This is a genomic window from Pseudomonas sp. NMI760_13, from assembly GCF_021283245.1.
GTDB classification, from domain to species: domain Bacteria; phylum Pseudomonadota; class Gammaproteobacteria; order Pseudomonadales; family Pseudomonadaceae; genus Aquipseudomonas; species Aquipseudomonas peradeniyensis.
In genome coordinates, this window is record NZ_JAJSRC010000002.1 from 109,988 (window position 1) to 167,658 (window position 57,671).

The 57,671-nt window shown below is 66.1% G+C and carries 44 protein-coding genes (2 of these 44 running past the window's edge); 22 read left to right on the top strand and 22 right to left on the bottom strand.

Annotated elements, in window-relative coordinates; all coding sequences use genetic code 11:
• Positions 1-103, top strand: the 3' portion of a protein-coding gene (locus tag LU671_RS02370) for an aminotransferase (RefSeq protein ID WP_232854836.1). The gene continues 2,798 nt to the left of window position 1, outside the view; 103 of the gene's 2,901 nt are visible here — the last part of the coding sequence; its start codon lies beyond the left edge, outside the window; it ends in the stop codon at positions 101-103.
• Between the two features lie 244 nt (positions 104-347).
• Positions 348-1,454 (top strand): agmatine deiminase, encoded by a 1,107-nt coding sequence (gene aguA, locus LU671_RS02375; protein WP_050703352.1) that lies wholly within the window; start codon positions 348-350, stop codon positions 1,452-1,454.
• 604 nt (positions 1,455-2,058) lie between these two features.
• Here aguA and LU671_RS02385 read toward each other — a convergent pair.
• Positions 2,059-4,149, bottom strand: coding sequence for a TonB-dependent receptor (locus LU671_RS02385; RefSeq protein ID WP_232854838.1), 2,091 nt, complete (start codon positions 4,147-4,149; stop codon positions 2,059-2,061).
• Positions 4,150-4,803: 654 nt separating this feature from the next.
• Between LU671_RS02385 and LU671_RS02390 the strand changes: the two genes are divergently transcribed.
• Complete coding sequence (locus LU671_RS02390) at positions 4,804-6,126, top strand: OprD family porin (RefSeq protein ID WP_232854839.1); 1,323 nt, start codon at positions 4,804-4,806, stop codon at positions 6,124-6,126.
• 30 nt (positions 6,127-6,156) lie between these two features.
• Here the strand turns inward: LU671_RS02390 and LU671_RS02395 are convergent, their stop codons facing one another.
• The 18 genes from LU671_RS02395 to tssA form a co-directional block, all read right to left on the bottom strand.
• Positions 6,157-7,821, bottom strand: a complete 1,665-nt coding sequence (locus LU671_RS02395; RefSeq protein WP_232854840.1) for an FMN-binding glutamate synthase family protein — start codon at positions 7,819-7,821, stop codon at positions 6,157-6,159.
• A 150-nt stretch (positions 7,822-7,971) separates the two neighbouring features.
• Positions 7,972-8,637: a hypothetical protein gene (locus LU671_RS02400; RefSeq protein ID WP_050703356.1), complete on the bottom strand. Its 666-nt coding sequence runs from the start codon at positions 8,635-8,637 to the stop codon at positions 7,972-7,974.
• 39 nt (positions 8,638-8,676) lie between these two features.
• Positions 8,677-9,819 carry an ankyrin repeat domain-containing protein gene (locus LU671_RS02405; RefSeq protein WP_232854841.1) on the bottom strand — a complete coding sequence of 381 codons (1,143 nt, stop codon included), beginning with the start codon at positions 9,817-9,819 and terminating at the stop codon, positions 8,677-8,679.
• A gap of 69 nt (positions 9,820-9,888) precedes the next feature.
• Positions 9,889-10,491, bottom strand: a complete 603-nt coding sequence (locus LU671_RS02410; RefSeq protein ID WP_232854842.1) for a hypothetical protein — start codon at positions 10,489-10,491, stop codon at positions 9,889-9,891.
• Positions 10,492-10,615: 124 nt separating this feature from the next.
• Positions 10,616-11,401 carry a hypothetical protein gene (locus LU671_RS02415; RefSeq protein WP_232854843.1) on the bottom strand — a complete coding sequence of 262 codons (786 nt, stop codon included), beginning with the start codon at positions 11,399-11,401 and terminating at the stop codon, positions 10,616-10,618.
• Positions 11,402-11,403: 2 nt separating this feature from the next.
• Positions 11,404-15,810 carry an RHS repeat-associated core domain-containing protein gene (locus LU671_RS02420; protein ID WP_232854844.1) on the bottom strand — a complete coding sequence of 1,469 codons (4,407 nt, stop codon included), beginning with the start codon at positions 15,808-15,810 and terminating at the stop codon, positions 11,404-11,406.
• A gap of 8 nt (positions 15,811-15,818) precedes the next feature.
• Positions 15,819-16,253, bottom strand: coding sequence for a DcrB-related protein (locus LU671_RS02425; protein WP_232854845.1), 435 nt, complete (start codon positions 16,251-16,253; stop codon positions 15,819-15,821).
• A gap of 12 nt (positions 16,254-16,265) precedes the next feature.
• Positions 16,266-18,203 carry a type VI secretion system Vgr family protein gene (locus tag LU671_RS02430; RefSeq protein WP_232854846.1) on the bottom strand — a complete coding sequence of 646 codons (1,938 nt, stop codon included), beginning with the start codon at positions 18,201-18,203 and terminating at the stop codon, positions 16,266-16,268.
• Positions 18,204-18,214: 11 nt separating this feature from the next.
• Positions 18,215-20,890 carry a type VI secretion system ATPase TssH gene (gene tssH, locus LU671_RS02435; RefSeq protein WP_232854847.1) on the bottom strand — a complete coding sequence of 892 codons (2,676 nt, stop codon included), beginning with the start codon at positions 20,888-20,890 and terminating at the stop codon, positions 18,215-18,217.
• The gene (tssG, locus tag LU671_RS02440) at positions 20,883-21,932 is read right to left on the bottom strand and encodes a type VI secretion system baseplate subunit TssG (protein ID WP_232854951.1); all 1,050 of its coding nucleotides are present in this window, start codon (positions 21,930-21,932) and stop codon (positions 20,883-20,885) included. Before tssG ends, tssH begins: the two co-directional genes overlap by 8 nt.
• Complete coding sequence (gene tssF / locus LU671_RS02445) at positions 21,896-23,758, bottom strand: type VI secretion system baseplate subunit TssF (RefSeq protein WP_232854848.1); 1,863 nt, start codon at positions 23,756-23,758, stop codon at positions 21,896-21,898. The genes tssG and tssF overlap by 37 nt, the downstream gene beginning before the upstream one ends.
• Entirely contained in the window at positions 23,755-24,270 is a 516-nt protein-coding gene (tssE, locus tag LU671_RS02450; protein WP_038707176.1) for a type VI secretion system baseplate subunit TssE, read from the bottom strand. Before tssE ends, tssF begins: the two co-directional genes overlap by 4 nt.
• Positions 24,264-24,704: a hypothetical protein gene (locus LU671_RS02455; protein ID WP_203648718.1), complete on the bottom strand. Its 441-nt coding sequence runs from the start codon at positions 24,702-24,704 to the stop codon at positions 24,264-24,266. Before LU671_RS02455 ends, tssE begins: the two co-directional genes overlap by 7 nt.
• The gene (locus LU671_RS02460; protein ID WP_232854849.1) at positions 24,701-25,141 is read right to left on the bottom strand and encodes a type VI secretion system amidase effector protein Tae4; all 441 of its coding nucleotides are present in this window, start codon (positions 25,139-25,141) and stop codon (positions 24,701-24,703) included. The genes LU671_RS02455 and LU671_RS02460 overlap by 4 nt, the downstream gene beginning before the upstream one ends.
• Before the next feature lie 72 nt (positions 25,142-25,213).
• On the bottom strand, positions 25,214-25,702 hold the full coding sequence (locus LU671_RS02465; RefSeq protein WP_023632508.1) for an Hcp family type VI secretion system effector: 489 nt from the start codon (positions 25,700-25,702) through the stop codon (positions 25,214-25,216).
• Positions 25,703-25,850: 148 nt separating this feature from the next.
• A complete protein-coding gene (gene tssC, locus LU671_RS02470; protein WP_046857484.1) occupies positions 25,851-27,344 on the bottom strand; it encodes a type VI secretion system contractile sheath large subunit in 1,494 nt (497 codons plus the stop codon).
• Between the two features lie 11 nt (positions 27,345-27,355).
• The gene (gene tssB, locus LU671_RS02475; protein ID WP_023632506.1) at positions 27,356-27,871 is read right to left on the bottom strand and encodes a type VI secretion system contractile sheath small subunit; all 516 of its coding nucleotides are present in this window, start codon (positions 27,869-27,871) and stop codon (positions 27,356-27,358) included.
• A gap of 73 nt (positions 27,872-27,944) precedes the next feature.
• The gene (gene tssA, locus LU671_RS02480) at positions 27,945-28,985 is read right to left on the bottom strand and encodes a type VI secretion system protein TssA (protein WP_232854850.1); all 1,041 of its coding nucleotides are present in this window, start codon (positions 28,983-28,985) and stop codon (positions 27,945-27,947) included.
• Between the two features lie 397 nt (positions 28,986-29,382).
• Here tssA and tagH point away from each other — a divergent pair, with 397 nt between their 5' ends.
• The 14 genes from tagH (at position 29,383) to LU671_RS02550 (ending at position 48,132) form a co-directional block, all read left to right on the top strand.
• Positions 29,383-30,756: a type VI secretion system-associated FHA domain protein TagH gene (gene tagH / locus LU671_RS02485; RefSeq protein ID WP_232854851.1), complete on the top strand. Its 1,374-nt coding sequence runs from the start codon at positions 29,383-29,385 to the stop codon at positions 30,754-30,756.
• A gap of 49 nt (positions 30,757-30,805) precedes the next feature.
• On the top strand, positions 30,806-31,306 hold the full coding sequence (gene tssJ, locus LU671_RS02490; protein WP_232854852.1) for a type VI secretion system lipoprotein TssJ: 501 nt from the start codon (positions 30,806-30,808) through the stop codon (positions 31,304-31,306).
• A gap of 15 nt (positions 31,307-31,321) precedes the next feature.
• The gene (gene tssK, locus LU671_RS02495; RefSeq protein ID WP_232854853.1) at positions 31,322-32,656 is read left to right on the top strand and encodes a type VI secretion system baseplate subunit TssK; all 1,335 of its coding nucleotides are present in this window, start codon (positions 31,322-31,324) and stop codon (positions 32,654-32,656) included.
• Between the two features lie 157 nt (positions 32,657-32,813).
• Positions 32,814-34,127, top strand: a complete 1,314-nt coding sequence (locus LU671_RS02500; protein ID WP_232854854.1) for a DotU family type VI secretion system protein — start codon at positions 32,814-32,816, stop codon at positions 34,125-34,127.
• A complete protein-coding gene (gene tssM / locus LU671_RS02505) occupies positions 34,124-37,630 on the top strand; it encodes a type VI secretion system membrane subunit TssM (RefSeq protein ID WP_232854855.1) in 3,507 nt (1,168 codons plus the stop codon). The genes LU671_RS02500 and tssM overlap by 4 nt, the downstream gene beginning before the upstream one ends.
• Entirely contained in the window at positions 37,627-38,283 is a 657-nt protein-coding gene (tagF, locus tag LU671_RS02510; protein ID WP_232854856.1) for a type VI secretion system-associated protein TagF, read from the top strand. The genes tssM and tagF overlap by 4 nt, the downstream gene beginning before the upstream one ends.
• A complete protein-coding gene (locus tag LU671_RS02515; RefSeq protein ID WP_050703375.1) occupies positions 38,280-38,999 on the top strand; it encodes a PP2C family protein-serine/threonine phosphatase in 720 nt (239 codons plus the stop codon). Before tagF ends, LU671_RS02515 begins: the two co-directional genes overlap by 4 nt.
• Before the next feature lie 7 nt (positions 39,000-39,006).
• Positions 39,007-42,003, top strand: coding sequence for a serine/threonine-protein kinase (locus tag LU671_RS02520; protein ID WP_232854857.1), 2,997 nt, complete (start codon positions 39,007-39,009; stop codon positions 42,001-42,003).
• Entirely contained in the window at positions 42,003-42,707 is a 705-nt protein-coding gene (locus LU671_RS02525) for an ABC transporter ATP-binding protein (protein ID WP_232854858.1), read from the top strand. Before LU671_RS02520 ends, LU671_RS02525 begins: the two co-directional genes overlap by 1 nt.
• Positions 42,707-43,909 carry an FtsX-like permease family protein gene (locus tag LU671_RS02530; protein ID WP_232854859.1) on the top strand — a complete coding sequence of 401 codons (1,203 nt, stop codon included), beginning with the start codon at positions 42,707-42,709 and terminating at the stop codon, positions 43,907-43,909. The genes LU671_RS02525 and LU671_RS02530 overlap by 1 nt, the downstream gene beginning before the upstream one ends.
• Positions 43,902-45,668: a formylglycine-generating enzyme family protein gene (locus LU671_RS02535; RefSeq protein WP_232854860.1), complete on the top strand. Its 1,767-nt coding sequence runs from the start codon at positions 43,902-43,904 to the stop codon at positions 45,666-45,668. The genes LU671_RS02530 and LU671_RS02535 overlap by 8 nt, the downstream gene beginning before the upstream one ends.
• A gap of 78 nt (positions 45,669-45,746) precedes the next feature.
• Entirely contained in the window at positions 45,747-46,676 is a 930-nt protein-coding gene (gene tagQ / locus LU671_RS02540) for a type VI secretion system-associated lipoprotein TagQ (RefSeq protein ID WP_110735426.1), read from the top strand.
• 137 nt (positions 46,677-46,813) lie between these two features.
• Entirely contained in the window at positions 46,814-47,716 is a 903-nt protein-coding gene (locus tag LU671_RS02545) for an NAD synthetase (RefSeq protein ID WP_232854861.1), read from the top strand.
• A gap of 2 nt (positions 47,717-47,718) precedes the next feature.
• Positions 47,719-48,132 (top strand): hypothetical protein, encoded by a 414-nt coding sequence (locus tag LU671_RS02550; RefSeq protein ID WP_050703381.1) that lies wholly within the window; start codon positions 47,719-47,721, stop codon positions 48,130-48,132.
• 144 nt (positions 48,133-48,276) lie between these two features.
• Here the strand turns inward: LU671_RS02550 and LU671_RS02555 are convergent, their stop codons facing one another.
• Both LU671_RS02555 and LU671_RS02560 read right to left on the bottom strand, forming a co-directional pair.
• On the bottom strand, positions 48,277-49,641 hold the full coding sequence (locus LU671_RS02555; protein WP_232854862.1) for a GTPase/DUF3482 domain-containing protein: 1,365 nt from the start codon (positions 49,639-49,641) through the stop codon (positions 48,277-48,279).
• The gene (locus LU671_RS02560; protein WP_232854863.1) at positions 49,634-51,025 is read right to left on the bottom strand and encodes a DUF2868 domain-containing protein; all 1,392 of its coding nucleotides are present in this window, start codon (positions 51,023-51,025) and stop codon (positions 49,634-49,636) included. The genes LU671_RS02555 and LU671_RS02560 overlap by 8 nt, the downstream gene beginning before the upstream one ends.
• 54 nt (positions 51,026-51,079) lie before the next feature.
• Between LU671_RS02560 and LU671_RS02565 the strand changes: the two genes are divergently transcribed.
• The 4 genes from LU671_RS02565 (at position 51,080) to LU671_RS02580 (ending at position 55,783) form a co-directional block, all read left to right on the top strand.
• A complete protein-coding gene (locus LU671_RS02565) occupies positions 51,080-51,598 on the top strand; it encodes a dihydrofolate reductase (protein WP_110735414.1) in 519 nt (172 codons plus the stop codon).
• Positions 51,599-51,752: 154 nt separating this feature from the next.
• Positions 51,753-52,286, top strand: a complete 534-nt coding sequence (locus LU671_RS02570; RefSeq protein ID WP_232854864.1) for an RNA polymerase sigma factor — start codon at positions 51,753-51,755, stop codon at positions 52,284-52,286.
• Positions 52,283-53,266 (top strand): FecR family protein, encoded by a 984-nt coding sequence (locus LU671_RS02575; protein WP_232854865.1) that lies wholly within the window; start codon positions 52,283-52,285, stop codon positions 53,264-53,266. Before LU671_RS02570 ends, LU671_RS02575 begins: the two co-directional genes overlap by 4 nt.
• 120 nt (positions 53,267-53,386) lie before the next feature.
• On the top strand, positions 53,387-55,783 hold the full coding sequence (locus tag LU671_RS02580; RefSeq protein WP_420713654.1) for a TonB-dependent siderophore receptor: 2,397 nt from the start codon (positions 53,387-53,389) through the stop codon (positions 55,781-55,783).
• Between the two features lie 153 nt (positions 55,784-55,936).
• Here the strand turns inward: LU671_RS02580 and LU671_RS02585 are convergent, their stop codons facing one another.
• Positions 55,937-57,328 (bottom strand): L-cystine transporter, encoded by a 1,392-nt coding sequence (locus LU671_RS02585; protein WP_232854866.1) that lies wholly within the window; start codon positions 57,326-57,328, stop codon positions 55,937-55,939.
• 247 nt (positions 57,329-57,575) lie between these two features.
• On the opposite strand from LU671_RS02585, the gene LU671_RS02590 reads away from it, so the two are divergent.
• Positions 57,576-57,671: the 5' portion of a haloacid dehalogenase-like hydrolase gene (locus LU671_RS02590; RefSeq protein ID WP_232854867.1), read on the top strand. Its footprint extends 960 nt past the window's final position; the window shows 96 of its 1,056 coding nt (coding positions 1-96); it begins with the start codon at positions 57,576-57,578; its stop codon lies off the right edge, out of view.

Sequence of the window (57,671 nt, forward strand, 5' to 3'; positions counted from 1 at the left end):
TTACCTGAACATCCTCAAGATCAAGCCGCCGATGTGCACCACGCGGGCCAGCGTGGACTACTTTGTCGACAGCGTGGAGCGGATTCTGAGTGAAGGTTTGTGATATCGATTTTTATCGGATTTTGTGCGTCGTTTATACGAAAACGGTCTTGCCGATAACTTCTAAAGTCGATATTTATCGTTTATAAATGTCCGCTTTACCGTAGCCGGGACCGCGATGCGGTCCTTTCGCGGCACAAGGCCGCTCCTACAGGTCCCACACATTTTCTTTGTAGGAGCGGCCTTGTGCCGCGAAAGGCGCGCGCAGCGGGCCCTGGACCACCGACAGTTGCCATCAGAGGCCATCGATGAAAACGCTCAACTCGACTCCCCGCGCCGACGGTTTCCATATGCCCGCCGAGTGGGCCCCGCAGACCCAGGTGTGGATGGTCTGGCCGGAGCGCCCGGACAACTGGCGTCTGGGTGGCAAGCCGGCGCAGGCCGCGCACGTGACCCTGGCCAAGGCCATCGCCCGTTTCGAGCCGGTCACCGTGGCGGTGTCCGCCGGCCAGTACGAGAATGCCCGTCGCCAGCTCGACCTGCCCAACATCCGCGTGGTCGAGATCAGCAACGATGACGCTTGGGTGCGTGACACCGGGCCGACCTTCGTCATCAACGACCATGGCGAAGTGCGTGGCGTGGACTGGGGCTTCAACGCCTGGGGCGGCTTCGACGGTGGCCTGTACGCCCCCTGGAACCGCGACGAAGAGCTGGCCGCCAAGGTCATGGAGATGGAGCGCGTGCAGCGCTACCACACCGAAGGCTTCGTGCTCGAGGGCGGTTCGATCCACGTCGACGGCGAAGGCACCCTGATCACCACCGAGGAATGCCTGCTCAACCGTAACCGCAACCCGCACCTGAACCGCGAGCAGATCGAGGAGATCCTGCGCGAGCACCTGGCGGTCGAGACCATCGTCTGGCTGCCGGACGGCCTGTACAACGACGAGACCGATGGCCACGTCGACAACTTCTGCTGTTACGTCAGCCCCGGCGAAGTGTTACTGGCCTGGACCGATGATTCCAATGACCCCAACTATGCACGCTGCCATGCCGCCTACGAGGTGCTGAAAAACACCCGTGACGCCAAAGGCCGCGAGTTCGTGGTGCACAAGATGCCGATCCCGGGGCCACTGTATGCCACCCAGGCGGAATGCGACGGCGTCGATCATGTGGTGGGCAGCCAGGAGCGTGACCCTTCTGTGCGCCTGGCCGGTTCCTACGTGAACTTCCTGATCGTCAACGGCGGCATCATCGCCCCGAGCTTCGACGACCCGGCCGATGCCCAGGCCCGGGCGATCCTGGCCAAGGTCTTCCCGGATCACGAAGTGGTGATGATCCCGGGGCGCGAACTGCTGCTTGGCGGTGGCAATATCCACTGCCTGACCCAGCAGCAGCCGGCACCGGTAAAACGTTGATCGGCCAATGAGTGAAAAACCCGTCGGATGACGGGTTTTTTTATGCTCGCGATAGTCGGTCGGGCGGCATGGCACAGCAATTGTATTGATTTTTCCTCGTGCTTCAGGGGAATGGACCTACGCCATTCTGTAACGCGCCTGAAGTACCTTAGCCGCTCACTAGGCCCGGGGAGTACGTGAGGAAATGAACGCAGCAAGTGAGTCGGCTTTGCCCCCAGCGGCAGCCAGCCACCGATCGCTCAGAATCCTGGCTCAGTGGTTGAAACGTCATGGAGACAATCGGGTCAGGACGACCGACCCACGACGCCTGCTGGATGGGCGATACCCTCAAGGCCTGATCAGCGAGGAAGAGCTCGAAGCTCTGCTGGCTGTCTGGCATTGATCGGGAAGGAACCCGTCGCAGAAAAAAACGCCACCGCATCTGCGGTGGCGTTTTCGTTTGTGAGGCGTGCAGCAGAAGTACGCATCCCCTGTGTGTAGGAGCGGCCTTGTGCCGCGAAAGGGCCGCAAGGCGGCCCCGGCGATCTTGCATGAACGCTGAAATCCTGGGGCCGCCTTGCGGCCCTTTCGCGGCACAAGGCCGCTCCTACAAAGGCCATGTAACTTAGAAACTATACGTCCCGGTCACCACCAGGCTGCGCGGATCGCCCACCTGGATCTGCGCGGCGCTGGTGGCCGAGCTGTAGTAGGTCTTGTCGGTGATGTTGCTCAGCGCCGCGCGCACATCCCAGTCATGAGTGCGGTAGCCCGCCAGCGCGTCCCAGCGGCCATAGCCCGGCAGGATCACGGTGTTCTGGTTGTCGGCGTAGCGGTCGCCGACCAGGGTCAGGCCGGTTTCGGCGTACCAGCCCAGCTCCGGTTTCCAGGTGACGAACAGGCTGGCGTTGCGCTTGGCCACGTCGTTGATGCGGTTGCCCTGCTGGCCGTTGTTGTCCTTGACGATGGTCGCGTCCTGCAGGCCGATGCCGCCGCGCACATACCAGTTGCCCACCACGTTGCCGGTAGCGGTCAGCTCGATGCCGCGCGAGCGTTGCAGGCCGCTGAGCTGGATCAGCTCCGGGTTGATCGGGTCGCGGGTACGGCGGTTGTACAGCTCCAGTTCGTAGATCGCGAGGGTGGTGCTCAGGCGCTGGTCGAACCATTCGCTCTTGACCCCGATCTCCTTCTGCCGGGTCTGTTCCGGGTCGGTCTGGTTGGTGTTGCCGGCCGCGCCCGGGGTGATGCCGATCAGGCCGCCGCCGACCGGGGAGTAGGTCTTGCTCCAGGACGCATAGAAGGAGTGGTCCTGCCAGGGCGTGTACACCACGCCGATGCGCGGGCTGAAACTGTTGTCCTTCTGCTTTTCCGAGATGTCGCGCAGCTTGTTGGTGGTGTCCACCTCGAACTGGTCGAAGCGTACGCCCGCCAGCAGTTGCCACTGGTCGTTGAGGCGGATCTGGTCCTGCAGGTAGATACCAGTGCTCTCGACGTCGGTGTGGTTGTTGCTGGACACCCGCATCGTGCCGTTGTGCTGCTGGCCGGCCGTCGAGCCCTGCACGGGTACCGATGGCACGCCGACGCCCTGGTGCAGCAGCGAGTTGCGGCGTTGCTCGCCCATTTCCAGGCCCACCAGCAGCGTGTGCTCAAGGCCAAAGGTCTCTACATGGCCTTCCAGCTCGACGGTGTTGTAGAGGTTGCGGGTGCTCAGGTCCTGTTGCCAGCGCTGGCGATCCACCAGCCCGGCAGCCGGGCGGTAGGCGGTCAGGTAGGTGTTGTCGAAGTCGCTCTCCAGGGTGAACAGGCTGAAGGTGTGGCGCAGTTGCCACTGGTCGTTCAGCTCGTAGTTCAGGCGCGAGCGCAGCGATTCGGCGCGGTCGTTGATGTAGTCGCGCTGGGTGTCGCCGTAGGTGGTCTTGCGGCTGACATCGGCCGGGCGCCCGGTGAGCGGGTTGCCGGGGATGCCGCGATCAGGGGTGCGGTCGTAGCGGCTGTACTCGTACTGCACCAGCCAGTTCAGCTCGGGGGTGATCTGCCAGCTCATGGACGGCGCGAACAGCTGGCGGTGGTTGCCGTCGATGCCGTCGCGGAAGCTGTTTTTGTCTTCGTTGCCCAGGTTCAGGCGCAGGCTGAGGGTGTCGCTGGGGTCGGCGCTGAGGTCGGCGTACAGGCTGCGCAGGTCCTGGCTGCCGCCCTGGGCCTCGATGCTCGAGCGGCGGCCGTGCTCCGGCGCCTTGCTCACCCGGTTGACGATGCCGCCCTGGCTGCCACGGCCATAGAGCACCGCCGCCGGGCCCTTGAGCACCTCGACCCGCTCGATGTTGTGCAGGTCGCGGGTGTACTGGCTGTCGTCGCGGATGCCGTCCAGGTAGAAGTCGTTGCTGGCGTCGAAGCCGCGGATGCGCAGGCTGTCGAAGCGGGTGTCGGCGCCGCTGCTGACGTTGGGGATGCCTTCCAGCGCCTTGCCCAGGTTGCTGCTGCCGTAGTCCAGCACGTTGCGGGTCTTCACCGAGTCGATGGCCTGCGGCACATAGCGCGCCGGGGTCGAGGTGCGGGTCGCGGTGGTCACGTCCTTGACCCGCGGGTTGTCCTCTTCGCGGGTGCTGTCGGCGGTCACCGAGGTTTCCGGCAGGGTCGTGGTGGCGGCACTGGCCAGGCCGGCGCTGAACAGCAGTGACAGGCCCAGGGTCAGGGGGGAAAGGCGGCAGGGGGCAGGCATCGAAGGCGTCCAAGGAATGGAGTGAGAAATTGGGCGCGAATGGTAATGCTTGCTATTTACTGTTGCATCGACATTTGTAAAGGGTTGTCTTTACATATGTTTCAAAATGTTGCTATCTATTCGGATTGATTTTGAATTGTCTTGATATTCATGCGGATGCGCACGGGGATGACCTGTAGGAGCGGGCTTGTCCCGCGATGGCGCCCTGGCTGGACGGTGATGAGGGCATTGCCGACCTTATCGCGGGGCAAGTCGCACCGCCGCTCCCACGCTGCTCAGGGCAATTTCCGACAGGGTATCGAGAGGCCTGCGGAAGCACGGTCGTATGACGGTTTTATGGATTTCGCCCGCTTTCCACAAAAGAGACAAATTTGCGCTGACCCACGGCAGATATGCATGGAAATGCACCAGCGCCGACCTTGTTTTTGGTTATATCAACCTGCATTTCACGTTTTTTTGACATGTATGAGCAGGCAGGGCTAGGATTCGGGCTCTACGCCTGCTGGCCATTCTCTGGCCATGCGGCTGCAAGGCCCGTTGCAGACCATTGGCGGGCCTTCGGCTTGGATCCGCATAGCGTCGAACCTACGAAGGGGCGTTGGTTCCTGGCGTTCTCATGCAGAGCGTTTTTGAATACGAAATAAGGAAAATAACATGTTGAAAACCAGGATCAGCCTGGTCGCCCTGGCGATGATCGCCGCGACCCAGGCACAGGCCAATGAGCAGGCCGAAAGCAAGGGCTTCGTTGAAGACAGCCACGCCAACGTACTGCTGCGTAACGCCTACATCAACCGTGACAAGAAGCACGGTACCGATGACCAGATCGAGTGGGGCCAAGGCTTCATCGCCAACTTCTCCTCCGGTTTCACCCAGGGCACCGTGGGTGTCGGTGTCGATGCCTTCGGCCTGTACGCCGTGCGTCTGGATGGTGGCAAGGGTCACAACGGTGGCGCGGGTGTCGATTTCTTCAAACCGCACAACTCCACGAACGCCGATGGCAACGCCAGTGGTCCGCATGACCTGGCCCGTGCAGGTGCAGCCGTGAAGTTCCGCATCTCCAACACCGTGCTCAAATACGGTGACCAGATGCCTACCCTGCCAGTACTGCAGTACGACGATGGCCGTCTGCTGCCGGAAAGCTTCACCGGTACGCTGATCACCTCCAAGGAAATCCAAGGCCTGGAGCTGAACGCCGGTCGCTTCACCCAGGAGGCGCGTAAGAGTGCCGAACGCCGTGATGGCGGTGGCCTGAAGTCGATCAATGTGCTCGGCGGCAGCTACAAGTTCACCGATAACTTCACCGCGTCGCTGTACACCGCCGACAACGAAGACGTGATGAAGAAGCACTACCTGGGCCTGAACTACGTCTTCCCGATCGCCAGCGACCAGTCCCTGACCCTGGACTTCAACGGCTACAAGTCGGACATCGACAACAAGTACGTGCGTGCGGCCAAGCTCAACGGCGACTCCAACACCATCTGGAGCCTGGCGGCGACCTACGCCTACGGCCCGCACTCGTTCACCCTGGCGCACCAGCGCAGCACCGGCAGCACCGGCTATCAATATGGCTGGTATCAGAACGCGGGTGGCGTGGGTGATGGTGGTTCGACCATCTACTTGGCGAACTCCTACTGGTCCGATTTCAACGCCGAGGACGAGCGCTCCTGGCAGTTGGGTTACGGCCTGGACTTCGGTGCCTTTGGTATCCCTGGCCTGACCTACAAGCTCGCCTACGTGGTGGGTGACAATATCAACACTCGCACCGTCGGCAAGCCTGAGGGTTACGGTGAAGGTAAAGAGCGCGAAATCTTCAACCAGATTCGCTACGTGGTTCAGGAAGGCCCGGCCAAGGATCTGTCGATCAAGCTGCGTAGTTCCTTCCTGCGTACCAACAACGCCGTTCGTTATGCCGACAACTACACCGACGACGGCAACGAAGTCCGCGTATTCGTCGAGTACCCGATCAGCATCTTCTGATCCTGATCTTGCGTGACCCGCAGCCCCGGCCTATGCCGGGGCTGTTTCTTTCCGGCGCACGCTGGCCGCCGCCACCTCGATCTCCCCCGTCTCCGGTGCAAAGCTGTCGCTGCGTGCCATCCGCCACATCCGCGCATAGAACTCGCTGTCGATCGTGCCGCTGAGCAGCTCGCCCGGCTTGAGGAAGGTGTGCAGCTGCGAAAACAGGCCGATCTCGCTGGCGCTGATACGCCGCGCCAGGTGCTTGGGCTTGAGTTCAGAGGGATGGTCCAGGCCGGCGGCGGCAAGCATCTCGGCCAGGGCATGCAGGGTGTTGCGGTGGAAACTGGCGACCCGCTCGGCTTTCTCCGGCACCACCAGTGCGCGCTGGCGCAGCGGGTCCTGGGTCGCCACCCCGGTGGGGCACTTGTTGGTGTGGCAGCTCTGCGACTGGATGCAGCCGATGGCGAACATGAAGCCCCGCGCCGAGTTCACCCAGTCCGCGCCGATGGCCAGCACGCTGGCGATGTCGAAGGCGCTGACCAGTTTGCCCGCCGCACCGATGCGGATGCGCTCGCGCAGGTTCAGCCCCACCAGGGTGTTGTGCACGAACATCAGGCCCTCGCGCAGCGGCACGCCCATGTTGTCGGAGAACTCCCGGGGCGCCGCGCCAGTGCCGCCTTCCTTGCCGTCGACGACGATGAAGTCCGGGGTGATGCCGGTGGCCAGCATGGCCTTGGCGATGCCCATGAACTCCCACGGATGGCCCAGGCAGAACTTGAAACCCACCGGTTTGCCGCCGGACAGCTCGCGCAGGCGGGCGACGAACTGCAGCAGCTCCCGCGGTGTGCTGAAGGCACTGTGGGCGGCCGGCGAGATGCAGTCCTCGCCTTCGCGCACGCCCCGGGTGGCGGCGATCTCGGCGCTGACCTTGTGCCCCGGCAAAATCCCGCCATGGCCCGGCTTGGCGCCCTGGCTGAGCTTGATCTCGATCATCTTCACTTGTGGCGCGCGGGCCTGTTCGGCGAAGCGATCGGGGTCGAAGTGGCCGTCCTCGGTACGGCAGCCAAAATAGCCGCTGCCGATTTCCCAGATCAGGTCGCCGCCGTGTTCGCGGTGGTAGGGGCTGATGCTGCCCTCGCCGGTGTCATGGGCGAAGCGTCCCAGGCGCGCGCCCTTGTTCAGCGCGGCGATGGCGTTGGCGCTGAGGGCGCCGAAGCTCATGGCCGAGATATTGAAGATCGACGCCGAGTACGGCTGGCGGCACTGCGGGCCGCCGATGCGGATGCGGAACGAGGCCGGGTCGGCCATCGGCACCGGCAGCATCGAATGGCTGATGAACTCGAAGCCCGGCTTGTAGGCATCGTTGAGGGTGCCGAAGGCTTTCTCGGCGCTCTCGTTCTTGGCCCGGGCGTAGACCAGCGAACGCTGGGCGCGGGAGAACGGCAGCTTGTCGTCGTCGCCCTCGATCAGGTACTGGCGGATCTCCGGGCGGATGGTCTCGATCAGGTAGCGGATGTTGCCCAGTATCGGATAGTTGCGGCGCACGGCGTGGTGGCGTTGGCGCAGGTCGTTGAGGCCGACCAGGCTGAGCAGGGCGCTGATGACGGTGAAGGGCCAGAGCCAGGTGTGCGCAGGCAGGAACGGAGCGCTGGCGATCGTGAAGACCAGGCACAGGAACAGGCAGGCATAGCGGCTGGGGAGCGAGTCTTTCATGGGTCCATCGCAGGCGGGATGACCCGGCCTAGGATAGGCAAAGGCTGCGGGGGGAAAACCTGGGGTTTCGGTAAAAGACTGTTACTCGACGCGGAATTGCCTGGAGAGCACATGGCCAGGTTTGACTGTAGCCAGGGCCCCGGTCTCCAATCAGGTGAACTGGATGAAGAAGAAGCCGGCTTCATCGCCTTGCTTGCCGCGCCGTGCCTGCCTGTCGACATACAGGTAGCCGATACCGTCCGAGAACAATCCCACGTGCTGCCGGCTGGCGGCGGCCACATCACTGTCGAGCAGTTGCATCAGGAACAGGAAGCGCTGGGGTTCGTAGATCGGGTCCTGCAGCCAGCAAGGCCTGCCGACGGGCTTGCTCAGGTCGATACCGCTGTCCTCGTCCTCCAGTTCCTGTTCTTCTTCCTCATCGCTGAAGGGTTCGAACTGAATGTAGGCTCGGTCCAGCAGTAAGGCCGCGGCGGGCGGGGCGATCGACTGGTCGGCCAGCTCGTGCAGGATGACCCGGGCAAAACGATTGGCGCGCTTTTCGTCGAGCTCGCTCTGCTGATTGACAGTGTAGTGGCGCTGGGTGGACCGGTTGAAGGCGCCGTCTTGCTGACGCGCGGTGATGAACACCGTGATCGCCATGCCGGGTGGAATGAAGGTGACGGGCAGGAAGCGGTCGCTCAATGTCAGCAGCGGGGTCATCGGCTCATCAGTGTCCGGGCTTCGTGGCCATAGCGAGGCATCCTTGAGGCGGGCGCCGCCGCCGATCTGGCCCAGACCGTGATCCTGGCCGGAAAGCACGATTTTTTGCGAGGTCATGGTCAATAGCATCCTTTGCGTCTTACGGGTTGTTCCACTTCAGATCGGCGTCTCCAGCGCCAGGACCTTCCAGCTCGCCTTGCGTTTACGCTCGATGAGCGCGGCCAGGGCCTTGGCGGTCGGAGCACCCTTGCCGGTGAACTTCACCGGTGCCAGGGTCAGCAGGGTGACCTTCTCACGTTCGGGAATCCGCTCGCCTTCACCATGCTTGTTCCAGGGCTTGTCCACTGCCAACAGCGCATCCACCGCGCAAGGCCAGTGCAGGTCGGCAAACTGTGGATCGTCACGCTGGAACAGCATGCCCTCGGCCACCGGGCCCTGCTCGAAGGTTCTGGCGGCGAGGCGTGCCAGCATTCCTACTGGAAAATACCAGGCGTCTGGCACCGGCAATCCGGCCTGGGGCAGTGCCCAGTCACCCGGCAGGCAGAGGAACAACTCGGTCATCGGGGCAACCTGGTACAGGCCGGTGGTGAACAGCAGCTTGTAGTCGGTCTTGCTATCGATCAGGCTGACATGCAGCGTGCCGCGAGGGTCTTCACTGGGAGGGCAGAACGCGGTAGGCAGGACCCACCCAGCGGTATTGTGCACAAAGGTGACAATGGCCTGTCCGGCGCCTTCGGCATCGGCGTCCTCGACATCGTTGATGCTGCGTGCACCGTGTTCGAGCAGCAGATCGACCGTGCGCTGATGCCCCCATTCGCGCGCAGCGTCCAGTGCGCTGTCATTGGCGCGTCGGTGCAGGCGATTGACCTGTGCGCCTCGTGTCAGCAGCAGTGCAACGACCTCGTTGTGGCCCGACTGGGCCGCTGCGTATAGCGGTGGGCAGACGCTTAGTGGCAGGCCGTCGACCCAGGCACCGGTATCGAGCAGGCAAACGCAGGTTTCAAGGTGCCCTTCGCTGGCTGCCAGTTCAAGAGCACTGGCATGACCCTCGTCTACATACGGCTGGTTCGGCGCCAGGCCCAGCTCCAGGAGCAGGCCACAGCTAGCCGCCTGTCCGGCTCGAGCGGCCATGTGCAGCAGCCCCTCCTCGTCGGCCTCGCCATAGCGGGGCAGCACCAGCAGTTCGGGGTATTTCTGCGCGAACGCACGTAGCCGCTCCAGCTTGCCTTCTTCTACATCGTCGTAGAGGCGGTCGAGCTTGGTCTCATGCTTTTCGTAGAGTTGTTGCCAACCGATCATCAAATAGCGGTTCCCCGTCCGAGGGTCTGGTTCAGGTTAAGTAAGACCCTTGTCAGCCCCACGGAAATATCACTTGCCCGGGAGGGGGATCAAGGCGAACTGGAATGCTTCCGGGCAGTGCTGCTCGAGCCAGTTCTTTGCCCGTTCACTGACGAAATAGCCGCCGTGCACATCGGCCTTGAAGAAGTCGGCGTGCTCATCAGCACGGACTACCTGCAGGTAATGAGAGGGATCATTGCTCTTTACACTCTCGTCCATGCGCAAGGCGACCTTGCCAGCGACGTAGGCGCACCAGAACGCCGGCATGCGTGCTGCCAGTTGTGGGGCATGGGGGCGTGACTCGATGATCGATTCGGGCTCGTCATCCAGCTCCAGGTAGACGCTGATGTCCTTGGCCGCGTCCCATTGCTGCCAGTCGAGTTCGACAATATGGGTCTTTTCCAGATGCTCGAAGCGGCTGATGCCTTTCAGGCCAGAGTTCTCCAACGCCTTCTTTGTCGGCTCGGTCAGTACCAGCAGGCCAGAGCGGATGTAGGCGGGCGGTGTGTAGGGGCCGGTACGCTCGATGCTGTCAATGTCGGTGTCTTCGTCCCAGGCGATCATGCCGTAGGCTAGCACCTCACCCCAATCGCCCCAGGGTGCTTGTGCGTTGCTGACAAAATAGATGTTCATATCAGGCTTCACGGCTCTTGCTGTTCTGGTCGCAACGTCTTTCATAGAGCCATTGCCATGAGGGGGTCGCGCAACAGTTGTATTGCCCATGCGGCGCCCAGCGAGCAGATTGGCCGCCAAGGACTTAAACCTTGAGCAGCTCGGGATAGTCACTGAACCAATAGTCCAGGGCATCCTGATTGAGACCATGCTCACCGCGCCAGAAGTCCATCGGGTAGCTCCAATCTGACGAGCGCGCGCTACGTGGCGCCAGGCCGAGGTTGGTGTAGCGGTACAGCAGGCCTGGATGCTCTGGCGTCTGCAGTATTCCGCAGTGTCCCAGCAGGTCGAGGAACCCCCGGCCCTCTTCTTCGCTCATCTTGATACCGGGTAGTTTACGCAGCAGCTTGAGCAGGTCCTTGGGTTTGGTCACGGCAGGCACGTTACGGATCAGGTCCAGGATCGACACCATCAGCTCCAGGTTGCCCGGCTGTTCTTTCGGCCCGGCGTTATGCTCCTGCAACTGGAACGCGATATTGGAGGGGCTGCCGAAAAGCGCTGCGCCGATCAGAAAACGCACCCTGTTGAGGGCAATGAAGTTGACTTCGCGCTCCTTGAAGAAACTGCAGACCTGACAGTTCAGTTGGTCCTGCGCCGTGAAGGCGTGTTGCGGCAGGTGTGTCGCGCAAGCATAGGCCGACAGGGCCGCGCGCAGGTAGGCCTGGTTGCGCTCGACACCGGTGAGAAAGTTGGCGACCACCTCTTTCTTCACCACGGTCTCTCGCGCCTTGAACAGCCAGGTAAGCACCTGGTCATGGCTCATTCTGCGGGTCTCGGTCGCCAGGCCTGTGGCTACCAGCGCCGAGCTTGGTGGCTCGCTGGGATGCTGGGCCTTGAGGATCTTGCAAAGTTGTTCAGGAGTTGCATTCATGTTCATTTCCCGCAGGAGCTTTTGTTGGCCTTGGGGGGCAGGGCGCCACGGCTGTCGAGCACGGGCAGTTGCGTGACTTTGCTGACACCGCGTGCCTTCAGGAAGTCGTTGGCGAGCGCTATCCGCTCGAGGCCAGGGTCTTTTTTCGCCTTGGCGTCGGAGATGCCATAGATCTTGTTGCCTCGCACGTTCGGGTTCTTTCTGCCGAGCACTTCTCGCTCGCGGATCCCTGAGTCCTCGATGCCGCGTATCGTGTCGTAGTCGGTACCAATCGGTGTCACGCGGTTGATGCGGTCACCTTCCTTGAAGCGTGGGCCGTCTGCGCCCTTGGTTTCCATATGTCGGCGTACCACGCCTTCGAGCGTATCGTTGTCCGAGGCTCGCCCGTTGTAATACGGGTTGCCTTTCTCGTCGGAAAGGAAATAGCTCCAGTCCAACCCGTGCGGATCTATCCCGCCGACAGGGTTCGGCGCATAGCGGTACAGGTTGATGCCGCCTTCCAGGCCAATAGGGTCGGGCTGAGTGAAGCGGCCGCTCTGTGGGTCATAGTAGCGGAACAGGTTGTAGTGCAAGCCAGTCTCACGGTCCAGGTACTGACCTTGAAAGCGCAGGTTCTGCTGTTCGATGAAGTCCTCAGTCCTCCACTCGCGCAAGGTCATGCCCCAGGCGGAGCATTCGCCCTCCCAAGCCAGCGTGCCGTCACTGTCGGTCAGTTGCTCGGGCAGACCGTTGAGGGCGTTGTGGTAATGGAGCGTGCGTTGATGCGCACCTTGACCGTCGACACGTGCCAGGACTCTATAGCCCGGTTCATGGACATACAAAGTGAGGTGGCCGTTGCAGCGCTCTTGCAGCAATTTGAGACCGTCCCAGCCAAAGTCGGTGCTGCCCAGCAGATTGCCCTGATCGTCTTGCTCGGTCTTGCCGATGCGGCGCCCGAGAGGGTCATAGTGCAATTTGACGATGCGCTCGCGCCCGCCGCGTACAGAGCGCACCTGAACAAGGCGATGATGCTGGTCGTAGCTCATATGCTGTTCGCCATACAGCGTGCTGCGTTTTTCCGACAGGCGTCCGAAACCGTCATAGCGGTAGTGGCGATCTTTCAGCTGTAGCAACTGGTCATGGCGGGCGACTTGCCCAGCACCGGGCACACGGTTTGCCGCAGCGTCATAGAGGTATTGTTCGTTTTGGCCTGGCAACGGTCCCTGGTTGGCAAGCAGGCGATCCGTTGCGTCGTAATGCATCAGCAGCTGATGTTGATAATCGGGTTGCTGGCGCAGGTAGAGCACCAGATTGTCGCGATCATCGAAGTCGAAGCGCTGCTGCCAGGGCGCGGGCAGGTGTTCGTTGTGGTCGGCGCCCCAGCGCAGACGGGCGCTCGGCCGGCCACTGAGGTCATATTGGCTACGGGTAAGCAGCCGTCCCTGGGTTCGCGAGACCTCACGGTGCAGGCGATCGCGCTCGAAATCGCAGATCACCTGCCCGTCGATGTTGATCTGATGGAGGTGTCCCGAGCCATACACCAGGCGGTTCAGTTGGCGGCCATCGGGCAGCCGCGTCTGCAAGCGATTGTCCAGTGCGTCGTAGGTGTGCTCCAGCCTTCCGGCACTGTTGCTTTCGGCAGTGCGGCGTCCGCAGGCATCATGCTCGAACGCGACGCGTTGCACATTCCCCTGACGATCCTCGCTGATCACCTCCATCAACCGGTCCATCGGATCGAGACTGTAGGTAGTGCTGTCGTCCTCGGTAAGCAACGCAACCAGCCTGCCGGCGGCGTCACGTCGAAGGCGGTGATGGATCGGCGCCTCTCTGGCGCCCGGCGCCGGAATGAAGTCCATGGCGATGATCTGGCCGAGTCCATCGTACTGGTAGGCCTTGCGACTGCCATCCAGATTTTCATGCTCGGCCAGGCGGTTCGCCTCATCCCAGGTGAAACGATAGGACTCACCGTTGCTGTTGGTCAGTGCCACCAGTCGTGTGCAACGGTCATAGGTAAACAGCGTCGGCCGGCCGAGGTTGTCCCGCTGCTCGATGAGCTGGCCATTCAGGTCATAGCGAAAATGCTCGGCGTTGCCGAGCGGATCGATGAAGCATTCGAGCAGGCCCGAGGCGGTGTACCGGTACTGGACAATGCGCCCATCCGCCAGCTCCTGGCGTATCCGATGTCCCAAGGCATTGTGTTGGAAGTGGCTGGTCTGGCCGAGGGCGTTGGTCAGACTCTGCAAATGGCCGCGCCGGTCGTAGCGCAACCGTGTGGCGTAGCCTGAGCAGTCCACCTGCTCGATCAGCAGACCTTGTTCGTTCCAACGCTGACGTTGGCGCTTGCCCGTGGCGTCGATGGTTTCCAGCGGTAGGCCATGTTCGTCATGGCGGTAGCGCGTCACCTCGCCCAAGGGGTCGGTTTCGCGAATACAGTTGCCGTGCTGGTCGTAGCGATAGGTCCAGGTTGCCCCGGCGGCATTGGTTTCACTGCGAGGCAACGCCCAATGCTCGAGCCACTGGGTCGATTCACTGCGTCCCAACGGATCGATGGTTTCGCACAGGTTGCCGGATTCGTCGTAGCTGAAGCGCCATTCACCGCCTTCAGGATCGGTAGCGGCAAGCAGTTGACGTTCATCGTTCCAGTGGAAGCGCCAGGTTTGGCCCAGCGCGTTGCTCGACTCGATGATCTGGAACTGCGCGTTCCAGCGCCGCACACTGGTGCGTAGCAGCGGGTCGGTGATGCAGGTGATGCCAGCCTCGATATCGTATTCGAAGTGATACTCGTCGCCGGCGTTGGTCCAGTGCCGGATCACCCGCCAGTCGTCCAGTTTCTGCCACTGGTAATGGCAAAGCAGGCCATTGGCTGTTTGATGCCCGACCATGCGCCGACCTTCGTCATACATGAATCGACGCTGCAATTGCCCCAGTGCATCGTGGACCTCGGCCAGATCGCCAGCGGCGTCGTAGCGATAGCTGGCGAGTGTTTCAGCATCGTCATCGACGAACACCCGTTCGATATGGCTGACTCGACGTGGCCAAGCGTCGCTGTAGTGCAGCTTGATCCGCACGCGGTCAAAGGTGTCGCGCAGCCACATCAGGCGCCCGAGATCGTCATAGTCCAGGTGGATGCGGTTGTCGTTGCGATCTCCCAGTTTTGCCAGCCGCAGGTGGTTGGCGTCCTGTGGACTGGGTTCGAACAAACGATAGAGGCCACTGCTGATGTCTTCGATCAGCAGCTCGCCATCAAGGGCGCGTCGCACGCTGATGCCTTCGCCAGCGCTGAAGACGGCGTCGCCGAGGGCGATCATGCCCATGTCGATGACGCGAGCTTGTTCGTCGGTATAGATCAGGCGGTCGTGCTCGACCCTCACAGACACTTCGTAGGGGACGCTCCAGCTGGCACCGAACAGGCCCTCGCGACGTTCGTCGCGACTGTTGTAGTAGCGCTGCCAGTCCAGTGGGATCATGGCCTGGAGGGTGAAGTCGAGGTCGTGTTCGTCGCTCAGGATCTTCGCGCCAGTAGGCGCGTGGACAGGGTTTGGCGAGCCGACGATGGCCGAAGTCAGGGCGGCGGTCACCTGGCTGCTGGCAAAACTGACCACGCCTCCGACGAGCATGCACCCGAACTTGCTATAGAACTTCCCCCCGCGCCCCCGCAACATCATCAACGCCGTAATCGCCAGGCCGATCCCCGGTGTCTTGCCGCTGCGGATCTCGCGCACCACGATCGGCCCGCCGCCGATGCGCACGTTGTTCGACACCAGTCCGCCATCGACGATCACCGCCTCGCAGGTGCTGCGATCGCCGCTGCGACAGGCCGGGTGGCCGTTGATCAGCACCTTGCTCGAGCCCTCGGCCAGGTACTGCGGCGGCATCGGCGGATGCTTGGTGCACAGCACCTTGTCGTCGGGGGCTTCCTGGGTGTTGGGCGCGGGGCTGGCGACGGTCGGCCGCCACATCTGCGAGAAGAAGCCCTTGGCCATGTCGAGGAAGGTCTCTTCCTGTTCCTCGGCCTGCGCGCCACCGCCCCCGCCACTGGCCGGGGCGGAGGGAGCGGTGACCACGCCGGCCGCGCGTGCGGCGCGCTTGCCGTTGGTCTTGGTGTTGGGCGAGCCACTGACGATGGTGGCCTGCACGGTCGGCGGGAACAGGGCGTTGCCGATGCCCTCGCATAATCGACTGAGCCCGGTGTCCGCGCCGGTCTTGGCCATGACCACGCCGACCACCAGGCCCACCACCGCGCCGAGCACGAAACAGCCCAGGCCGCCGGTGACCACGGTAAGGCCCAGTGCCGCGGCCACCGCGGCGGTGGCCAGGGCGCCGATGGCGACGTTGGCGGCCACTTCCAGCACGCCGCCGATGATGTCGGCCATCACCGAGGTGTGCAACAGCGCATCGCCCTCGCGGGCGGCCCAGAGTGCGTCGGACATCCGCTACGTCAGCCCAGGTTGTCGAAGGCGAGGGACTGCTTGAGCGTCGCCCAGTGCGCGGCCTCGGCCTCGCCCAGCGGGGTTGGCTTGACGTAGCTCAGGGCGAACATCTTGCGCGTGCCCGGCAGCACCAGCGCCAGCTGGTACTGGTAGACCTTCTCCTGGCCCTTGCTGAACTGGCTGCTCAGCTCGATCGCCTCGATCGGCTGGGCCGCGCCCACCTGGGTGGCGCGGGCCGGCTGGAACTGCAGGTCCTTGACCTGCTGCTGCAGGCGCTGCAGCTGGCCGTCGAAGTTGCTCTGCAGGGTCTCGCCCTCTTCGAGCAGGCTGCGGCTGACGATCAGCGAGGTGCCCAGGGCCTCGAAACGCAGGATGTTGATGCTGGTGTCGCGTACCTGCGCGTCGGGCAGGGCGAAGCGGAATTCGTTGAGGCGGTAGCTCATGGTTCGGTCTCGTTACTTGCCGGCGGCGGGGAAGAGGGCCTTCACCGCGCCGTCGATGGTCGATTTCACGCCCTGGTTCTGCGGGTCGGTCTGCGCGCCGCTGCCCACGTTCAGGTCCAGGGTGCCGCCGGTGTTGATCTCGGCGTCGGCGTTGGCGTGGAAGCTGAACTGCTCGCAGCTGATGTTGATCTGCCCGCTGGCGTTGAGCTCGATCACGCTCTTGCCGCAGACCAGGCGCAGGTTCTCGCCGACTTCGATCAGGTAGCTGGTGCTGACGCTGTCGGTCTTGCTGGCGCCGACCAGCAGCATGTCGTCGCGGCGTACGGCGCGGATGCGGTCCTGGCCGATGGTGATGGTCTCGAGCATGCCGACGGTCTGGTTGCGGTTGATGCCCACCGACAGCGTCTCGCTCTGCTCGACCACGGTGTCCATGTTGCGCTCGGCGTGCACGTACAGCTGTTCGGCCCCCTTCTTGTCCTCCATGCGGATTTCATTGAAGTTGGCCGGGCTGCCGCCCTTGCTCGAGCGGCTCTTCATGCCGCTCTGGGTGGCGCCGCCGGGCAGGTCGTAGGGCACCGTCTGTTCGGCGTTGTACACCCGCCCGGTGATGATCGGCCGGTCGGGGTCGCCTTCGAGGAAGCTGACGATGACTTCCTGGCCGATGCGCGGTACCTGGATCGAGCCCCAGTTCTTGCCCGCCGTGGCTTGCGACACGCGGATCCAGCACGAGCTGTTCTCGTTGGACTGGTCGTGGCGGTCCCAGTGGAAGTGCACCTTGACCCGGCCATACTGGTCGGTCCAGATCTCCTCGCCGGACGGGCCGACCACCACGGCGGTCTGCGGCCCCTTGACGATCGGCCGCAGGGTGCTGCCCACCGGGCGGTAGCTCTGCTGCGCGTCGATGCAGCTGAGGTTGCTCTCGAACTGCGCCGCGCCGCTGCCGCCACCGCTTTCCAGGCGTTCCTGGTGTACGTAGTAGCGGGCGGCGACGATCAGGTACTCGCGGTTCTGGTCCTGGCGGCTGAAGTTGCTCAGGCTGAACAGGTGGCCGCTGCCCAGGCCCCGGGCATTGCCGCGCAGCTCGACCCGCTCGTGCAGGCTCTGCAGCGACTCCAGGCGGGTGCGGGCGTAGTGCTCGCCGTCCTGGGTCTGCTCGTAGGCACCGGGGTAGTCGTACAGCGGGTAGTCGCCGGCCTGGTGCGGGCGCGGCATGGCCGAGCGCACATCGATGCGCGCGCTGGGGCGCTGGAAGTCATAGTCGTTGAGCTCCAGGGAACCCGGCTGGACTTCCTGGGCCAGGTGCCAGTCGTTGATATGGTCGCGCTCGCGGTGCTGGCCGTCCGGCGGGTAGTAGGGCACGGTCTCGTAGCCCGGGGCCTTCTGGTGCGCGCCGTAGGCGTCAGCCAGCACCAGCACGTGGCGTTCCTGCTCGTGGCGGAAGAAGTAGTAGATGCCTTCTTCTTCCATCAGGCGGCTGACGAAGTCGAAGCTGGTCTCGCGGTACTGCACGCAGTACTCGCGCTCGCGGTAGTTGCGGCTGAGCAGGTCCTCGAAATCCGAGAAGCCCAGGTCGCGGAACACCTGCTTGATGATCTGCGGCGCGCTCAGGTGCTGGAAGATCCGGCAGTCGCTGGTGCGCGTCAGCAGCCACAGCCACGGGCGCAGGGTGACCCGGTAGGCGGCGAACTGGCCCTGGTCCACCGACTGGCTGCAGCGGGCGACGATGCCGTGGAAGTGCCGCGAGCTGCCGACGCTCTGCTGCACGCTCAGGCTCATGGGCTTGCCCAGCAGCTGGTTGAGGTCGATGGCCGGGTCGTCGCTGGTCAGCTGCAGCTCGTAGTCGAACAGGCGGCCGAGCTCCTCGCTGCCGCCCATCTCGGCAAGGATCAGCTTGTCCGGCCCCAGTGGGCTGTTGATCTGCGCCAGGCGCGTGAACTGCTTGAACAGCATGGTCGGTCCTGTCAGTCGGCGGCGCCGAAGTCATAGTGCAGGTCGTTGTCGCGGCGGCTGATGCTGACGCTGGCCAGCGGCTTGCCCTCGAGCAGGCGGGTCAGGAACTCGCGGCTCATGTCCGGCAGCAGGCCGTTGGTGAGGATGGCGTCGATCATGCGGCCCCCGCTTTCGGTCTCGGTGCAGCGCGAGACGATCAGCTCGACCACGCCTTCGTCGTAGGCGAAGCCGACCTTGTGGGTGCCTTCCACGCGCTTGCGGATGCGCTCCAGCTGCAGGCGGGTGATGGCCTTGAGCATCGCGTCGCTGAGCGGGTAGTAGGGGATGGTCACCAGGCGGCCGAGCAGCGCCGGCGGGAAGATCTCCAGCAGCGGCTTGCGCAGCGAGGTGGCCACGGCCTCCGGATCGGGCAGGGCCTGCGGGTCCTTGCAGATGTTGGCGATCAGCTCGGTGCCGGCGTTGGTGGTGAGCAGGATCAGGGTGTTGCGAAAATCGATCTGGCGGCCTTCGCCGTCTTCCATCACGCCCTTGTCGAACACCTGGAAGAAGATCTCGTGCACGTCGGGGTGGGCTTTTTCCACCTCGTCCAGCAGCACCACACTGTACGGGCGACGGCGCACCGCTTCGGTCAGCACACCGCCCTCGCCGTAACCGACGTAGCCGGGTGGCGCGCCCTTGAGGGTGGAGACGGTGTGGGCTTCCTGGAACTCGCTCATGTTGATGGTGATCAGGTTCTGCTCACCGCCGTACATCGCTTCGGCCAGGGCCAGCGCGGTTTCGGTCTTGCCCACGCCGGAAGTGCCGGCGAGCATGAACACGCCGATGGGTTTGTTCGGGTTGTCCAGGCCGGCGCGGGAGGTCTGGATGCGCTTGGCGATCATCTTCAGCGCGTGGTCCTGGCCGATGATGCGCTTGGCCAGGTGGCTGTCGAGGTTGAGCACGGTCTCTATCTCGTTGCGCGCCATGCGGCCCACCGGGATGCCGGTCCAGTCGGCGACCACCGAGGCCACCGCCTGGTAGTCCACGGTCGGCAGGATCAGCGGGCTTTCGCCCTGCAGCTGGCTCAGGCGCCGTTGCAGGTCGATGAGTGCTTCACGCAGTTCGTGGCTGCCCTGTGCGTCCACTTCCCGGTCGACCACGCCGACCTGCTCGCGCAGTTGCGCGCGGGTGGCCAGCAGTTCATCGACCAGGGCTTTCTCTTCGGTCCAGCGGCTCTCAAGGGCAGTCAGACGCTCGCGCTCCTCGGCCAGCAGGCTGTCGGCCTGGGCCTGGCGCTGCTCGGTGCTGACGCCGATGGCGGCCTCACGGGCAATGATCTGCAGTTCCACCTCCAGCGCCTCGATGCGCCGACGGCTGTCGTCCACCTCGGCCGGCACCGCGTGCAGACTGATGGCGACGCGGGCGCAGGCGGTGTCGAGCAGGCTTACCGACTTGTCCGGCAGCTGGCGCGCCGGGATGTAGCGGTGCGACAGCTTCACGGCGGCTTCCAGCGCTTCGTCGAGGATCTGCACCTGGTGGTGCTTCTCCATGGTCGAGGCCACGCCGCGCATCATCAGCAGCGCCTTGGCCTCGCTCGGCTCGTCCACCTGGACCACCTGGAAGCGGCGGGTCAGGGCCGGGTCTTTTTCGATGTGCTTCTTGTACTCGGCCCAGGTGGTCGCAGCCACGGTGCGCAGGCTGCCACGGGCCAGGGCCGGCTTGAGCAGGTTGGCGGCGTCACCGGTGCCGGCCGCGCCGCCGGCGCCGACCAGGGTGTGGGCTTCGTCGATGAACAGGATGATCGGCTTGGGCGAGGCCTGCACGTCCTCGATCACCTGGCGCAGGCGCTGTTCGAACTCGCCCTTCATGCTGGCGCCGGCCTGCAGCAGGCCGACGTCCAGGCTGCGCAGTTCGACGTCCTTCAGTGCCGGCGGCACGTCGCCGGCGACGATGCGCAGGGCGAAGCCTTCGACCACGGCGGTCTTGCCGACGCCGGCCTCGCCGGTGAGGATCGGGTTGTTCTGGCGGCGGCGCATGAGGATGTCGACCAGCTGGCGGATCTCCTCGTCACGGCCGACGATGGGGTCGAGCTTGCCGCTGCGGGCCTGCTCGGTGAGGTCGACGGTGAAGCGCTTGAGCGCTTCCTGCTTGCCCATCGCCGCCGGGGCCACGGCGCCACTGGCCTCGCCCGGCGCGGCGGCGCTGAAGCCGTCGCTGGCGGCCAGGTTGTTTTCCGGCGAGTCGCCGACGTATTCGTCGAAGCGCTCGCTCAGGGCTTCGATCTTCAGCTTGGCGAACTCGCTGGACAGCCCCAGCAGCGCGTTGCGCAGGCTTGGGGTCTTGAGGATGCCGATCAGCAGGTAGCCGGTACGCACCTGGCTTTCGCCGAACATCAGGCTGCCGTAGACCCAGCCGCGCTCGACGGCTTCTTCCACCTGGGAGGACAGGTCGGTGATCGAGGTCGAGCCCCGTGGCAGGCGGTCCAGGGCGTCGGTCAGGTCGCGGGCCAGGCGCGCCGGCTCGACGTTGAACTGGCGGATGATGCGGTGCAGGTCGCTGTCCTGCAGTTGCAACAGCTGGTGCAGCCAGTGCGCCAGCTCGACATAGGGGTTGCCCCGCAGCTTGCAGAACACCGTGGCGGCCTCGATGGCCTTGTAAGCGACGCTGTTGAGTTTGCCGAACAGCGCGGCGCGGCTGATTTCACCCATGGTCCTGACTCCTTGTGTGGGGCGCGGCGACTGGCTGGTCGGCGTAGTACCGGGCCAGCTTCAGGTCGCGTGCATCGTGCGAGGGGCGGCCGAGCCAGGTGTCGAACCCCAGGCGCTGACCGGCATTGAGTTGCAGCGCGGGCACCTGGCCCTGCGCGAGGATGAGGTTGAGGTCCCAGTCCAGTTCCTGGCCCAGGTACTCGGCGACCCAGGCCGCCAACTCGATAAACGCCTGCCCGCCGGGGAGCAGGGCGTGGTACTGGTCGAGGGTCAGCGGGCCCAGGCACAAGCGGAACTTGTGCTGGCGGTCCCAGACGTAACGGCCCAGGCACAGGTCCACTCCGAGGCGGTTGGCGCGCGCGCCCAGTTGGCTGCGCTCGGGCAGCTCCAGCCACTGGCCGACGTATTCCTCGAGCTGCACCGGCACGCCGAAATAGCTCGACAGGATGCTGCACAGGCCGTCCGGGTAGCGGGTCTGCGCCGCCAGGTGGCCGGACCAGTGCAGCTTGGCGGTGTCGGCCAGCGGCCCCTGGCCTTGCAGTTCCGGCTGGCCGCGGCCACTGAGGGCGGCCAGGCGCGCGGCCCAGTAGTCGTCGCCAGGGCGGTCGTGGCTGACGGTCGGCCGGGCCTCGGCCCAGGCACGGTAGAACAGGCTCAGCAGGCGGTGGTGGAAGATGTCGAGGAAGCGCTTGCTGGTCGGGTCGGCGTGGTTGCGCTGGCGTTCGCGCATGTACTCGGTCAGGTGCAGCGGCAGTGGGCCGTTGGGGCCGCCGAGGCCGAAGAAGAACTGCTCCAGGCGCGCCGGCTGATCGTCGTTGGCCGTGACCGAGGCCAGCGTTGCCGGGGCGAAGCTGCAATCCAGGCGCTGGCCCAGGCGCACCGGCTCATCGGCCAGGCGCAGCGAATGGCCGAAGCGCGGCAGCTCGGGGTTTTCCGCCTCGAGGCGGCGCAACGCCTGGAAGAAGTCGTACTCCCAGGGCTCTGCCTGCATGGCCTGTAGCGTGTTCACAGGGTCGGCCTGCGCCCGGGCTTGGCTTTCCAGCGCATGATCTCGCCACGTTCGCTGGTGCGCAGCACGGTTTCGGTGAAGCTGTTGATCGACACGTAGCGGGTCAGGAAACGCTCGAACACCGCGCCCAGGAGGAACACGCCGGTGCCGCGGAAGGCGTTTTCGTCGAACGTCAGGGTAATCTCCAGGCCACGGCCGAAGACGATCGGGCCGGGCATCGGCAGGCGCCGGGTGCAGGGCTTGCAGCTGACTTCGCGCAGGCCGTCGATCTGCAGTTGCAGGGCACTGTCCTGCTGGTCGCCGTACAGGCGCAGCAGTTCGCGCAGGGCGGCGGCGCCCTGGCCCTGTTCGGCCAGGGACAGGTAGTTCAGCGACAGTTGGCTGATCAGGCGCCAGGCCCGGTTGTCGTGGGCATGGCTGGCCTTCGGTCGGCTGGGGCCGGCCAGGCAGCGCACCGCGGACACCGGCGCGCTGTCGGCCAGGCTGAAGTCGCTGCGCCCGTCGCCGACGTTCATGAACAGCGGCAGGTCGCGGTTGCTGCACAACGCGCTGATGCCCAGCTGGCGCAGGTCGTGGCGGTACGGCGCCTGGTGTCCGTCGACCAGGCTGACGAAGGTCTCGCTGCCCATGTAGCTGGAGCGCGTGCCGTTGCGTCGCTGCTCGCTGGACAGCACCCGTGGCTCGCGGCGGACGATGTAGTAGGCCTGGTCACGGCCGTAGCGCGACGGGTCGCGCACGGCGTAGAACGGCAGGAACGCCTGGTCCGGCCCGGTGCCGTGGCCGCTGACCTGCTGCAGCGAGTGGATCTCGAAGTCGGTAGGCCGGGTGCGGTCGGCGATCACATGGTGCTCGTGGACCCGGTCGGTCAGGTGGATGCGGTCGACCCGGCGCGGGAACAGGTTGATCGCCGGGGTGCAGAACGGCACGAACTGCGCGCTGCCCACGCTGCTTTCCAGCGCGGCGTCGAAGCGCTCGAACAGCACCAGCAGCTCCAGTTCCTGGCCATCGCAACGTTTGACCGCGCGCTCCAGCCCGGCGAAATCGACGAACAGGAAACGCTGCGGCAGGGCGAAGTACTCCTGCAACAGGCGATAGCCCTGGAACGCCTGGGGCACCACCGGCAACGCCGCTTCGCGGTCGTCGAAGCCGCACGGCAGCAAGGCTTGTTCGACCGGGATGCGCTCGACCCAGTCGGCCCCGGGCTGGCGCACGAACACCGCGCAGGCGCTGCCCAGCAGTTGTTCGTACAGACGGAATGGGGTTTCGTCGGCGCCATTGAGGTACAGCGGCAGGTGCGTCAGCGGCAGGCTGTTGAACGGGATTTCCGCGCCGCTGCGCAAGGTCAGGCGCAGCCCGGCGCGGGCCTTCGGTTCGCTGTCGGCCAGGCGCCCGAGCACGGCGCCGGGGTTGCCGAAGTATTCGGCGCGGGCCACCTGCAGCGGCCACAGGGTGACGTCCTGGGTGCTGCGGAATTCGCACGGTGTCTGTGAGTTGCGACCGAGATTGGCGCGCAGCACGCTGCTGCGAGGCAGTTGAAAACCGGCGGCCAGCGAGCCCTCGTCGGGGTCGGTCTGCAGTTGCACCACGGTCATCGACGGGGTTGGTGCCAGGTAGTGCGGGTAGGCGATTTCCAGCAGGTTGTGGGTGAAGGTCGGGTACTCGGCATCGAGCTTGAGCTGCACGCGCGCAGTGAGGTAGGCGAAACCTTCCAGCAGGCGCTCGACATAGGGGTCGGCGCATTCGATCCCGGACAGCGTCAGGCGCCCGGCAATCTTTGGGTATTCCTTGGCGAACTCGGCGGCACCCTCGCGGATGTGCTGCAGTTCCTGGTTGTACAGTTCGAGCAGGCGCGGGTTCATGCGCGTCTCCGGCGGTCGGCGGGGGCCACGCGCACGTGCCCGGACTCCAGGTCCACGTCGGTCTGCAACAGCAGCGGCAAGGCCGCCGGCTGGGCCCACAGGTCGCCTTCGATCTCGAAGCTCAGGGCGTTGGCGTTCATCTCGCCGGGCGCGGCCTGGGCGCGCACCTTCAGGGTATGGGCGAGGATACGCGGCTCGTAGGTGGCGATGGCCTGGTGGATGATGCGTTCGAGCGCGTTGAGGTCGATGTTCGACGCGCTGTTGCCGGCCAGGGCCGGCAGGCCGTAGTTGATCACCGAGGCGCCGGCCGGGGAATTCAGCGTGGCGCCGGTGTCGAGCAGCGAGGTGGTATTGAGCAGCCAGGCCAGGTCGCGCAGCACCGAGGCCTTGAGCTGCTGCAGGCTGAGCACGCGCTTGTCGGGGGCTTCCTGCGGATTGCCCGGGTCGTCGTCGGTCAGGCGATCCAGCAGCGAGGGCTGCAGGCGGTCGCGGGTGGCGATCTCGGCTACCACTGGAACAGCCCCACGAAGTCCTTCTGATCTACAGGGCCTGTCGAGCAACTGCCACCCTTCGCGAGAATCGAAGGCTCAAGGCTGGCCCCTACCAGGCGTACGGCCTGATACTGGCTATTGCACCGGCCGGGTTGCGACGGGTCGGCCTCCACATGGCTGACGATGATGATCTGCGAACCATTGAAATGCTCGACGCGAGGCTTGCCAGTCAGCCGCTCCGGACTGAGCTGGCAGGGCCAAGGCATGTCCAGCTCAAGCAACGACTGATCGGCCTTGCGCAATGCGCAGCGACCTTCGTGGTTCACCAACGACAGCGTCTGGGCCGCAAGATTGACCTGAAGGTCTTGGGGGGTGCCAGTCGAGCTCTGCTGAGCGCATGCATTCAGGGCAAGCGCGATCAACAGGCCAGGGACGACTTTGCGCAGTCTTTTCATTTCAGCTCCCAGAACCATACAGCCTTGGAGCGATGGGCCTGGTCGGCAAAGTAGCCGGTTACCCGACCTCGATCCCAGAGGTCGATGTGATCGCCGGTGCGGTTCTCGTATGACTGCCCTGCACGGGCGAAGCAGTCCTTGAAAAAGATGATGCCGCGTTTCTCATTGAGTTTCAGACGGTCATTCGCACTGCCACTCAGTTGCAGAGGCGCGCCGAGATGCTGTTTCCACAGCCAGTTCGCCAGTGACTCCGCGCCCCTGGCGTGGTCATGGGCACAGCGTGGCTCGCTGTAGGTTCTGGCATTGACCTTGATCGTGTGTTCACCATTGAGGGCGATGCTCATGCGGATGGCGCACTGGTTGTCCCAGCCTCCATCGCAAGGCGAGGATTCGCTCGGATAGGCATTCCACAGATTGATGAAGGAAGGCTTGGCCATGATGTTCACCGTGGGCGGGTGAGGCGTGGGGAAGGGCGCCCGCGCCGCCTGGGGCGGCGCGGGCGCGGTCGGTCAGATCTTGACGTTGGAGCGGATGTTCCAGCCGTACTTGATCGGGCCGCCTTCCTTGGTGCCGTCGGCCTTCTGCGGCTGGTAGTCGACGGTGACCTTGGCGAAGTTCAGGGTCACGTTCTCGGTCAGGCGGTCGTCGCTGCCCGAGCCACCGGTGCTCAGCGAGCTGATGATCACCTCTTCGAGGTTGATGATCAGGTACTCGACCTGGCTTTCACCACCGGCCTTGCGCACGGTCAGCTTGACCTTGTCGATGTGCTTGCCGCTGGAGCAGTGGGCCATCAGGTTGGGGCTGGATTTATCGATGTACTTGGTGATCGACAGGTCCTGGATGTTGACCTTGCCCGAGCCGCCACCGCTGCCCAGGTGCATGTTGCCGGACTGGGACATGCCCCAGCTCCAGTTGAGCACGTCGATTTCGTCCTTGTGGGCCTTGTCGTGGGACTCGCCCTTGATGTCGCCGATCTTGATGAAAATATCTACAGCCATGATGTCCTCGGAATTTCCAGTCGGTTGGCGGTGCTATTGGGGCTGCTGTGCAGCCCATCGCGGGACAAGCCCGCTCCTACAGGATTTGTGCAGCCTTTGTAGGAGCGGGCTTGTCCCGCGATGGGGCGCGCAGCGGCCCCGTTCAGGCTTAGGCCCCTTTGGCCGAAGGCAGCTTCGACACCAGGCGCAGCGACACGGTCAGCCCTTCGAGCTGGTAGTGCGGGCGCAGGTAGAAGCGCGAGTTGTAGTAACCCGGGTTGCCTTCGACTTCCTCGACCACCACTTCGGCGGCCGCCAGCGGGTGCTGGGCCTTGGTGGTCTCGGTGGAGTGCGCCGGGTCGCCGTCGACGTAGTTGAGGATCCAGTCCTGCAGCCAGCGCTGCATCTCGTCCTTTTCCTTGAACGAGCCGATCTTGTCGCGAACGATGCACTTCAGGTAATGGGCGAAGCGGCAGGTGGCGAACAGGTACGGCAGGCGCGCGGCCAGGTTGGCGTTGGCGGTGGCGTCCGGGTCGTCGTATTCGGCCGGCTTCTGCAGCGACTGGGCGCCGATGAAGGCGGCGAAGTCGGTGTTTTTCTTGTGCAGCAGCGGCATGAAGCCGTTCTTCGCCAGCTCCGCCTCGCGGCGGTCGGAGATGGCGATCTCGGTCGGGCACTTCATGTCCACGCCACCGTCGTCGGTGGGGAAGGTGTGCGCCGGCAGGCCTTCGACTTCGCCGCCGGATTCCACGCCGCGGATACGCGAGCACCAGCCGTAATGCTTGAACGAACGGTTGATGTTCACCGCCATGGCGTAGGCGGCGTTGGCCCAGGTGTACTTGCTGCTGTCGGCGCCGTCGGTGTCTTCCTCGAAGGCGAAGGCCTCCACCGGGTCGGTCTTGGCGCCGTAGGGCAGGCGCGCCAGGAAGCGCGGCATGGTCAGGCCGATGTAGCGCGAGTCTTCCGATTCACGCAGCGAGCGCCAGCCGGCGTATTCCGGGGTGGTGAAGATCTTGGTCAGGTCGCGCGGGTTGGACAGCTCCTGCCACGAGCCCATGCCCATCACCGTCGGCGAGGCGGCGGAGATGAACGGCGCGTGCATCGAGGCGCAGACCTTGGACACTTCGCCCAGCAGCTCGACGTCGGGTGGCGACTGGTCGAAGTAGTAGTCGCCCACCAGGCAGCCGTAGGGCTCGCCACCGAACTGGCCGTATTCCTCTTCGTAGAGCTTCTTGAACACCGGGCTCTGGTCCCAGGCGGTGCCCTTGAACTTCTTCAGGGTCTTGTGCAGGTCGTTCTTCGAGATGTTGAGCACGCGGATCTTCAGCTGCTCGTCGCTCTCGGTGTTGTTGACCAGGTAGTGCAGGCCGCGCCAGGCGCTTTCCAGTTTCTGGAAGTCATCGTGGTGGATGATCTGGTTGACCTGGGCGGTGAGCTTGGCGTCGATGGCGGCAATGATCTGCTCGATCGAGCCGATGGCATCGTTGGAGACCAGGCTGGTCTGCGCCAGGGCCTGCTCCGCGAGGGTGCGCACGGCGCTCTCGACGGCTTCCTTGGCCCGCTCGGTCTTGGGCTTGAATTCCTGCAGCAGGAGACTGGCGAACTCGCTCGGGTCCTGGGTGGCCGCCTGCGGGGCCTGGCTGTCGCGCAACGGATCGTTCATGGTCGGTCTCCTCAGGCCTTCGGCTCGGTGTCGGCAGGTTTCGGCGCGCTGGCCAGGGCCTGGAGCAGGGCCGGGTCCTTGATGGCCTTGAGGATGATGTCCTCGGCGCCGGTCTTGCCGTCCATGTAGGTCAGCAGGTTGGCCAGCTGGGTGCGGGCCTCGAGCAGCTGGTTCAGGGCATCGACCTTGCGCGCCACGGCGGCGGGGCTGAAGTCGTCCATGCTCTCGAAGGTGATGTCCAGGCTCAGGTTGCCTTCACCGGTCAGCTCGTTGGGCACGTTGAACGCCACGCGGGGCTTCATGGCCTTCAGGCGCGAGTCGAAGTTGTCGACGTCGATCTCCAGGAACTTGCGGTCGGCCACGGCCGGCAGTGGCTCGGCGGGCTTGCCGGCGAGGTCCGAGAGCACGCCCATGACGAAGGGCAGCTGGACCTTCTTCTCGGCGCCGTACAGCTCGACGTCGTATTCGATCTGCACTCGCGGCGCACGGTTGCGCGCGATGAATTTCTGGGAGCTGTCTTTCGCCACGTTGTTCCTCCTGGTCGCCGGTACGGCGGCTCTGTTTGTTGCGGGCGTCGGTGTTTAGGCGGCCGGAACGACGTCAGTCGTGTTCCGGGCCACGCAGGTTCTCGAATTGCGACATGCCATCGGGGATCAGGTCGCGGACGATGGTCGCGAAGTCGGCGTCGACCAGCTTCTTCGCCCGGCGCAGCAGCACCGGCAGCGGGCTGGAGGGCTCGTGGCGGGCGTAGTACTGGAGCACACGCTCGAGGCTCTGCAGCACGTCATCGCGGCTGTTCACCTCGCCGGGGCGCGCCGCGACAGCCGCGGCACGTGGCGCGGCGACGGCGGGCTGCGGGTCGTCATTGGCGCCAGGCGCCGTCACTTCGTCCATGCTCGCGCTGACCGGCGCCGAGCCTTCCGGGCTGTAGTCGGTCAGCACCTGCTGGACCTGGCGCAGCGGCTGGCGCAGGGCGGACAGGTCAACGCCGCTGGCCGAACCGACCTGGTCGTTGACCCGGCCCTCGATGGTGTCCAGGGCTTCGCGGGCCAGCTGCAGGGCCTGGCGACATTGCGCGAGCTGCTCGGGGTCGGCGTCGCGCAGGGCGGCGGCCAGTTCCTCGGCGCTCAACTGCTCGCTGGCGAAGTGCTGCACGCCCGCCGCATGCAGGGCGGCACGCAGGGTGACCGGGCCGAAGGTGCGCGAACGCACCAGCACGGCGTCGCGCAGCAGGGCGATGTTGGTGTCGCAGGTGAGTCCGGCCAGGGCGTTGACGCGCACGGTAGGGTCGTTGTCGTCGGCGGCGTCCAGCTGCGGGTGCAGGTGCAGCCAGTATTCGCCCAGCAGATCGCGGATCAGTTCGAGGCTCGCGGCCAGGCCCGGCAGGCCGTGCAGGGCCAGGTTGGCCTGGACCAGAAAGTGGGTGATGCGCAGGTCCTTGCTGCGTTGCAGCAGGCCTGTGCAGGACTGTTCGATGGCGCGCCACTGCGGCGGTTCGGCCGGCTGCACGGCGTCGCCCATCACACGCTCGGGGCGGCCCTGGGCATCACGTTCCAGTTGCAGGAAATCGGCATCGTATTCGAGGTCGTCGCCGCACGGAAAGTCTGCGGAAACAGCGGCGAGCAGCTGCGGTGAGTTCACCAGAAATCGATCTCCATATCGGCCCTTGGTGAGGGCGTCGTTTGCGCCAAGTTGCAAATGTGAAATGGCGCACAAACTTGTCAAAGAATGCGAAGTTGATATCACCGTGATATCACTTTGGCACTCTTAAGTTGCGCATTTATGGTTTATTTCCAAATTGCTGTCAAGGTAAGCTACGCGCCGCGAAGGGCGACTGTGAACCAGTTGGCAGGTATTCGTGTCCATTGGTCAGGTGCCATCAAAGTGCCTTGCCGATAGGGTTTAATACGACCTTTCCGGGAAGCGAATTTCGGTGTGAGGCCCAGTATTTACAAGGGTTTAGCCGGAAAGCGGGGTCGGGCTCGCGAATCCACTCAAATGGATGTGTGAGTGTTTCATATATATGCAAGGAGGCGTGATGGCACTTTGCCTGACCATTACCAGTTATCACAAGATCACCCCTGGGCAATGCCCGGAGAAGTTGCTGGAAAACGGTGCCATCAGCGTAGGTCGTGCGGCGGATAATGACTGGGTACTTCCCGATCCGGAACGCCTTGTTTCTTCGAAACATTGTGTGATCCAGTTCAAGGATGGCCGCTATTACTTGACCGATAACAGCACCAACGGCGTGGAACTGGTGCATGCCGGTATTCGCCTGCGTCGCGGTAACAGCGAGCCGCTGATGGATGGCGAAGTTATTCGAATTGGCGATTACGAAATCCAGGCGCGCATCGACGCAGGCCTGTCGATTCCGCTCGCCGGGCAGCCGCAAGCCCACAGTTTCGAAGCCCTGATGGCCAACCAGGTGGCCGCCCCGAGCGCGCCCATCGTCGGCGCGCCGGCCGCATTCCTGCAGGGGGCGTCGAGCCACGATACCCTGCCGGACCTGTTCGACTTTCTTGGCCCATCCACTGTGCCTCCGGTCAGCCAGCCGGATCATGTCCCCGCCCAGCAGCATGACTTCCGTCCGCCCACGCCAGTGGCGCCGCCGCCTGCGCCAGTGCCGGCCGCCATGCCCGCCGCGCCGGGCATGATCCCCGATGACTGGAACCTGCTCGACGAAACGCCGGTCGTTGCTCCCCAGCCTGCGCCTGTCATCGCGCCGCCCCTGCCAGAGCCGGAAGCGCCGGTGGCACCGGTCGTCACGCCTATGCCGGCGCCCACCGCCGTGTCGGCACCTGCGCCCGACCCGGTTGGCGCCGGCGATGCCTTGCTGCAGGCCTTCCTGCGTGGCGCGGGCATCGAGCACCTGCGCATCGACGCGGCCGATGCCGCCGCGCAGATGGAGGCGGTCGGGCGCAGCTACCGCCTGATGGTCGAGGGTCTGATCGACGTGCTGCGCGCGCGCAGCAGCCTGAAGGGCGAGTTCCGCATGCAGCAGACCACCATCGCCCCGGTGCGCAATAACCCGCTGAAGTTCGCCCCCAACGCCGACGAAGCGCTGCTGTTGCTGCTGCGCGAGGGCAACCAGGCGTTCATGGCCCCGGACCAGGCGGTGCGCGACAGTTTCGACGACCTGCGCGCCCACCAGCTGGCGGTGATGGCGGGTGTCGAGGCGGCCATCAAGCACCTGCTCGAGCGCTTCGAGCCGGCCCGCCTGGAGCAGCGCCTGGCGCCCGCCGCCGGGCTGGCCAAGCTGTTCGGCGGTTCGCGCCAGGCCCACTGCTGGCAGCAGTTCACCGAGCTCTACAGCCAGATTTCCCGGGAAGCCGAAGACGACTTCCAGGACCTGTTCGGTCGCGAGTTCAGTCGCGCCTACGAGGCCCATAGCCAACGCATTCAACGCTCCTGAGGCTAACGCCTGGAGCACAGGAAGAACACAGGACGTCATGAGGACGAGGATGAGTGCAACGAGACTGATCGCAGCCCTGGCCATGGTGCTGCTCAGTGCCTGCAGCAAGGACAGCCCGGTCGAGCCCGCCGTTACCGACGCGGCGCCGGCGGCCACGGGCATTACCCTGTACTTCAGTGCCGCGGCCGGGCTCAACCCGGGCGCTGGTGGCACGCCCGCGCCGGTGCGGGTACGCATCTACGAGTTGAAGAACAGCGCCGCCTTCGCCCGCGCCGACTATTTCGCCCTGGCCGAGCGTGCCCAGGCCACCCTGGCCGCCGACCTGATCGACCAGGACGAGGTCCTGCTCCAGCCCGGCGAGCAACTGCGCCTTGAGCGTCCGCTCGACCCGGCCACGCGCCAGGTCGGCCTGGTGGTCGGCTACCGCGAGGTCGACCAGGCCCAGTGGCGCAGCGTGCTGCCGGTGCCGCCTCGTGACTATCAGATCAGCCTCGATGCGCGCGCCGTGCGCAGCGCCGTGGCCACCCCACAACCTGAGCCTGCCCGCTAGGCAATCGGAGAACCCATGTCCTGGAACAATCGCGTGGTCTGGTCGGAAGGGATGTTCATCACCACCCAGCACTTCCAGCAGCACGACCGCTACCTGGAAAATTTCGTCGACGCCCGCAACCGGCCGCTCAGCGCCGCCGCCTGGGGTTTTTCCGAGCTGTTGGTCGACCAGGGCCTGCTGGCCCAGGGCAAGCTGGCGATCCTCAGCGCCCGTGGCCTGTTGCCGGACGGCACGCCGTTCGATATCCCGCGTGACGACCTGCCGCCTGCGCCGCTGGAGATTCCCGACGACCTGCGCAACGGCGTGATCTACCTGGGCCTGCCGCTCAAGCGCGCCGGTGCCCGCGATACCGTCGACGACGGTGAAATACCTGATGGTGCGCGCTATGTCAGCCGTATCAGCGAAGTCCGCGACGACAACGCCCCGTTCGAGAACCGCGCGCCGTTGGCCCTGGGCAGCCGCGCCCTGCGCCTGCTGCGCGCCGAGGACGGCCTGAGCGACTATGCCGCGCTGGGCGTGGTGCGCATCCGGGAGAAGCGCGCCGACCGCGCCCTGGTGCTGGATGACGGTTACATCCCGCCGCTGCTCGATGTGACCGCCAGCAACCTGCTGTCAGGTTTCCGTGGCGAGCTGCTCGGCCTGCTGCACCAGCGCGGCGAGGCCCTGGCCGGGCGCGTGGTGGCATCGGCCAACGGCGGTGCCTCGGAGATCGCCGACTTCATGCTGCTGCAACTGGTCAACCGCGCCCAGCCGCTGGTCGAGCACCTCAACCAGTTGACGCCGCTGCACCCCGAGCGGCTGTACAGCGAGCTGGTGGCCCTGGCCGGCGAGTTCGCCACCTTCACCCGCGAAGGTCGCCGCCCCGAGGCATATCCTGTGTACCAGCACGACGACCTGGCGGCCACCTTCGCCCCGGTGCTGGCCGCCCTGCGCGAGGCCCTGTCGATGCTGATCGACAGCAAGGCCGTGGCCATCCCACTGGTCGAGAAGGCCTACGGCATCCATGTCGGCATGCTGGCCGACCGCAGCCTGCTCGACAGCGCCAGCTTCGTCCTGGTGGTGCGCGCCGACGTGCCCAGCGAGACCCTGCGCAGCCGCTTCGGCCAGCAGAGCAAGATCGGCGCGGTGGAGCACATCCGCGACCTGGTCAACCTGCAGCTTCCGGGCATCAGCCTGCTGCCGTTGCCGGTGGCGCCACGGCAGATTCCGTTCCATGCCGGCTCCACCTACTTCGAACTCGACCGGGGGAGCGAACACTGGAAGCAGCTGCAGCATTCCGGTGGTTTCGCCTTTTACGTCGCCGGCGAGTTCCCCGGCCTGAACCTGGCCTTCTGGGCGATTCGGGGATAACGCGATGGCGTTCGATCATGTCGCAACCTCGTGGGAGCGGGCTTGCCCCGCGATGCAAGCGACGCATTGCCTGGCACCGGCTGCGCCGGTGATCGCGAGGCAAGCTCGCTCCCACGCTGAACCTACCCGCTATCCAAGGACCGGAGACTAAGCCGCGATGCAATCGGACGATCCGCTCGCCAATGACCGCACCCAGTTCATGCCGCGCCCCGGTGGCCGAGGCCCGCAACCGGCCGCGCCCGGACCTGCGCAGGCGCCACCGCCGCCACTGAATGTGCCGGCCGAACCACTGGCGCCGGGCCAGGCGGCGGGCCTGAACCCGCTGGAGCAGGCTGCCGGCCCGCTGCTGGCGCTGCTCACCCGCCTGCGCAACACCATCGCCCACCCGGCGCCGGCCAGCCTGCGAGCGCAGCTGCTGGCCTACCTGCGCCAGTTCGAGGAGCGCGCCGAGGCCGCCGGGGTCGCGCGCAACGAGGTGCTGCTGGCGCGCTACGCGCTGTGCACCGCGCTCGATGAAGCAGTGCTCAGCACGCCATGGGGTAGCGCCAGCGACTGGGGCAAGCAGAGCCTGCTGATCACCGTGCACAACGAGGCCTGGGGCGGCGAGAAGGTGTTCCAGCTGATGGAGCACTGCCTGCAGAGTCCGCGTGAGCGCCTGCACCTGCTGGAGCTGTTGTACCTGTGCACCAGCCTCGGTTTCGAAGGCCGCTACCGGGTGATGAACGGTGGCCGAGCCCAGCTCGAGGCCCTGCGCGAGCGCACCGCCGCGACCATCCGCAGCGCCCGTGGCGACATCGAGCGCGAGCTTTCGCCGCACTGGCGTGGCGTCACCGTGACCCGTGACCGCCTGGCGCAGTTCGTGCCGCCCTGGGTCGGCCTGGCCCTGGCCCTCGCGCTGCTGTTGCTGGTGCTGTTCGGTCTGCGCCTGAAGCTGGCCGCTGACGCCGAACCGGTGTTCCGTGGCATCCATGCCCTGGGCGAGATCCCGGTGCAGGCCATGGACCGCCCGGTGGTGCAGCCAAAGCCTGTCGAGCGCCCGCGTCTGGCCGGTTTCCTGGCCGAGGACATCAAGGCCGGCCGGGTCGCCGTGGAGGATGCGGTGGACCGCTCGGTGGTGACCATCCGCGGCGACGAGCTGTTCGCCTCGGCCAGCGCCAGCATCAAGGGTGACTTCGAACCGCTCATGCTGCGCATCGCCGAAGCCGTCGCCAAGGTCAAGGGCAACGTGAAAGTCACCGGCCACAGCGACAACCAGCGCATCGCCACGCTGCGCTTCCCGTCCAACTGGGCGTTGTCCCAGGCCCGTGCCGAGGAGGTGAAGAACCTGCTTGCCGCCCGCACCGGCCAGCCCGGGCGTTTCAGCGCCCAGGGCCTGAGCGACACCGAGCCGCTGGCGTCGAACGACAGCGCGCAGGGCCGGGCGAAGAATCGCCGGGTTGAAATCACCGTTCTGGCGGAGGGCGTCGAGTGAAGGCGTTTTTCAGTTTTGTCATTCGCTGGGTGGTCCCGGTGCTGGGCCTGCTCGCCCTCAGCCTGATCATCTGGTTCCTTGGTCCGCTGCTCGATGCGCTGGTGCCGGTCGCGCCGCGCCTGGTGCTGATCGTCCTGCTGTTCGCGGTGTGGATTGCCTACCGCGTGTGGCGCATCGTCCAGGCCCGGCGCCAGGCGGCCAAGGTGATGCAGAGCCTGGCTGCCGAGACCGCGCCTGACCCTGCCGGCGTTGCCACCGCCGAAGAGCTGGCGACCCTGCGCCAGCGCATGGATGAGGCCCTGACGCTGCTGAAGAAGGCGCGCCTGGGCGGTGATGAGCGGCGCAACCTGTACGAGCTGCCGTGGTACGTGATCATCGGTCCGCCCGGCTCGGGCAAGACCACCGCGCTGGTCAACTCCGGCCTGCATTTCCCGCTGGCGGCGCAGCTGGGCGAGGGCGCCATCCGTGGCGTGGGCGGTACGCGCAACTGCGACTGGTGGTTCACCGACCAGGCCGTGCTGCTGGACACCGCCGGCCGCTACACCACCCAGGACAGCCATGCCCAGGTGGACAAGGCGGCCTGGCTGGGCTTTCTCGACCTGCTCAAGACCCAGCGTTCACGCCGGCCCATTGACGGTGCCTTCATCGCCATCAGCCTGTCCGACCTGCTGCTGGGCAGCGACGCCGAGCGCGCCGCCCACGCGGCGGCGATCCGCACCCGCATCCAGGAGCTGTACAGCCAGCTGGGCGTGCGCTTCCCGATCTACCTGATGCTGACCAAGCTCGACCTGGTGCCGGGCTTCATGGAGTTCTTCGACAGCCTGAGCAAGGAAGAGCGCGCCCAGGTGTGGGGCATGACCTTCCCCCTGGATGACGGCCAGCACGGCGATGGCCCGCTGGCCCAGTTCGGCAGCGAGTTTGCCCTGCTCGAGCAGCGCCTCAACCAGCGTCTGGTCGAACGCCTGCAACAGGAACGCGACCCGGCGCGGCGCGACCTGGTCTACGGCTTCGTCCAGCAGTTCGCCGCCTTGCGCGGCAACCTCAAGACTTTCCTCGACGGCATCTTCAAGCCCAACGCCTTCGAAGCGCGCGCCCTGTTGCGCGGTGTGTACTTCACCAGTGGCACCCAGGAAGGCAGCCCCATCGATCGCCTGATCGGCAGCATGGCCCAGAGCATGGGCCTGGACCGTGCCCACCTGGCGCGGCAGAACGGCACCGGGCGCAGCTATTTCATCGAGAAGCTGTTCAGCGCCGTGGCCTTCGCCGAGCGTGGGCTGGTCGGCAGCAACCCCAAGGTCGAGCAGCGGCGCAAGTGGATCGCTCGCGGCGCCCTGGCCCTGAGCGTGGCCCTGGTGCTGGTGGTCGGCACCTTGTGGACCCTGAGCTACCGGGCCAACCAGCAGTACATCGCCGAGGTCGACGGCCGTCTCAAACCACTGGGCAGGAGCGTGCAGGAGCTGAGCCCGGCCCAGCGCAACGTGGTCGACGTGCTGCCGCTGCTCAACGGCGTGCGCCGCCTGGCCGAGGATCCGCCCGGCTGGGCCGAGGGCCTGGGGTTGTACCAGGGCGACATGCTCGAAGGCGAGTCGGACAGCGTCTACCGCAAGCTGCTGATCGCCATCTTCGCCCCGCGCCTGGTTACCCGCATCGAGGAGCAGCTGTACGCCGGCGGCCCGTCCGACTATCTCTACGAGGGGCTCAAGGCCTACCTGATGCTGGCCGACGGCGAACACTACGACGCCGAGTTCATCAAGGCCTGGGTCACCCTCGACTGGGAGCGCAGCCTGCCCCGCGACCTCGCTCCGGACCTGCGCCAGGCCCTGGAGCAGCACCTGGCGGCGCTGTTCGACAAGCGCCCGCCCAATGCCCGTCTTGACCAGCGCCTGATCGACGACACCCGTCGCCAGCTGCAGCAGCTGCCGGTTGCCCAGCGCGTCTACGATCGGGTCAAGCGCCAGAAGCTGCCGGCCGGGGTCGGCGACTTCCGGGTCAGCGACGCCGCCGGTCGCGACGCCGCGCTGGTGTTCCGCTTCAAGAACGGCAAGCCGCTGAGCGAGCCGCTGCCGGGTATCTTCACCGTCGAGGGCTACCGCAAGGCGTTCCTCGCCGCCAGCCTGGCCCACAGTGAGACCCTGGCCGAGGAGCGCTGGGTGCTGGGCCGTGAGGCCAGCGAATCGGGCGATGCCAAGCGCCTGGCCGACGATGTGCTGCAGCTGTACTACCAGGACTATATCCGTCATTGGGATGCGCTGTTGGCGGACCTGGACTTCGTGCCGATCACCAGCGTCGGCCAGGCCGCCGATGTGCTGCGGGTGCTGTCCGGGCCGACCTCGCCGATGAAGAAACTGCTGCAGGCGGTCGCCAAGGAGACCAACCTGGCGCAGCCGACCACCCTCGACAAGGTCCAGGCCAAGGCCGAGCAGGCCGGTGTCGACCAGCTGCGCCAGCGCCTCGGCGGCCTGCTCGGCGATGCGCCGCTGCCCAGCGACAACCCGGCTGCCCGTGAGGTGGACCCGGTGACCGCGCACTTCGCCGAACTGGCTGCGCTGGTGGAAACCGGCGAAGGGCAGCCTGCGGCCATCGACGGCCTGCTCACCGACCTCAACGCCCTGTACGTGCAGGTCAGTGCCATGGTCGGCGCCAGCGGCGACGCGCTGCTGGGCGAGGCCAAGAACCAGGCCCAGGCCGCCGCGCAGCGTGTCGCCCTGGGCGCCGCGCGCCAGCCCAAGGTGGTGCAGAACCTGGTGGGCTCGGTGCTCGGCTCGACCCACAACATCGTCATGGGCGGCGTGCGCAACCAGCTCAACGCCGCCTGGACCAGCGAAGTGGTGAACGTCTACCGCCAGTCCCTCAGCGGCCGTTATCCGCTGGTGGCTGGCAGCGCGCGGGACGCCACCCTGGAGGACTTCGGCCTGTTCTTCGGCGTCGGCGGGGTGATGGACAACTACTTCCGCAAGTACCTGCAACCCTACGTCAACACCTCGAGCACGCCGTGGAGCTGGCAACCGGGCGCGGCGCAGAAACTGGGGATCAACAGCAACGTGCTGTACACCTTCCAGCGCGCGGCGAGCATCCGCGATGCGTTCTTCCGCAACAGCAACGGTGTGCAGCCGGGCGTGCGTTTCGAGCTCAAGCCGGTGGCGATGGATGCGACCATCACCCAGTTCCTGCTTGACCTCGATGGCCAGCAGGTCAGCTACGACCACGGACCGAGCCGGCCGGTGGCGTTGCAGTGGCCGAACCCCAACAGCATCGGCGTGGTGCGCCTGTCGATCTCGCCGCCCTCGGCCACCGGACGTTCCGGCCTGACCGTGGAAGGCCCCTGGGCCTGGTTCCGCCTGCTCGACCAGTCCGACCTGGTGGCCGGCAGCTCGCCGGAACGCTTCAACCTGCGCCTGCGCGTCGATGGCGCCAGCGTGTCCTACGAGCTGCGCGCCAGCAGCGCCTTCAACCCGTTCCGCAGCCGAGTGCTCAGCGGTTTCAGCCTGCCGGAGCACTTGTGAACGACGTGGGTTTCTACGGAAAACTGGCCAGCCGCGGCGACTTCGTCAGCCGCGGCCTTCCAAACAGCTTCATCCAGCCCTGGGACCAGTGGCTGGCGGCGGGGATGCAGGCCAGCCAGCAGGCGCTGGGCGAGCGTTGGCTCGAGGCCTACCTGGTCAGCCCCTTGTGGCGATTCGCCCTGGCGCCGGGGCTGTGCGGACCCGAGGCGGTCATTGGTGTGCTGATGCCGAGCATCGACCGGGTCGGGCGGTATTTTCCGCTGACCGTGGCCCAGGTGCTGGAGCCGGAGCAGCCGTTGGCGCCTGTGGTGGCCGGGGCCGAGGAGTGGTTTGAGGCGGTCGAGGTGGCATTGCTGGCGACGCTTGAGCCTGGGGCGGCCTTTGAGGGTTTTGAGGCTGCTTTGCAGCCTTTTCGCGGCGCGAGGCCGCTCCTACAGGGACCGCGTGTGACTGTCGGTGGGGTGCAGCGGTTGGATGCGACCACGCCGCAGGGGCGTGCGCTGGCGTTGGCCGAATGCGCCTGTGAGGGCATGAGCCTTTGGTGGGGCAGGGGTTCCGAACGTATCGCCCCGGGGTTGATGCGCTGCGCGGGTCTGCCCCGCAGCGAGGATTTCGCCGGGTTTCTACTGGGTAGCGAGGCGCGGACCGAATGACCGACATGCAGTACACAGCGGCCAGCTACAGCCATGTCGGCATGGTGCGCAAGATCAACGAGGACGCTTGCCTGGAGTTGACCTGGGCTGGCCTGTGGGCGGTGGCCGACGGCATGGGCGGCCATGCGGCGGGCGACTATGTCAGCAGCCTGGCCATGGACAGCCTGCGCAGCCTGCCGATGCTCGACTCGCTCGACGACTTCAGCGGCGAGGTGCGCGATGGCCTGGCCTGGGTCAACGGCATCGTGCGCGAGGAAACCGTGCGCCGCGGCGTGGCAATGATGGGCAGCACGGTGGTGGTGCTGGCGGCGCGTGGCGACCAGGCCATTGGCCTGTGGGCCGGCGACAGTCGCCTGTACCGCCTGCGCGACGGCCGTATCGAGCGCCTCAGCCACGACCACAGCTACGTCCAGGAGCTGCAGGACAGCGGCCTGCTCAACGAGGCCGAGGCGCGGGTGCATCCGCGCGGCAACATCGTCACCCGCGCCATCGGCGTCGAGGACGACCTCGACCTGCAGGCCGTGGCCCTGCAGGTGCGGCCCGGCGACACCTACCTGCTGTGCAGCGATGGCCTGAACAAGACCGCCGAGGACCACGAGATCGCCGAAGTGCTCGGCCACGCCGACCCTTACGAGGTGGTCCGCAGCCTGGTGCACCTGGGGCTGACCCGTGGCGCGCCGGACAACATCACCGCTGTGGTCGTCAAGGTGAACTGAAGACAACATGGACATGCAGATCCCCGGATTCGACATCGATCGCGAGCTTGGCCAGGGCGCCATGGCCAGCGTGTACCTCGCCACCCAGCGTTCCCTGGAGCGCAAGGTGGCGCTGAAGATCATGGCGGCGAGCCTGGCCGCCGACCCGACCTTCTGCGAGCGCTTCCTGCGCGAAGGGCGCACCCTGGCGCGGCTGGCACACCCGAACATCGCCACCATCCACGACATCGGCAATGTCGGCGAGCTGTACTACATGGCCATGGAGTACCTGCCCAGCGGCACGCTCAAGGAGCGCATTGCCGATGGCCTGACGCCCGAGCAGGGCCTGGCCTACGTGCGCCAGATCGCCCTGGCTCTGGGTTATGCCCATGCCCAGGGCCTGGTGCACCGCGACGTCAAGCCGGCCAACATCCTGTTCCGCGCCGACGGCACCGCGGTGCTGTCGGACTTCGGCATCGCCAAGTCACTGGATGACCGCACCCAGTTCACCCAGGCCGGCTTCGCCGTCGGCACGCCGAGCTACATGAGCCCGGAGCAGGCGCGAGGCATGGAGATCGACGGCCGCGCCGACCTGTATGCGCTGGGCGTGGTGCTCTACGAGATCCTGGTCGGCAAGCTGCCGTACAGCGGCACCGACGCGCTGTCCACGGCGCTGGCGCACCTAACCGAGCCGCTGCCGGAACTGCCCATCGAGCACGGCCGCTACCAGGACATCCTGCGTGGCCTGCTGGCCAAGGATCCCAACGAGCGCTTTGCCGACGCGGCGGCGTTGCTGGCCGCGCTTGACCGCCTGACGGTGCAGATGCCGGTCGAGGACAACGAAAGCACATTGGTCCGCCCGCTGCCGGTCCCGCCGCCGGCCACCCCACAACCGGTTTCCATCGACATTCCGCAGGCCCTTCCTGTGGCCGAGCCTGCCCGGCGGCCCGAACCCAAGCCCGCGCCCGTCGTGAAGTCCGGATCGAACAAACCGGCCAAGGCCGTGCTGGCGGTGGCGATCGCGGCGGCGCTGGGTTTGGGGGGCGCTTTCTTCTGGCTGCTCGGCGGCAGTGACGCGCCCGCGCCTGAAACGCCGGTGGCGCAGACGCCCGCCACCAGGGTGGCCCCCGCCGAACCCAAGATCACGCCTGTTGCCGCTTCGGACGATGGCCGTCCATTGCTGATGCCCGGCAAGAAGACCCTGTTCCAGCGTGTGCTGACCAAGCCCGACGCCCAGCTGGTGGCCGAGCCCGGCGATGCCGCGGGCGAGAAACTGCCGGCCTTCTCCGTGCTCTACGTCTACCAGCGCAAGGATGTCGGCGGCCAGGCCTGGGTCCAGGTCGGCGCCGCCAGCGACGGCCAGCGCGATGGCTGGCTGCCGGCCGCGCAGACCAGCGACTGGAAACAGAGCCTGGTGCTCAAGTTCACCGAGCGCTCGGGCCGCTCGCCGGTGATGTTCATGCGCCAGGTGGACGATGTGCAGCACCTGCTCGACGACACCGCCCAGGCCCGCGACAGCCTGCTCAAGGCACAGAACCACCCCGACCAGGTGCCGCAGGTGGTGGCCCTGGAGCCGACGGCCAGCGCCGTGCCGCAGAACCAGTTCTACCTGATGCCGATCTTCGACTACCGCGAAAGCTTCGACGTCGGCGGCCAGCCGGTGCAACTGCTCAATATCGCCTCCATCGACCCCGGCGCCAGTGCCCGCGACAGTGCGCCCAAGGCGGCCGGCGTGACGGCGGTCGGCGACAACAGCTTCCGCACCGGCATCGTCCTGGTGGTGGACACCTCGGTGTCCATGCAGCCCTATATCGACCGTGTGCGCCAGGTGGTCAGCGAGCTGCAGCAGCAACTGGCGGCCCGGGGCGAGCTGGACAGCGTCAGCTTCGGCCTGGTGGGGTTTCGCAACAGCGTCAAGCGCACCCCGGGCCTCGAGTACCTGAGCAAGACCCTGGTCAGCCTGGAGGAGGGCCGGGATCCGGCGCGCTTCCTCAAGGCCGCCTCTCAGGTCAGGGCCACCAGCGTTTCCAGCCATTCGTTCAACGAGGACGCTTTCGCCGGGGTGATGCAGGCCGTCGAGGGCATGGACTGGTCCGGCTACGGCGGGCGCCTCATCCTGCTGGTCAGTGATGCCGGCGCACTGCGCAAGAACGACCCGTTCAGCAGCACCCAGATGAACGAGGCCGAAGTGCGCCAGGCGGCGCTGAGCAAGCAGATCAAGATCTACGCCCTGCACCTGCGCACTCCGTCCGGGGTGAAGAACCACGGCTCGGCCGAAAGCCAGTACCGCGTGCTCACGGCCGACAGCAATCCGCAGATCGGCGATCTCTACGTCGGCGTGCCGGGGGGCGAGGTCGGCGCGTTCGGCGAGCGCGTGCGCGAGATTGGCTCGACCTTCGCCGAGCTGGTGCACCAGGTGCGCAACCGGCAACCACAGCCGGTGCCGCTGCTGACCTCGGCCTCGGGGCTGGCGGCCAAGTCCCAGGCCATCGGCTACGCCATGCACATGGACTTCCTTGGCCGTCATGGCGCCAGCCAGGCGCCGCAGCTGGTCAGCGCCTGGACCGCCGACCGCGACCTGACCAACCCGACGCTGCCGACCCTGCAGGTGTGCGTGATGCTCACCAAGCTGCAGCTCAACGACCTGCAGCAGTCGCTCAAGCTGATCGTCGATGCCGCGCGCAAGACCCGCAGCTCGCCGGGCGATTTCTTCAACGAGATCGCCAGCGCCAGCGCCTACATGAGCCGCGACCCCGGCGCCCTGCGCAAGGGCGCCAACCTGGCCCAGGGCGGGGTGCTCGGCGAGTACCTCGATGGCCTGCCGTACCGCAGCAAGTCCCTGAGCATGACCCAGGACCTGTGGCTGTCGCTGTCGGTGGCCGAGCAGGAGGACTTCATCGACGAGCTGGACTCGAAGATCCGCCTGTACGAGACCTTCCACAACGACATGGCCAACTGGGTGCGCTTCGGAAAAGCCGAGCCGGGTGACGCCCTGTACCGTGTCCCGTTGTCGACGTTGCCGTGATGATTCGCCTGGACGGGGTGCGCAAGACGCGCGGGCAGGGTGCCCAGCGTTACAGCCTGCTGGTCGACCGGCTGCACCTGGCCGTGGGGGAGCGGGTGGCGCTGGTCGGCCCCAGCGGCTGCGGCAAGAGCACCTTGCTCGACCTGCTGGCGCTGGTGCTGGCGCCGGATGCGGCAGAGTGTTTCGTCCTCGGCGACGAGGATGTCGCCGGGCTGTGGCGCGGCCGCCAGCTTGATCGCCTGGCCAGCTGGCGCAGTCGCCACCTTGGTTACGTGCTGCAGGCGGGTGGGTTGCTGGGCTTTCTCGATGTGCGCGGCAATATCCGCTTGCCGCGCCAGCTGCTGGGGCTCGGCGATGATGGCAGCGTCGAGCGCCTGGCCGAAGCGCTGGATGTGCACGACCAGCTGGGCAAGAAACCCGCCGCCTTGTCCCTCGGCCAGCGCCAGCGGGTCAGTTGCGCCCGTGCCCTGGCCCATGCCCCGACGCTGCTGCTGGCCGACGAGCCGACTGCTGCGCTGGACCCGGTCAACGCCGAGCGGGTGATGCAGCTGTTGCTGCGCGAGGCCGAGGCGCGCCAGGTGACCTGCGTGGTCGCCACCCACGACGAAGCCCTGGCCCGCCAGGCCGGGCTGACGGTGCTGCGCATGGCTTGCCAGCGCGAGGCCGACGGCGGCGTCACGGCAACGCTAGAGCGGGCCGCCTGATGCGCCCGCTGCTGATCGCCGGGCTGGCCTGGCAGGACTACCGCAACGATGCGCGGCTGTCGGCGTGCGGCGTGCTGGCGCTGGTGGCGGTGATCGCGCCGCTGCTGGTGTTGTTCGGCCTGAAGTTTGGCCTGGTCGGCAGCCTGACCGAGCGCCTGCAGCGTGATCCGGGCGTGCGCGAGATCATTCCCTTGGGCGGTGGACGCTTTCGCGCCGAGTTCATCGAGGAACTGGCACAACATCCGGGGGTGGCTTTCGCCATCCCGCGTACCCGGCAGATCGCCGCCACAGCGGAGCTGCTGTTGCCCGCCCAGGGACGTGGCCTGACGGTTGAAATGCTGCCCACCGCCGAGGGCGATCCTTTGCTGGCCCAGGTAGCTCCGCCGATGGGTCTGCAACAGGTGGTGCTGAGCTTTACCGCCGCGGAAAAGCTCGGCGCCAGGGCCGGAGACGAGCTGCAGGCCAGTTTCAGCCGCCGACAGGCCGGGCAGATGCAATGGCGGCAGACGCGCCTGCAGGTCATCAGCGTGTTGCCCCTGGCCGCATTCGAGCGCGATGGCCTGTTCGCGTCGTTGCAGTTGCTCGAAGCCGTCGAGGATTACCGCGATGGTCGCGCAGTGCCGACACTGGGCTGGCTGGGCGAGGCGCAGGGCAGCGCGCAACAGCGGGTGTACCCGGCATTCCGCCTGTATGCCCGCGAACTGACTGATGTCGAGCCGCTGCGCCAGTTCTTCGCCGAACGCAAGCTGCTGGTCTCGACCCAGGCCGCACAGATCGCCCAGGTGCAGTCGCTCAGCCGCAACCTCGACCTGGTGTTCTGGATCATCGCCAGCCTGGCCGTGGCCGGCGCCGTGGCGGCCATCGCCGCGGGCGCGGTGGCGGCAGTGGAGCGCAAGCAGCGCGAGCTGGCGGTGCTGCGCCTGCTGGGCTTCGGCACCGCCGCGCTGCTGTTGTTCGTGGTGCTCCAGGCGCTCTACAGCGGCCTGCTGGCCGCCGCCGTGGCGGGGCTGTTGTACCTGCTGGCCGAACACGGCCTGAACCGACTTTTCATGCAGGTGCCCGGCGAGTTCGCCAGCCACCTGCTGCCCATGCACTACCTCGTTGCGTTGTGTGCCGTGCTGCTGGCCAGCACTGCCGCCGCCGCCCTGGGCGGCTGGCGGGTGGCGCGCATCGAGGCCTGCCAAGGAATACGTGATGTCTGATCGCCGTCTCGGGGCTGCCGCCCTGATCCTCACCGCACTGAGCCTGGGGGCCTGCTCCCAGGCCGATGGCGACGACAAGGCCAAGCCGGCCGTGCAGCCCCAGGCCGGGGCCGACAGCAAGTTCGACAACCCCAAGCCGTTGCCGGGCGATATCAGCCTGCCGCTGCCCTGTGGCGGTGAGCTGGTGCTGCGCAGCGTCTACGTATTGGCCCAGGGCAGCCTCGACGACCGCGAGGTCAACCTCGGCTACCCGTTCAGCGAAGGCGAGGCCGGCTACAAGCAGTCATTCATTTCTGGTTACCGGCGCGACTTCATCAATGGGCAGTTCAGCCTGCAGGACCTGGCGCCGCAGTGGCAGAAGGCGGTCGGTCCGAGCCTACCGAAGGTCGACAAAGGCAGCCCGCTTACGCCGATGATGTACTTCATCGGCAAGTACGAAGTGACCGCCCGCCAGTACGCCCAGGTGATGGCCCAGGCGCCGTCGCTGGCCGGCGGCGACGCGGCGCCGGCCTGTGAGGCGAACAACGACGCGGCGGGGCGCCTGCCCAAGGTCAAGCTGTCGCGCTTCGAGGCCGAGCGTTTCGCCGCCGTCTACAGTGCCTGGCTGATGAAGCACCATCGCGACCTGCTGCCGGTCAGTGGCCGTGGCAGCAAGGCCGAGGACGGTGGCACCGGTTTCGTGCGCCTGCCCACCGAAGTGGAGTGGGAGTTCGCCGCCCGTGGCGGTTCGGCGGTCAGCCGCCAGGAACTGGAAGGGCGGCTGTTCCCGCGCAAGGTCGAAGGTGCCGACAGTGAAGGGCCGCTGGCCGACTTCGCGGTGTTCAACCAGGTCGCCGGTGGCACCGGGCAGGCGGCGCGGCTGATGCCGATTGGTACCAAGCAGCCCAACCCGCTGGGCTTGTTCGATGTGATCGGCAACGCCGCCGAGATGGTCCAGGAGTCGTTCCAGCTGGTCAACGCCGGGCGTCTGCAGGGTGCCTACGGTGGTTTCGTGGTCAAGGGCGGCAACTACCTCGAGGGCGAGGGCACCCTGTTCACCGGCATGCGCCGCGAATACCCGCTGTTCGGCGCCGACGGCACCGAGCAGCGCAACGAGACTACTGGCTTTCGCGTAGCCATCGGCGCCCTGTCGGCGCCGCGTTCGCGCTACCAGGAGCTGTTCGAGCAGTGGCAGAAGGAAGGCCGGCTGGCCGGCCTGACCGACGACATCGACGCCGCCCAGGACCCGACCAAGCGCCTGGACAGTATCATCGCCGCCGCCACCGACCCGCGCCAGCAGGCCGAGCTCGGCCTGGTCAACGAAGAGCTCAAGCGCAACGTCTCGCTGATCGCCCGTCAGCGTGAAGAGGCCGCCGGCAACCTGATCCAGTCCGCCGCCCTGGTGGCCGAGACCGTCAACAACTACAACATCCGCCTGACCAACCTGCAGAACACCCAGGCCAAGGCCGAGGCCTCGGGCGACCAGACCAGCGCGCGCATGTACGGCGCCGCCATCGCCAATGGCCGCGCCGCCCTCGACGGCGCCGTGGCGATCTACATCGACAACCTGGCCAGCGGCACGCGCTACACCGACGCGGTGATCCAGGCGCAGTTCCAGCGGGTCAGGGAAGAGCTCAATCGCAAGCCGGTCCTGGGCAACAGCCTGGTGACCCGCGCCACCCTGTTCGTCCGCCACGTCGGGGAGTACCGCCAGAACCGGCGGGCCGATCCGGCGACGATCCTCAAGGAGCTGCTGGCATCGGCCGCCCCGCGACCCTAAGGACAGCTTCGACAGAAAGGACTCCCGGGTGGCACGAAGCCCCCGGATACCGAGAAACCCAAGAAGAGAAACCAGACCATGTTCACCCGCAAACCCCTGATCACTGCATCCCAGGCCCGTACCGCGCTGCTGCTGGCAGCCGGGTTCAGCACCGTGCTGTTGAGCGGTTGCGCCAGCTCGCCCGTGTCCAAGGTCGGCGCCACGACCAAGGTCGAGTACTACCCCAACTGCTACGAGCCCGTGCAGCACCTGCGCTCCACCGACGGTGACATGACCCGCTCGGTCGCCACCGGCGCGCTGCTCGGCGCGGTCGGCGGTGCCCTGACCGGCGCCCTGGTCGACAAGGAAAACCGTGGTCGCAATGCTGCCATCGGTGCCGCCGGTGGCGCCCTGGTCGGTGGCGCGGCCGGTTATTACACCGAGCGTCAGAAGCAGATCAGCGACGACAAGCAGCGCATCGCCTCGTACGCCACCGATATCGACAAGAGCGCCGCCGACCTGGACCGCACCACGGCCTACGCCAAGTCGTCGCAGTCCTGCTACCAGCGCGAGTTCGCCAGCCTGATCCAGAACCGCAAGTCCGGCCGCATCAACGACACCGAGGGGCGCAAGCGCCTGGCCGAGATCGTCGCCGGCCTGCAGGAGTCGAACAACCTGCTGACCACCGTCAACGGTCGCCTGGGTGAGAACCTGAACAACTACACCCAGGCCTACGAGCAGGACCTCAAGCAGGTCGGCGTCGCGCGCACCGACGTGGTTGCCGTGGCCGAGCCGCCGAAAGTGGCGACCACCGGCAAGAAGAAAGAGGTGAAGAAGGTCCAGCCGGCCAAGAAGGTGACCAAGGACGTGCCGCAGGAAGCCGTGGCCACCGAGAAGACCCTGCAGAACGCCAACGGCAAGAAAGCCGAGGCCCAGCAGGTGGCCAAGGCCGGTACCGACCAGGTTAACGCCATGTGCCGCAATCCGGACATGGGTGACTGGGCGCCGGTGCCGTGCCCGAACGTGTGATCCGTTAAGGCCGCTCGCCGACCTGAAGGAGCGGGCTTGCCCCGCGATTGCGATGGTGAATCTACCGGCGCAATCGCGGGCAAGCCCGCTCCCACAAGGGTGCGATACAGCCGCTATTTGTGTAAGGAAACCACCCCGTGACAGATCTTCTGGTCAACTCCCTGGCCAACAACTCCCAGTTCCTCGCACGCCAGCGCATCCAGGGGCGGATCAACCTTCCGCAGATGTTCGCGGCCATCGACGCTGATCCGCGTATCGTCGGTGCTGGTGTGGTGTACATCGACGCCGACTACAACGTCGTCACCCTGCGTGAGTTCCAACCGATCTGCAGCATCCGTCCCAAGCGCGTGATCTTGCGCGAGATCAAGAAGTACCAGACCCCTGACCAGTACACTCAGCAATTGCAGCACAATCCGCGCGAGTCGCGGGTGGTCAAGGAGGCGGTCAATACCACCCTCTCTTGTGCAGGCGCGGTGATCGGCTGGTTCGTGGTGTTCAGTGGCACCATTGCCGCGCCCTTTTCCGGCGGCACCAGCCTGGTGCTGACCTACATCGGTGGCGCCGCAGCCACCGCCAGCAGCATCCAGTGCGGTATCGGTGTGATACGCACGGTACGCGAAGTGACCAATCCGGCGGCCAACGATGCCCTCGATGAGAGCGAGTGGTACCAGGCCGCCTCGAAGGTGCTTGATGGCGTCTCGCTGCTGGGTGTCGGCGCGTCGGGCCTGAGCACGTTGAAGTACCTGCAGGTGCACAAGGCCGCGACCGGGCGTAGCTGGCTGGAGTTGTCCAGGAGTCTCAGCCGTCAGCAGCGCAAGGCGCTGACAGACGAGCTGCTGTCTATCAGGCATCCGAGCCTGACGGCCAAGCAGATCAAGTTGCGGCAGGCGGCAGGGACCATGACCAAGCGCTACACCCCGACCGAGATCAGCCACGCCACGAAGACCCTGATGCGTGACTCCCTCGGCGCTACCTTCGGCCTGGCTGGCAGTGCCACGGTACAGAGCATCGCCGTGGGGCTTTACGAGGAGGTCGAGTAACGATGAAGCCTGCAGCGTTCCAGACCTTCATGCGACGTTACTTTCCGACGTTCTTGCTGGGCTTTTTCATTTGCCTCATGTCGGCGGCGTTGTCAGCGACCCTGTGGATTGACAGTCACTGGCGCAATCATCCGGACAATCCGTCGTTCACCATGATATCCAGTGCAGTGCTGATCTTGCTGCTGTGCGCCGGGCATTTCGCGATGGTCCGGGGCTTCACTTGGGCTGTATGGGTGGTGCTCCCTGTGCCGACTGTCGCTTTGCTGATGGCGTTGAGCTTGCTCGGTAGTGGTGTGAATGCTGTCTTGCTGGCAATCCTGCTGGCGCTGCCATTACTCGCGCTGCTGGTGTTCAACAGCCAGCGGCATCGGGAGATGCGGCGGCAATTGGTGGCGTTGCGCATGGCGCGGCGCTAGCTATCGCGGGGCAAGCCCGCTCCCACGCGGGTGATGCTTATAACGTTGTTCCCTGCGCGACAGCGCAGCTTGAAGGGCTGGGTAATCTCCTACAAGGACGGTCCTGTACTGATCTGGTGGGAGCGGGCTGGCCCTGTGATCGGATTACAAGTCCGCCACCAGGGCTTCCAGTTGCTCCTGTCGCTCGGTTTGGCTGACTCGCGCCCCGGTATTGAGCGTGGACCACTGCGGATGCGCCCGGGCCTTGCGCAGCGCCTCGGGCAGCTTGCCCTCGCGCCAGCCCTTGTCGTCCGCGGGCGCCAGGCGAATGCTGTCCTGCGCTGCGTGGCCTCGCCCTTCCAGGGCGGTGATCAACTGCTGCTGACGCAACGCCAGCAGGCGCAGCACGGCGTCATCCACCGTCAACTCACGCTGGCCCTTGAGCTTGCCCATCAGGCGCGAGCCGTAGTTGCGCGCGGTCTGCAAGGCGCCGCCGGCGATGGCGCCCGCGAGCGCGGCGGCGCCCAGGGTCAGGCCGCCCACCAACAGGTCCACGCCCGCGCCCGCCGCGGCACCGGCCGCCACGCCGCTGCCCAGGCGCACGCCGAGCAGCTTCAGGGTCTCCGGGTTGAACAGGTCGTCGCCCCAGCGGCCGTCAAGCAGCGGCAGGTCACCGGCATTGGCGTCCTCGCGGCGGAACGCATAGAGCTTGAGCAGCGCCTCGACACAGCGCTGTTCGCGCTGGCGCACATCCCGGCGCAGGGCTTCGATGGCCCGCGCCTCGGCGGCAGGCTCCGCCTCTACGCTGCGCCGGCAGGCGGCGCAATCGAGCAGCAGCTCGGCGACCAGGCGCTTGCTGCTGTGGCGGCGGGCCAGGCGTTGGGCCTGTTGGTCGTCGATCAGCCGTTGCAGCGCCGGGCGGGCATCTTCCAGCAGCAGTCCCAGGCTTTCGTAGAGGCGGCGCTCGCCGTCCTCGGGTGGGGCCACGCTGTCGAAACGCACCAGCGCATGCAGGCCCAGGCGCGCCAAGGCCTCGCGCCATTCGGGCTCGCGGTGCTGGCTGCTGGCGACGAAGTTGAGCACCGGCAGCAGCGGCTTGCCGCAACCGGCCAGCACTTCCAGTTCGTCGCGGTACTTGGCCAGCACTGGTTCGCGGGCGTCGATCACATAGAGGCCGGCGTTGCTCGCCAGTAGCTGGCGCAGCACCTTGGCTTCCTGTTCGAAGCGCTGGCGCGCCTCGCTGCCCTGGAGGAAACGCTCCAGGCGGGCTGGGCCGTCCAGGCGCTCGCCCGGGCGTTCGAGGCGCTCCAGGTAGTCGAGCAGGGCGATGGCGTCTTCCAGGCCAGGGGTGTCGTACAGCTCCAGCAGCGGCTCGCCGTCCACCGACAGGCGTGCGCCTTCCACATGCCGGGTGGTGCTGGGGCGGTGCGAGACCTCGCCGAAGCCGACGTCGCGGGTGAGGGTGCGCAGCAGCGAGGTCTTGCCGACGTTGGTGTGGCCGACCACGGCCAGTTTCAGCGGCTCAGTCATGGCCATGCTCCAGCCAGGTCACGGGCGAGGTGTCGGCGTGGGTCAGGCCCAGGCGGTCGAGGGCCTCGTGCCAGTCGCCCAGGCGTGCCGCGTCCAGGGCCTGGCCCGGTTGCGCCTGCAGCAGCCAGATACGGGTGGCACCGGCATTGCGCGCCAGCTCGGCGAGCAACGCCAGGCTGCCGCGATCCGGCGAGCGGCGTGGGTCGCAGGCGATGGCCAGGCGCGCCGGGGGAAAGCGGCTCAGTTGCTCGAGCAGCTTGTTGCGCGATTCGCGGCTGTCGAGCACGCCGGCGTGGGTGACCGACCGAGGCAGGGTGGGTGGCCATGGGCGCTGGTCGTCCAGCTCCAGGCCGACCAGCAAGGCGCCGCTGCTGCCGCTTTCCAGCTGGCCTGCTTCGAAGCGCGGCAGGGCGTCGGGGGCGGGGTCCTGCACGCCGATGCGTTCGCTGCGCGGCATCAGCGCGTCGCGCAGTTGGGCGTAGCCGGGCAGGTCGAGGTCCAGCGCCAGCCGCTCGCGGCCCTGGCGCCAGCGCCACAGGCACAGCGCGGCCAGCGCCAGGCGCGGCAGCAGGCCGTAGACCAGGACCACGCCAAGTAGCCAGCTGGCCCAGGCCTGGCGTGCCAGATCAAGTGCCGGCAGGGTGTCGCCGCTGGCGCGGATCATGGTTTCGTCCGGCACGGCAAAGCCGAGCAGCGAGGGCAGGGCGCCAAGGGCCTGGGTCAGGCTGATGAAGGGTTCTGCGGCGAGCAGCGTGGTTTCCCAGACGAACCCGTAGCGTCGGGTCGCCAGCAGGGCCAGGAGCATGCCCAGCGCGGCGAGCATCGCCAGCAGCCACAGGCCATGCACCAGCAGGCCGAGCAACCAGCGGTTCAGGCGCTGGCGCTGCAACAGCACCAGCAGCGCCGGGGCCAGTTGCGCGGCCTTGGCGTCACGGGCCAGGCGCTCGCTCAGCCACAGCCACAGGCGGCCCAGCGCTGCGCCTTGCTCGCCGGCGAAAAAGAAGCCCACGGCCCAGCCGAAGAGCAGTATGAGGTTAAGCCCAAGCAAGCTGCCCAAGGCCCAGAATACGTTCACCGGGCGCTGCCCGTCGCCCAGGGCCGCCAGGCCCAGGCCGGCGCCGCTGAGCACGGCCAGGACCATCAGCGCCAGCAACGCCAGGCGCGCGCCCTGCTTCCAGTGGCGCAGTGCCGTGTCCATACCGTCGCGTTCGGCCAGCCACAGGGCGCGGGCCTCGATGCGGGTAGCGAGGTCGCCGCCTTGCTGGCGGGCGCGACGGTTGGCTTCCTGGTCCTCCAGGGGACCGGCGTGTTCCTCGCGCAGGCGTATTGCTTCGGTTAGCCAGCGCTTGTCGAGTGGAGTCGGTGCCGTCACAAGCTCTTCCATTGCACAGGTCAGGGGAGAAGCATAACCCACGCGCCCGGTGCTATCCTCGCCGGCATGAACACATCACTCCCCCTCAGCCTGATCGCGGCGCTCGCCGAGAACCGTGTGATCGGCATCGACAACTCCATGCCCTGGCACCTGCCGGGGGATTTCAAGTACTTCAAGGCCACCACCCTGGGCAAGCCGATCATCATGGGGCGCAAGACCTGGGATTCGCTGGGCCGGCCGCTGCCGGGGCGGTTGAATATCGTCGTCAGCCGTCAGTCCGGGCTGCAACTGGAAGGTGCCGAGGTGTTCGCTTCGCTGGAGGAAGCCCTGGTGCGCGCCGAGCAGTGGGCGCGGGAGCAGGGCGTCGGCGAGCTGATGCTGATCGGTGGCGCGCAGCTGTATGGGCAGGCGCTGGATAAAGGGCTGGTGAGCCGGATGTACCTGACCCGGGTGGAGCTGTCGCCGGAGGGCGATGCCTGGTTCCCAGCGTTCGATCGCGGACAGTGGCAACTGAGCTCGAGTGAGCCGCAACCTGCCGAGGGGCAGGGGCCGGTTTATCACTTCGAAGTCTGGGACAAGGTCTGAAAACCTGGGGCTGCTGCGCAGCCCATCGCGGGGCAAGCCCGCTCCTACAGGTTTGCGCTGGGCGGCCGTGGTGAAGCGCGGTAGTTACAATTGCGAACAAATATCATCTTCTGCTAGCGTTCGCTCCTCTTGAGACTCAGAGCCAGGATGTGCCGTGTCTTCGTGGAACAAGCAGATCGCCCGGTTGTTCACCGAGCACAAGAAGGCCCTCGAGGCGTTCGTTGCACGGCGCACCGGCAGCACCCAGGTGGCCGCCGACCTGACCCAGGAGTCCTTCCTGCGTCTGGCGCGGCTGCCCGCCGACAAGCAGATCGACAACCTGCCGGCCTTCCTCTTCACGATTGCCAGCAACCTGGTGCGCGATCATCAGCGCCAGGCCATTCGCCGCGAGCGCCTGGATGGCGGCGAGCCCAGCGAGGAGCTGGCCAGTGACACACCCGGTGCCGAAGACCAGCTGGCCGCGCAGCAGGAACAGGCGCTGATGCAGGCGGCGATCCAGGCGCTACCCGAGGCGACCCGGCACATCTTCCTGCTCTATCATGTTGACGGTTGCACCTACCGCGAGATCGGCGAGCGCCTGCAGGTCACGCCACGCAGCGTCGAGTACCAGCTGCGGCGGGCGTTGCTCGACTGCCGTGCCTTCATCCAGGCTCGGCTGGCCGGTGACGCGAGGGGGCAACGTCCATGAGCCGTCATCCCGAGAGTGCGACCGATCCCATGAGCGACCTGCCCGAAAGCGAGCGCCTGTTCGCCGAAGCCACGGCCTGGTATTACCGCCTGCACGCCGAGGACGTCACCCTGGCCGAACGCCAGGCGTTCGCCGTCTGGCGGGCGCAGGGGCAGGCTCATGCCAAGGCCTGGGAGGAAGTGCTCGACCTGCTGGGCGCCCTGCAAGCCCCGGCCAGGCGCCTGCGCGAGCAGCAGCAGACCGCCTGGCGTGCTCCCCGGCGGCGCACTTGGCCCAAGCTGGCGAGTGCTGCCGCGGCCGTGCTGCTGCTGGGAGTTCTGGTCGTCCAAACACCCTGGCCAGACCGCTGGCGCGCCGATTACGCCACCACCACTGGCGAGACGCGCAGCTTGCAGCTGGAGGACGGCTCGCGGATCCAGCTCAACACCGACAGCGCCCTGCAGGTCGAGCTGGCTGCGGACGAGCGGCGTGTCCGTTTGTTGCGCGGCGAGGCCTGGTTCGAGGTGACCCGCGACCCGGCCCGGCCGTTCGTGGTGCGGGCCGGCGAGGGCTGGGTGCGGGTGGTCGGCACGCGTTTCAGCGTCGCCGAGGCGGATGGACAGACCCGTGTGCAACTGGCCCAGGGCAAGGTCGAGGTCCGTGCCGGCGCCGGCCAGGGCGTGTTCCTCGAGCCCGGGCAGGCGGTGGAGTACACGGCCAGCGGGCCGGGTGTGGTGCATGGCTTCGAGCCTGGACGGGCTTTCGCCTGGCGTGAGCGGCAACTGGTGTTCAGCCAGCAGCCTTTGGGCGCAGTGGTTGCCGAGCTCAACCGCTACTGGCCCGGGCAGACCCTGGTGCTGGGCGACGGCCTGCGCCAGCGCAAGGTTTCCGGGGTGTTCGACATCGACAAGCCGGATGCCGTGCTCAAGGCCCTGACCCACACCTTGGGCGTGCGCGCCGAACAGTACACGGCCTACCTGCGCATCCTTCGTGAAGGCTGACTGAAAATATTTTCGGGGATTCCCGCTCGACCGACGTCCTTGATTTCGTAGGCGCAAATAATAAGCACTCTCAGACAGTGCCGCGCCAGTCGATGACTTGAACGATCTCGGGGAGCCTCACTGATGAAAACCACCGCCACTCGGGCCGTGCTCGGCCTTGCCATCGCGCTTGGCAGCACCGCGCTGCCCGGACCTGGACAGGCCCAGGCCCAGGCCGCCGCCCAGGCGCAGGTCTACCGTTTCGACATTCCGGCGCAGTCGCTGGACTCGGCCCTGGCGGCCTTCAGTGCGGTCACACGGATCCAGGTCCTGGTACCGGGCGAATTCACCCAGGGTCTGCGCTCATCGGGGCTGAGCGGCAGTTATCCACAGGACCAGGCGCTGGCCCGCCTGCTTCAGGGCACCGGCCTGAGCGCCGCCTACATCGACGGTGACAGCGTCACCCTGGAGCGCCAGCGCACCTCGGGCGACAACCCACTGCAACTGGGTGCGGTGAAGATCGACAGCAGCCAGCTGGGCGCCACCACCGAAGGTTCGGGTTCCTACACCACGGGTGCGCTGACCATCGGCAAGGGCGAGCAGAAGCTCAAGGATATCCCGCAGTCGGTCTCGGTGATGACCCGCCAACGCCTGGACGACCAGAACATGAACAGCCTGCAAGATGCCATGCGGCAGGTGACCGGCACCACGATCAAGAGCTACAACACCGGCTCCAACCTCAATGACGTGTACATGCGCGGCTTCCCGGTCGACATGGTGCAGGTCGATGGTGTCACCCAGCCCACCGGGCAGGGCGACATGGCCACGGCCTTCGACCTGGCGATGTACGACCGTGTCGAAGTGCTGCGCGGGCCGTCCGGCCTGTACCAGGGCGCGGGCGAGCCCGGCGGGACCATCAACCTGGTGCGCAAGCGGGCGCTGGGGCAGTTCGCCCTGTCCGGCGAGCTGTCGGCGGGCACCTATGACCGCTACCACTCCACGGTGGATGTCACCGGGCCGCTGAACAGCGACGGCAGCCTGCGCGGGCGCTTCATCACCGCCTACGAGAACAACCAGGCCTTCGTCGACTACGCCCAGAACGAGCGCCCGATGATGTACGGGCGCCTGGAATACGACCTGTCACCGGCCACCACCCTGACCCTGGGCGGCGCCTACCAGCGCAACAAGTCGGTGCCCGCGTTCGGCCTGCCGGCCTACGACAGCGGCAAGCTGCTCGACGTCAAGCGCTCGACCTTCGTCGACGCCAAGTGGAACGAACTGGACGAGCGGGTCTGGGAAAGCTTCTTCGAGGTCGATCATGCGCTGGACGACGGCGGCCAGTTCAAGACTTCGTTGACCTACCGCGACGCCGAGACGCCAACGCGCGACTTCACCTGGACCGATGGTTCGGTGAACCCCGAGACCGGTGCCAGCTCGGCGGTGGCCTACAACTACTACACCCACATCAAGACCCTGGGCCTGGACAGCTTCGTGACGCGACCGTTCGAGGCGTTCGGGCGCACCCACGAGCTGACGGTGGGTGCCGACTACCAGCATGTGGACAAGGATTTCCGCTACGGTGGCCGGGAGTGGTTCGACATCAACGTGTTCGACCCGGGCAGCATCGACATCCCCAGGATCGATTACGTGATGGACAACGGCAACTCGTCCAAGTCGAACCAGTACGGGCTGTATGCTCGTACCAAGGTCAGTGCCAACGACTGGCTGGACGTGATCCTCGGCAGCCGGGTGATCTGGTTCGACAGCGATGGCCACAACGCCAACCCGTTCTTCAACGAATTCTCCGACCCACACAGTAGCGTTCGGCGCAAGGTGATCCCCTACGGTGCGCTGGTCGCCAAGCTCACCCCAGAGCTGTCGGCGTATGCCAGCTACACGACCGTCTACAAGCCGCAGACGCAGATGGCCGGCGGCAACAGCACGGTGGAGCCGCGCGAGGGCAAGCAGTACGAGCTGGGCCTGAAGCGGGAGTTCTTCGACGGTCGCCTGAACGGCAGTGTGTCGGTGTTTCGCATCTACGACGAGAATCGCGCCCAGCAGATCGGCCAGACGCCGTTCTACGAGGCCCAGGCCAAGGTGCGCAGCCAGGGTTGGGAAACCGAGCTGTCCGGCAACCTGACCGACAACTGGAGCGTCAGCACCGGCTACGCCTTCACCCGCCTGGAGTCGGGGCGCCAGGCCGACTATCAGGGCATCAGCATCACGCCCAAGCACAACTTCAACGTGTGGACGCGCTATGCGTTCGCCGATGGGCCGCTGGAAGGGTTCAGTGTCGGTGGCGGCGTGCGGGTGGTCAGTTCCACCTACTACACGCGCAATGGCGTGGACTTCGTCCAGGGCGGCTACAGCGTGGCCACGGCGCAGGTGGGGTATCGCTTCAACAAGCATCTGTCGGCGACGCTGACCGCCAACAACCTGTTCGACCGGGTGTACTACGAGCGCGTGGACAGTGCGTGGGGCTCGAACTTCTATGGCGAGCCGCGCAACTTCACGTTGTCGTTGCGGGCGGCGTACTGAGCCTGAATCGCCGGGGCTGCTTTGCAGCCCTTTCCGGCCGGTCCGCCGCCTCGGCGAGGCCGCTCCTACAGGGATCGCATACCCCCTGTAGGAGCGGCCTCGCCGAGGCGTCGGACCGGCCGGAAAGGGGCGCAAAGCGCCCCCGACAATATCTCAGGAGTGACTCAGTTCCGCATGCTCGTCGCCGGCCAGCACCTGCTGGTCGGTCTGCTTGAGCAACTGGCTGGTAACCACCCCCGCCATCATCGAGCCATTCACGTTCAGCGCCGTACGCCCCATGTCGATCAGCGGCTCCACCGAGATCAGCAAGGCCACCAGCTCCACCGGCAAGCCCATGGCCGGCAGCACGATCAGCGCGGCGAAAGTCGCCCCGCCACCCACGCCGGCCACACCGGCCGAACTCAGGGTGACGATGGCCACCAGAGTGGCGATCCACAGCGGGTCGAAGGTATTGATGCCCACGGCCGGGGCAACCATCACCGCAAGCATCGCCGGGTACAGCCCGGCGCAGCCGTTCTGGCCGATGGTCGCGCCGAACGAGGCGCTGAAGCTGGCGATCGACTGCGGCACGCCCAGGCGCTGCGTCTGCGCCTCGATGTTCAGCGGAATGCTGGCGGCGCTGGAGCGGCTGGTGAAGGCGAAGGTCAGCACCGGCCATACCTTGCGCAGGAAGCGCAGGGGGCTGACGCCGGTCAGCGCCAGGATCACCCCGTGGACCACGAACATCAGGCCCAGACCGATGTACGACACCACCACGAAGCTGCCCAGCTTGAGGATGTCCTCGAGGTTGGAGCTGGCCACCACCTTGGTCATCAAGGCCAGCACGCCATAGGGGGTGAGCTTCATCACCAGGCGCACCAGGCGCATCACCCAGGCCTGCAGCACATCGATGGCCGACAGGGCGCGCTCGCCCTTGTCCTTGTCGTCCTTGATCAGCTGCAGCGCGGCCAGGCCCAGGAACACGGCGAAGATCACCACGCTGATGATCGAGGTCGGCTTGGCCCGGGCCAGGTCGCCCACCGGGTTGGTCGGGATGAATGACAGCAGCAGTTGCGGGATGTTGAGGTCGGCGACCTTGCCCGCGTAGTCGTTGTGGATGGCTTGCAGGCGGGCGCTTTCCTGGGCACCGGCCACCAGCCCTTCGGCATTGAGGCCGAACAGGTTGGTCAGGACGATGCCGATCAGCGCGGCGATGGCGGTGGTCAGCAGCAGGGCGCCAATGCTCAGCACGCTGATCCGGCCCAGGCTCGAGGCGTTGTGCAGGCGCGCCACGGCGCTGAGGATCGAGGCGAAGATCAGCGGCATGACGATCATCTGCAGCAGGCCGACATAGCCGTTACCGACCAGGTCGAGCCAGCCGAGGGTAGCCTTGAGCACCGGGTGGCCGGCGCCATAGATCGTGTGCAGGACCAGGCCGAACACCACGCCCAGCACCAGGCCCAACAGCACTTTCTTGGCCAGGCTCCAGTCGGTGCGGCGGGTTTGCGCCAGGCCCAGCAGCAGGGCCAGGAACGCCAGCAGGTTGAGTGACAGCGGCAGGTTCATTGAAGCTCCAGGAAAAGGCGGAAGAGGCATCGCCTCTGTGAGCGATTACGAACGGAAATGCTAACAGCCTGAAAACAAACGAATTTATACCTAAAAGTAATTTGCATAGTCGTTTATGGAATAACGTCTGGTCGTTTTTGGCAATGAACATGACGTTTGCGGTTGTCTCGGGGTCGCTCACGCATGCCTGTTTGTCACAAATCAGGTCTAGGGTTGAGCGGCCACGTCTTTTGGAGAACCGCACATGATGTCTGCTCCGAGAATCCTTGCCGGCGGCCTGGCCCTGTTGCTGAGCGCCAGCAGCTGGGCGGCCACCGAGCTCAAGCATTGGCCGGCCGAGGCC

What these genes read in the sequence shown, in the direction of transcription:
- aguA (WP_050703352.1), top strand. Translation starts at nt 348, where the DNA reads ATGAAAACGCTCAACTCGACTCCCCGCGCCGACGGTTTCCATATGCCC.
- LU671_RS02385 (WP_232854838.1), bottom strand. Translation starts at nt 4,149, where the DNA reads ATGCCTGCCCCCTGCCGCCTTTCCCCCCTGACCCTGGGCCTGTCACTG.
- LU671_RS02390 (WP_232854839.1), top strand. Translation starts at nt 4,804, where the DNA reads ATGTTGAAAACCAGGATCAGCCTGGTCGCCCTGGCGATGATCGCCGCG.
- LU671_RS02395 (WP_232854840.1), bottom strand. Translation starts at nt 7,821, where the DNA reads ATGAAAGACTCGCTCCCCAGCCGCTATGCCTGCCTGTTCCTGTGCCTG.
- LU671_RS02400 (WP_050703356.1), bottom strand. Translation starts at nt 8,637, where the DNA reads ATGACCTCGCAAAAAATCGTGCTTTCCGGCCAGGATCACGGTCTGGGC.
- LU671_RS02405 (WP_232854841.1), bottom strand. Translation starts at nt 9,819, where the DNA reads ATGATCGGTTGGCAACAACTCTACGAAAAGCATGAGACCAAGCTCGAC.
- LU671_RS02410 (WP_232854842.1), bottom strand. Translation starts at nt 10,491, where the DNA reads ATGAACATCTATTTTGTCAGCAACGCACAAGCACCCTGGGGCGATTGG.
- LU671_RS02415 (WP_232854843.1), bottom strand. Translation starts at nt 11,401, where the DNA reads ATGAATGCAACTCCTGAACAACTTTGCAAGATCCTCAAGGCCCAGCAT.
- LU671_RS02420 (WP_232854844.1), bottom strand. Translation starts at nt 15,810, where the DNA reads ATGTCCGACGCACTCTGGGCCGCCCGCGAGGGCGATGCGCTGTTGCAC.
- LU671_RS02425 (WP_232854845.1), bottom strand. Translation starts at nt 16,253, where the DNA reads ATGAGCTACCGCCTCAACGAATTCCGCTTCGCCCTGCCCGACGCGCAG.
- LU671_RS02430 (WP_232854846.1), bottom strand. Translation starts at nt 18,203, where the DNA reads ATGCTGTTCAAGCAGTTCACGCGCCTGGCGCAGATCAACAGCCCACTG.
- tssH (WP_232854847.1), bottom strand. Translation starts at nt 20,890, where the DNA reads ATGGGTGAAATCAGCCGCGCCGCGCTGTTCGGCAAACTCAACAGCGTC.
- tssF (WP_232854848.1), bottom strand. Translation starts at nt 23,758, where the DNA reads ATGAACCCGCGCCTGCTCGAACTGTACAACCAGGAACTGCAGCACATC.
- LU671_RS02455 (WP_203648718.1), bottom strand. Translation starts at nt 24,704, where the DNA reads ATGAAAAGACTGCGCAAAGTCGTCCCTGGCCTGTTGATCGCGCTTGCC.
- LU671_RS02460 (WP_232854849.1), bottom strand. Translation starts at nt 25,141, where the DNA reads ATGGCCAAGCCTTCCTTCATCAATCTGTGGAATGCCTATCCGAGCGAA.
- LU671_RS02465 (WP_023632508.1), bottom strand. Translation starts at nt 25,702, where the DNA reads ATGGCTGTAGATATTTTCATCAAGATCGGCGACATCAAGGGCGAGTCC.
- tssC (WP_046857484.1), bottom strand. Translation starts at nt 27,344, where the DNA reads ATGAACGATCCGTTGCGCGACAGCCAGGCCCCGCAGGCGGCCACCCAG.
- tagH (WP_232854851.1), top strand. Translation starts at nt 29,383, where the DNA reads ATGGCACTTTGCCTGACCATTACCAGTTATCACAAGATCACCCCTGGG.
- tssJ (WP_232854852.1), top strand. Translation starts at nt 30,806, where the DNA reads ATGAGTGCAACGAGACTGATCGCAGCCCTGGCCATGGTGCTGCTCAGT.
- tssK (WP_232854853.1), top strand. Translation starts at nt 31,322, where the DNA reads ATGTCCTGGAACAATCGCGTGGTCTGGTCGGAAGGGATGTTCATCACC.
- LU671_RS02500 (WP_232854854.1), top strand. Translation starts at nt 32,814, where the DNA reads ATGCAATCGGACGATCCGCTCGCCAATGACCGCACCCAGTTCATGCCG.
- LU671_RS02515 (WP_050703375.1), top strand. Translation starts at nt 38,280, where the DNA reads ATGACCGACATGCAGTACACAGCGGCCAGCTACAGCCATGTCGGCATG.
- LU671_RS02520 (WP_232854857.1), top strand. Translation starts at nt 39,007, where the DNA reads ATGGACATGCAGATCCCCGGATTCGACATCGATCGCGAGCTTGGCCAG.
- LU671_RS02525 (WP_232854858.1), top strand. Translation starts at nt 42,003, where the DNA reads ATGATTCGCCTGGACGGGGTGCGCAAGACGCGCGGGCAGGGTGCCCAG.
- LU671_RS02530 (WP_232854859.1), top strand. Translation starts at nt 42,707, where the DNA reads ATGCGCCCGCTGCTGATCGCCGGGCTGGCCTGGCAGGACTACCGCAAC.
- LU671_RS02535 (WP_232854860.1), top strand. Translation starts at nt 43,902, where the DNA reads ATGTCTGATCGCCGTCTCGGGGCTGCCGCCCTGATCCTCACCGCACTG.
- tagQ (WP_110735426.1), top strand. Translation starts at nt 45,747, where the DNA reads ATGTTCACCCGCAAACCCCTGATCACTGCATCCCAGGCCCGTACCGCG.
- LU671_RS02550 (WP_050703381.1), top strand. Translation starts at nt 47,719, where the DNA reads ATGAAGCCTGCAGCGTTCCAGACCTTCATGCGACGTTACTTTCCGACG.
- LU671_RS02555 (WP_232854862.1), bottom strand. Translation starts at nt 49,641, where the DNA reads ATGACTGAGCCGCTGAAACTGGCCGTGGTCGGCCACACCAACGTCGGC.
- LU671_RS02560 (WP_232854863.1), bottom strand. Translation starts at nt 51,025, where the DNA reads ATGGAAGAGCTTGTGACGGCACCGACTCCACTCGACAAGCGCTGGCTA.
- LU671_RS02565 (WP_110735414.1), top strand. Translation starts at nt 51,080, where the DNA reads ATGAACACATCACTCCCCCTCAGCCTGATCGCGGCGCTCGCCGAGAAC.
- LU671_RS02575 (WP_232854865.1), top strand. Translation starts at nt 52,283, where the DNA reads ATGAGCCGTCATCCCGAGAGTGCGACCGATCCCATGAGCGACCTGCCC.
- LU671_RS02585 (WP_232854866.1), bottom strand. Translation starts at nt 57,328, where the DNA reads ATGAACCTGCCGCTGTCACTCAACCTGCTGGCGTTCCTGGCCCTGCTG.